Raw genomic sequence first — 56037 nt, 5'->3', positions numbered from 1 at the left:
TGCCCCGGCAGGTGGCGACCACCGTCGTCATGATCTCCCGGACCGGCACGTCGAGAAGCGCCGCGCCGCGTCGGTGCAGGTGACGCACCACGTCGCGCTCGGACACGATCCCGGCCAGCCGGTCGTCCTCGCAGACGACGGCGGCCCCGACGTTGCGGTCCGCGAGCGCCGCGAGCAGCTCGGTGACCGGGGCGTCGGGCGGGACCGTCAGCACCGCGGTCCCCTTCCGTGCGAGCAGGTCCGCGATGCGCATGGTCCGTTCCCTTCGCCGGGTTCGCGACGTGTCGAATATGGCAGCAACCGTCCGGGTTCGACCAGACCCGAACGGTCACTGCCGGGACACGACCACCGCCAGGACCAGCAACGGGACGCTCAGCCCGGCGACGAGCACCGGCAGGGCGACCCACACCGAGCCGGTCCCGACGACGACGAGCACCCCGAGCCCGACGGCCTCCGAGCCGAGACCGGCCATCGAGGTGACGGTGGCGCGGGCGTCACCGGCCACCGCGTCCTGCACCCGGGTCTCGACGACGACGAGCAGCAGCTGCAGCACGCCCCAGCCCGCGGCGATGAGAGCGAAACCGGGCCCGAGCGGCAGCAGGGCGCCGGCGCCGACCGCGACCCCCGCCCCGGCCAGCAGCGCCCCGAGGACCGGCCCGCGGGCCCGGGCGACGCGGCCGGCGAGGGCGACGCAGGCCGTCTCGGCGACGCCGACCGCGGTCAGCGCGAGCGCCGTCGTCGCCGGTGTCGCGCCCTGGTCGGCGGCGAGCAGGGGCAGGTACTCGTCGAACGCCATCAGCCCGGTGAGCAGCGCGGTGAGGACGACGGCCCGGCGCAGCAGGGCGCTCCGGGACACCTCGCCGACCCCGTCGCGCAGCATCGCCCACCACGCGACGAGGGCGGCCCGGGAGCTGGACCGCGACGACCGGGGCCCGCGCACCTCCTCGGGCAGCGTCAGCGCGAGCGCGGCGGAGAGCAGCGTCGCGCCGGCCCCGACGAGCCCGCACAGCACGTAGCCGCCGACCGCCACGAGCGGCGCGGCGAGGGCGGTGGCCACGAGGGTCGCGCCGAGGTAGCCGGCGCGGGCGCGGCCCATGAGCGTCGCGTAGCGGTCGGTCGCGTCCCACCGCGCGAGGGCGTCGTAGGTCAGGGCCTCGAGGGTGCCCGAGCCGAGCGCCGTCCCGACGCCCCAGAGCACGAATCCGAGCGCGAACACCGGCGCGCTCGGCAGGAGCACCCACAGCGCGAAGGCGGCGGCGGACAGCGCGCCGGACGCCGCGAGCATCCGGCGCCGCGAGGTGACGTCGGCCCAGGCGCCGGAGGGCACCTCGAGGACCAGCGTCGTCACCGACCACAGGGCGAACAACGCGGAGATCGCGGCGTCGGACAGGCCGTGGTCGGCGAAGAGCAGCGCGTAGAGCGGGTAGAGCGGCACGGCCTGGCCGAGCGCCTCGACGGCGACGACCCGGGCACCGAACCCGCGCGGGACCCGCCCGGGCGGCGGGGCCGGGTGTCAGCGTCGGCGGAAGAGGTTCTGCACGTGGCCGACCTTACGTGCGTGATCTTCTGAGGTATAGCAACGAAATCCACGCACGTACGAGACTGGCGGCATGACCGAGCCCACGACCCCGACCGGCGGCAACCCGCGCATGGAGCGGGCGTACACCCTGCGCGGACCCGACGACGCGCGGGCGTTCTACGACGAGTGGGCGGCGAGCTACGACCACGAGCTCGCCGACGCGAGCCAGGACTACGTCGCGCCGGGCCTCGCCGCCGACACCGTCGTGCGCGTCGCGGGTGTCGGCGTCTCCGTCCTCGACGCCGGCTGCGGGACGGGGCTGGTCGGCGCAGCGCTCGCCGCGCGCGAGGTCGGCACGGTCGACGGTGTCGACGTGTCCCCGGGCATGCTCGAGCGCGCCCGCGCCACCGGCGCCTACCGCTCGCTGGAGCCCGCGGACCTCACCCGCCCGCTGCGCACGCCCGCCGACAGCTACGACGTCGTCGTCTGCGTCGGCACCCTCACCCACGGGCACGTCGGCCCCGAGGCGCTGGCGGAGTTCGTGCGCGTCACCCGCCCCGGCGGGCACGTCGTGGCCACCGTCCTCGACGACGTCTGGGAGTCCGGCGGCTACCGCGCCGAGGTGGACGATCTCGTCTCGGCCGGACGGGCGGACCTCGTGTCGGCCGATGTGACGCCCTACCGCGCGGGCGCCGGGGTGGAGGCGCGGATGCTGGTGCTGGCGGTCCGCTGAGGATAGAACGGTGCCCATGAGCGCCCCGTCCGAGACCACCGAGCCCGAGATCCTCTGGCGCCCCGACGAGACGACGGTGCAGAACGCGCGGATCACCGCGTTCGCGCGGCACGTGGCCCGCGAGCACGGGGTCACCGTGGACACCTACGACCAGCTGTGGACCTGGTCGACGTCGGACCTGCCCGCGTTCTGGGGGTCGATCGCCGACTTCCTCGGCGTGCGGTTCCACGACCGGCCGAGCAGGGTGCTCGGCTCCGACGCGATGCCCGGCGCGGAGTGGTTCCCGGGCGCGACGCTGAACTACGCCGAGCACGCGCTGTGGCCCCGCGAGGGCGGCGCCGACGGCGACACGGCGATCGTCGCGGTGCGCGAGGACGGCCGGCGGGTCGCGCGCACCTACGGCGAGCTGCGCGCCGACGTCGCCCGCGCCCGCGCCGGGCTCGTGGCGCTCGGGGTGGGGCGCGGCGACCGGGTCGTCGCCCTGTCCCCGAACACCGTCGAGACGCTGGTGGCGTTCCTCGCCGCGGCGTCGCTGGGGGCGACGTGGTCGTCGTGCTCGCCGGACTTCGGGGCGCGGGCCGTCGTCGACCGGTTCGCGCAGATCGAGCCCTCGGTGCTGGTCGCGGTCGACGGCTATCTCTACAACGGCAAGGGCTACGACGTCCGCGGCACCGTCGACGACCTGCGCGCCCAGCTGCCGACGCTGCGGGCGTTCGTCGGCGTCGACTACCTCGCCGACGACGCGTGGGCCGGGCGCGACGACGTCGTGCGCTGGGCGGACTTCACCGACCACGCCGACGCCGAGCTCACCGTCGACCCCGTGCCGTTCGACCACCCGCTGTGGATCCTCTACTCCTCGGGCACGACGGGTCTGCCCAAGGGCATCGTGCACTCGCACGGCGGGATCGTCGTCGAGCACCTCAAGTCCCTGGCCCTCCAGCACGACCTCGGTCCCGGCGACCGGTTCTTCTGGTTCACCACCACCGGCTGGATGATGTGGAACCTGCTGATCAGCGGGCTGCTGGTGGGCTCGACGGTCGTGGCCTTCGACGGCAGCCCGGGACACCCCGACCTCGACGTGCTCTGGAAGACGGCCGCCGACGAGGGCGTGACGCTCTTCGGGACCTCGGCCTCGTTCGTCCAGTCGTGCCTCAAGGCGGGCCTCCGCCCGAAGGACGCGTTCGACCTGTCGGCGATCCGATCGGTCGGCTCCACCGGCTCACCGCTCTCTCCGGAGGGCTTCGACTGGATCCGGGACGCCGTCGGCGGGGACATCCAGATCGCGTCGGTCTCCGGGGGCACCGACACGTGCGCCGCGTTCGTCGGGGTCGCGCCGACCGTGCCGGTGTGGCGCGGCGAGATCTCCTGCCGCGCGCTGGGCTGCGCGGTCGAGGCGTTCGATCCGCAGGGCAACCCCGTGATCGACGAGGTCGGCGAGCTCGTCATCACGCGGCCGATGCCGTCGATGCCGGTGATGCTGTGGAACGACGCCGACGGGTCGCGGATGCGCGAGTCGTACTTCGAGGACTTCCCGGGCACCTGGCGCCACGGCGACTGGATCCGGATCACCCCGCGCGGCTCGTGCGTCATCCGCGGACGCAGCGACTCGACGCTCAACCGCGGCGGGGTGCGGATGGGCACCGCCGAGTTCTACGAGGTCGTCGAGTCGTTCGACGAGGTCCTCGACTCGCTGGTCATCGACACCTCCGGGCTCGAGGGCGCCCGCGACGGCGGCGAGCTGCTGTGCTTCCTCGTGCTCTCCGACGGCGTGGCGTTCGCCGACGTCGAGGGGCAGCTGAAGAAGGCGCTGCGCAGCCAGCTCTCCCCGCGCCACGTGCCCGACCGCTTCCTCGTCGTCGCCGACATCCCGCGCACGCTCAACGGCAAGAAGTCCGAGGTGCCGGTCAAGCGCATCCTCGCCGGCACCGACCCGGAGAAGGCCGTCAGCAAGGACGCCCTGCGCAACCCCGAGGCGCTCGAGGACGTGGTGGCGCGGGCGCGGGACTGACGTGCCTTCGGCATGTGAGCAGAAAGAAGTGCTCCAGCACTTCTTCCTGCTCACATGCCGTCAGGCACCCGCGCGGCCTCGGAGAGCGTCACCGTCGCGCCGAGGACGTCGCCGCGGTCGCCGCGCCGGGTCGAGACGAGGACGTCGAAGACCCGGGGTCGCTCGGGCGCGTGACACGGGACGGCGAGGCGGGCCGGCGCGGGGAGGTCACCCCGCAGGGCCGTGCGGATCGTCGTGGCCACCGTGGCGCTCTGCCGGTCGCCCGCGGCGTCGCACAGCGCCAGGAACGAGTGCCCGACGCCGGCGTGTGCCGGGTCGCCGCCGTTGGCCACGCAGAAGTCGTTCCAGGCCCGGTCGACCCAGACGATCACTCCGGCCGTGTCCAGGAGGGCGGTCTCGACGGGCGCGTCGGGCGTCGCGCCGTCCACGGCCTCGTTCCACGGCGCGAACAGGACGTCCCGCGCGGCCCGGACGGCGGCGTCGAGCTCGTCCGCCTCGGCGCGGAGGGCCCGACGGGTCTCGGGGTCGGAGAGCCCGGCCCGCGCGAGCAGCCGGAGCACCACCCGCTGGACGCGGTCCAGGGAGCATCGGGTCAGCTGCTGCGCCACCCGCTCGCTCACCGCGAGCCGGTCGCTGCGCAGGAGGGCGCACACCTCGTCGTCCGGGAAGGGAGCCAGGTCGCGACGTTTGATCATTCGGCACCTCCCGTGGGGCGGATGGTGGTGGACGTCCGCCGGAGACGGGGGCCGTCCCTCGTCACGGGTCGGGAATGGGCCGGCGGAGAATGCGCAGACTCTCCACGCCGTGTGCGTCGCGAGCAACCGACGGAGGTCGCCGGCTCGCTGACCGCTCAGTGAATTCGCTCGGCGGATATGATTCTTGCGTTTTCCACGTCTCGGCCCTGCAGCTCAGCGCCTCGCCGAGCCGTGGAGCCGTCGGAAAGGCTGGCTTCCTGCGAATCGCGCCGAACGCGTTGCCAACGATTCTTCTCGGAATGCCGCTTCAGGCGGGAACGGTCATCTCGGCGAGGTCGTCGGCGTCGAGGAGCGGCGCGCCGGTCTGCTCCCGGACCTCCTCGGTGGTGACGCCCGGGGCGAGCTCGCGCAGGACGAAGCCGCCCGGGGTGACGTCGACGACGGCGAGGTCGGTGATGACGCGGGAGACGACGCCGCGGCCGGTGAGGGGCAGCGAGCAGGACTCGACGAGCTTCGCCGCGCCCTTCTTCGTCACGTGCTCCATGACGACGAGCACGCGCCGCGCGCCGTGGACGAGGTCCATCGCCCCGCCCATCCCCTTGACCATCGCGCCGGGCACCGCCCAGTTGGCGATGTCGCCAGTGACCGCGACCTGCATCGCGCCCAGCACTGCGGTGTCGACCTTGCCGCCGCGGATCATCCCGAAGGAGAGCGCGGAGTCGAAGAACGAGGCGCCCTCGCGGACGGTCACGGTCTCTTTGCCGGCGTTGATGAGGTCGGGGTCGACCTCCTCCTCGAGCGGATAGGGGCCCACGCCGAGCAGGCCGTTCTCCGAGTGGAGCAGGACGTCGACGCCCTCGGGCAGGTGGTTCGGGATGAGCGTCGGGAGCCCGATGCCGAGGTTGACGTAGGAGCCGTGGGCGAGCTCGCGCGCGGCGCGGGCGGCCATCTGCTCGCGGGTCAGGGCCATCTCACGCCTCCCGGGTCGTGCGCTTCTCGATGTGCTTGGTGCTGACCTGCTCGCCGGTCAGCTCCACCACGCGGTGGACGAAGATGCCGGGCACGTGCACCTCGTCGGGGTCGATCTCGCCGGGCTCGACGAGCTGTTCGACCTCGGCGATCGTCGTGCGCCCGGCCATCGCCGCGAGCGGGTTGAAGTTCCGCGCGGAACGGTGGAAGACGAGGTTGCCGTGCCGGTCGCCCTTGGCCGCGCGCACGAGGCCGAAGTCGCAGGTCAGCGAGAGCTCGAGGACGAAGGGCACCCGCTCGCCGTCGACGTCGAACTCGCGGACCTCCTTGGGCGGCGAGGTCACCGCCACCGACCCGTCGCCCGCGTAGCGCCAGGGCATCTCGCCGTCCGCGACCCAGGTCCCGACGCCGGCGGGGGTGTAGAACGCCGGGATGCCCGAGCCGGCGGCGCGCATCCGCTCGGCGAGCGTGCCCTGCGGGGTCAGCTCGACCTCGAGCTCGCCGGCCAGGTACTGGCGGCCGAACTCCTTGTTCTCCCCGATGTAAGAGGCCACGACGCGGGCGATGCGGTGCTGCTCGAGCAGGATGCCCAGGCCCCAGCCGTCGGTGCCGCAGTTGTTCGACGCCACGTGCAGCCCTGTGGCCGAGCCGCGCGAGATGGCGTCGATGAGCACGATCGGCACGCCCGACAGGCCGAAGCCGCCGACGGCGAGCGAGGCCCCGTCGGTGATGTCGGCGACGGCCTCGTCGGCCGACGCCACGGTCTTGTCGATCACTGCGCCCCCTTCGCGTGCTCGCGCAGCAGCGCCGTCACGACCTCGGGGCGCTGGAACGACGCCAGGTGCGCCGCGTCCGTGACCGACTCGAGGCGCGCGCCGGGGATGCCGTCGGCGAGGACCTGCTGGTGCTCGGGCGGGGTGGCCGGGTCCTCGACGCCGCTGACGACGAGGGTCGGCACGGCGATGCCGCCCAGCTCGTCGACGACGTCCCAGTCGGCGACGGCCTCGCAGCAGGAGGCGTAACCCTCGGCCGGCGTCGCGGCGATCATGTCGCGCATCCGGCCGACGGTCTCGGGCTCGGCCTCGGCGAAGTCGTCGGTGAACCAGCGGGCGACGACGGCGTCGGCGATCGACGCGACCCCGTCGGCGCGGGCGGTCTGCGCGCGCTGGCGGAAGGTGTCGGCGTTGGGGAAGCGGGCCGCGGTGCAGAGCATCGCCAGCGAGCTCGCCCGCTGCGGGGCGTGCAGGCCGATCCACTGCGCGACCGCGCCGCCGAGGCTCACGCCGGCGAACGAGGCGCGCTCGACGCCGAGGTCGTCGAGGGTCTCCAGGACGTCGCGGGCGAGCTCCTCGACGGAGTACGGGCCGGCGGGCACCGGCGAACCGCCGTGACCGCGGCTGTCGAGCGAGACCAGCCGGAACTCGCCGGCCAGCTCGCGGCGCTGGGGCGCCCACATGTCGACGGTGCTGCCCAGCGAGCAGAGCAGCACCAGCGGCGGCGCGTCGGCGGGACCCTCGAGGACGTGGTGCAGCTTCACGCCCTCACCGTGCCCGGCGTCGGGGGTCGGTGAACCCGGGGATTCCGCCCATCAGGAGTCGAGCTTCGACGGGTGGACGGTCAGCGCGGTGACCTCGACCTCCATGTACGGGAAGAGCGGCAGGCTCGAGAGCAGCTGGTGGAGCTCGTCGCCGGACTCGACGTCGAAGCGGCTGACGTTGGCGTAGCGCCCGACCACCCGCCAGAGCTCCGGCCACTTGCCGCTGCGCTGGATCTCGTGGGCGCGGGCCTTCTCCCGGGCGCGGAGGTCGTCGGCGACGTCCTGCGGCATGTCGTGGGGGAGGCGGACGTCCATGCGGACGAGGAACTGCACGGGGTGCTCCTCGGGTGATCGAAGTACGGATACGGACGTTGAGTGTCAGCGACGGCACTTCGCTGACACCGGAGCTACGTGTCGGTGCGGTAGTGGGCGAGCTTGTCGGGGTCGATGGTGACGCCGAGGCCGGGGGCCTGGCGGGCGGCGGCGCGGCCCTCGGCGATCACCGGCGGCTCGGCGAGGACGTCGTCGGTCATGAGCAGGAAGTTCGTGACCTCGACGGGGTGGCGGGCCAGGGCGCGCTGTCCGCAGGCCAGGGCGGTCGAGGCCACGGTGCCGAGCATGCCGTCGATCTGGTTGCCGACGACGGTGGCGGCGCCCAGGCCCTCGCACAGCCCGACGATCTTCGCGGAGTCGGTGAACCCGGTGCGCGCGACCTTGACGCTGATGGCGTGCGCGTCGCCGTCGAGCAGGGAGCGGGCGACCCCGCCCAGGGTGATCGTCGACTCGTCGCCGACGACCGGGATCGGGCTCTCGCGCACGATCCGGCGCCGGCCCAGCACGTCGTCGGCGGGGTTGGGCTCCTCGAGCATGGTGACGTGGTGCTCGGCGAGGCGGCGGGCGGCGACGATCGCGGTGTCGGCGTCCCACCCGCGGTTGGCGTCGGCGTAGAGCTCGACCGCGTCGCCGAGCTCGCGGCGCAGCTCGCGCACCGCGGCCATGTCGTGCGCGAGGTCCCGTCCCACCTTCACCTTGAACGCGGCGACGCCGTGGTGCTCGCTCATCTCCACGGCGTCGGCGACCATCTGCGCCGGCGTGCCCAGCCCGATCATGTGCGCGGCCGCGACGTCGTCGGCGGCGTGCCCGAGCAGCACGTGCACCGGCTGCCCGCACGCCTGCCCGGCGAGGTCCCAGAGCGCGACGTCGATCGCGCCCTTGGCGGCGTTGTTGGCGACGGTGCGGGCCAGGTCGGCGCGCAGGCGCTCCCGCGCGAACGGGTCGGCGCCGACGAGCAGCGGGGCGAAGACGTCGCGCACGACGGCGACGATCGAGGCCGCGGTCTCGCCGTAGGTGTAGGGCCGGGGCGGGGCCTCCCCGTGCCCGACCAGCCCGTCGTCGGTGGTGATCCGCACCAGGACGTGGTCGGCGCTGATGGCGACGCCGCTGGCGAAGGCGAACGGGCGCCGGTAGGGGACGGCGAGGGGGATCGCCTCGACCGTGTCGATCTTCATCAGGCGAGGATCCTCATGCTGGGGTCGTCTCCGGGTGGTCGGGTCGGCACAGGACGGCGAGCGCCCGGGCCAGGGCCGGCTGGGGGTCGTCGCGGCGCCAGGCGAGGGCGACGTCGGTGGTGACGGGGTCGTGGCCCGGGGGACCGGGCTCCGCGAGCTCGACGTAGCGCACGCCCTCGACCGCGACCGCCAGCACCGACGACGGCAGCAGCGCCACCCCGACGCCCGCGGCGACGAGGGCGAGGACGATCGACGTCTGGTCGGCCTCGTGCGTGGCGCGCGGCGTGAACCCGGCCGCCCGGCACGCCCGCGCCGCCGCCTCGCCCACCACCGAGCCCGCGGGCGCGTAGACGACGAAGTCCTCGTCAGCGAGGTCCGCGAGGTGCGCCGGCGGCGGGACGTGCACGCAGCCAGGGCGTCCTTCGCTGCCACCACTCGCGAGCCGGTGCCCCGCCGGGACCGCGAGCACGAGCTGCTCGCGGGCGAGGACGTGGTGGGCGAGCGCGGTGTCGCGCACCGGCGGGCGCAGGACCGCGAGGTCGATGCGGTGGTCGGCGAGCGCGCCCTCGAGCGCGGGGGTGAGCATCTCGCTGGTGAACGTGAGCGCGAGCCCGGGCAGCTCGGCCGCGAGCCGGCGGACCAGCGCCGGGAGGTGCCGGTGGGTCGCCAGCCCCGTCGCGCCGATCCGCAGCCGCCCGAGCGCCCCGGCGGCGACGCGGCCCACCTGGTCGCGGGCCGCGTCGACCGACGCGAGGATGCGCACCGCCTCGGGCAGCAGCGCCTCGCCCGCGGGCGTGAGGTCGACCCGTCGGGTGGTGCGCTCGAAGAGCGCGGCGCCGAGCTGCGACTCCAGCTGCCGGATCGCCTGGGACAGTGGCGACTGGGCGATGCGCAGCCGCTCGGCCGCCCGCCCGAAGTGCCGCGTCTCGGCGACCGCGACGAAGTAGCGCAGCTGGCGCGTCTCCACTAGTCGTCCGACCCCGGCTCCAGCACGAAGTCGCGGTCGGCGCGGATCTCGTCCCCGTTGCCGGTGGGTCGGGGATCGAGGGTGAGCTCGGGCTTGTCCGCGGACGCGACGTCGTGGCCGAGGTAGGGGTCGCCGGTGAAGAACAGCTGGCTGGTCAGCGTGCGGTGCCCGGGCGCGGCGACGAGCAGGTGGATGTGGGCGGGGCGCCACGGGCTCCAGCCGGCGGCCTGGGTCATCTGCCCGGTCGGGCCGTCGAGCGGGATCGTGTACGGCGCGGGCTTGCGGGTGTGGATCTCGTAGCGGCCCTGGTCGTCGCAGCGCACGACGCCGCGCAGGTTGCCGGCCGGCGGCGTGGACGCGAAGCCGGAGTACCAGCCCTCGTCGTCGGTGTGCCAGATGTCCACGGTGGCGCCGGCGAGCGGCGTGCCGTCGGTCGCGGTGACCTGGCCGGTCAGGATCATCGGCGTGCCCGGCTCGTCGTCGCGCATCGGCAGCGTGGCCGGGCTGTCGAGCTGGACCTGGCCGTCGAGCCAGAACGGGCCGAGGATCGTGCCGACCGAGCCCTGCTGGCGCTTCGCGGCGACCTTCTCGACCTCGTGCTCGAGGTAGACGTCGAGGAACAGCGGCCACTCGCCGGTGTCGGAGACCGCGATCAGCCAGCGCTTGAACGCGTCGAACTCCTCGTAGGTGACCTCGTGCTTGCGGATCGCGGCGCGGATGCCCTCGAGCGCGGCGCCGACGACGGTCGCGACCCGCTGCTGGTCGACCTCGCCCGAGCCCGGGCCGCGGAGGTTGGAGAGCCCGGAGCGGGCGGACTCGGTGGCGTGCGAGCCGGCGGTGACGGCGTCGGAGACGGATTGGTCGGTGGTGGTCATGCGGGCGTTCTCCTCAGGTGGTGGGGGTCCGCGACGTCGTGCGCGTGGACCCAGGCGTTGTCGGGCAGGTAGCCGGCGAACCGCTTGTCGCGCTCGGGCCGGCGGGGGTGCTCGTCGCCGAGGTGGAGCAGGGTCCCGGTCTCCCAGGCGCTGCGGGCGATCGCGCGGGTGCGGGCGCGCCGGTGCCGGGGGTACGCGACGAGCGCCTCGTCGGGCCCGGACGTCGCGAGCAGGGCGCCGAGGTGGGCGGCGTCCTCGATCGAGGTGCCGGCACCCTGGCCGTGGTGGGGCAGCATCGCGTGGCAGGCGTCGCCGAGCAGCGCGACCCGCCCGCGGGTCCAGGTCGCGAGCGGCGGCAGGGCGAGCAGCGGCCAGCGCGGGCTCTGCTCGACCGCGCCCAGCATCTCGAGCACGGCCGGGTGCCAGCCGGCGAAGGCCGCGAGCAGCTCGCCGGGCGCCGCGGGCCGGTTCCCGCCGTCCCAGGTGGCGGGTCCGCAGAGCACGGCCAGGAAGTTGACGGTGTCGTCGCCGGCGCGGGGGCCGCCGAGCGGGTAGTGCAGCAGGTGCGCGTCGGGCCCCGCCCAGAACTGGATGGCGAGCGGGTCGGGCAGCGCCGCCAGCGCGTCGCGGGGCACGAGGCCGCGGAACCCGCTCGTCCCCGTGTACACCGGACGGACGTCGGTCCCGGCGACGTGGTCGCGCACCAGCGAGTGCACGCCGTCGGCGCCGACGACGATGTCCGCGTGCGACGTCGACCCGTCGGCGAACGTGACCGTCGCGCCGCGGTCGTCGGAGCCCACGGCCGTGACCGTCGAGCCGAGGTGCAGGTGCTCGGAGCCGAAGGCCCGGGCCAGCGCCTGCTGCAGGTCGACGCGGTGGATGCCGAGGTAGGGCGCGCCGAAGCGCTCGCGGTAGGCGGCGCCGCCGGGTTGGGCGGCGATCCGCTCGCCGCTGTGCCCGTCACGGAAGACCAGCTCGGTGGGCTGGGTGCCGGCCGCCTCGAGCTCGCCGCCCAGCCCGAGGCGGGCGAGCACGCGGGTGCCGTTCGCGGAGATGGCGACGGCCGCGCCGACCTCGCGCAGCTCCTCGGCCCGTTCGTGGATCTCGACCGGGATGCCCGCGCGCTGCAGGGTGATGCCGAGCGTCAGCCCGCCGATGCCGGCGCCGACGACGAGGACGCGGGTCACGGCTGCCCTCCGCTCGTCGGTGACCGTGTCGCGAGGAGCGTGACACGAGCCATCCCGGACGAAAAAGAGCGAGATGCAGATCGATCGAGACTCCGAGCGTCTGGATCGACCGGGTCGACCGGGACTCGCGCGGTGCCGGCGACGCCGCGTGTCGAGCACCGGTGACGTGCGTGGCCTCATGCCTGCGACGGGCGTACGGGGGCAATACGGTGCTCTCGAGGCACAGCTCCCGGGAGGCAAGCGAATGAGCGAGGGCACCGACCCCTCGACGATGCGCCAGGTGCTGGGGCACTTCCCCAGCGGCGTCACCGTCGTCACCGGCACCACCCCCGACGGCCCGGCGGGCTTCACGTGCCAGTCGTTCTCCTCGCTCTCGCTCGACCCGCCGCTCGTGCTCGTGCTGCCCGGCCGCTCGTCGTCGAGCTGGCCGAAGATCGAGGCGACGGGTCGCTTCGTGGTCAACGTCCTCTCCGCGGAGCAGGAGGAGCTCTCGACGCGGTTCGCGGTCTCCGGCGGCGACAAGTTCGCCGGCGTCGACTGGAGCGTCTCCGGGCTGGGCTCGCCGATCCTGGGCGGCGCCACCGCGTGGATCGACTGCACGCTGCACGCGGTGCACGACGGCGGCGACCACCTCATCGTCGTCGGCGCCGTGCACGACCTCGGCGCGCCGGGCGACCCGCCGCTGGTGTTCCACCGCGGGGGCTACGCGCGGACGAGCCCGGCGGCCTCGGAGTGACCGGTCCGCTCGCCGACGTCCGGGTGCTGGAGCTCGGCACGATCGTCGCCGGCCCGTTCGCCGGGCGGCTGCTCGCCGACTACGGCGCGGACGTCGTCAAGATCGAGCCGCCGGGCGGGCACGACCCGATGCGCGACTGGGGCCAGGAGTCCTACCGGGGCCACCGGCTGTGGTGGACCGTCCACGCCCGCAACAAGCGCTGCATCACCCTCGACCTGCGCTCGGAGCGCGGCCAGGAGCTGTTCCTGCAGCTCGTCGAGGGTGCCGACGTGATCGTCGAGAACTTCCGGCCGGGCACGCTCGAGCGCTGGAACCTCGGCTGGGACCGGCTGTCCGCGGTGAACCCGGGGCTGGTGCTCGCGCGGGTGTCGGGCTACGGGCAGACGGGCCCGTACGCGGACAAGGCGGGCTACGCGTCGGTGGCCGAGGCGCTGTCGGGCCTGCGCTACATCAACGGCTACCCGGGACAGGCGCCGCCGCGGCAGGCGATCTCGCTGGGCGACTCGCTGGCCGGGATGGTCGCGGTGCAGGGCGTGCTCGCCGCGCTGCACCACCGCGAGCGCACCGGGCAGGGGCAGGTCGTCGACGTCGCGTTGACCGAGGCGTGCCTGTCCGTGCTCGAGTCGATCATCCCGGAGTACGACAAGCTCGGCCGCATCCGCCAGCCCGGCGGCACGCGCCTCGAGGGCATCGCCCCGTCGAACGTCTACCTCACCGCCGACGAGCTGTGGCTGGTCGTCGCCGCCAACCAGGACACGGTGTTCCGGCGGCTGTGCGGGGCGATGGGGCGCCCGGAGCTCGCCGACGACCCGCGCTTCGCCGACCACCGCGCCCGCGGCGAGCGCCAGGACGAGCTCGACGGCATCGTCGGCGACTGGGTGGGCTCGCTGCCCGCCGACGAGGTGCGCCGCGTGCTCGACGAGGCCGGGGTCATCTGCGGGCCGATCAACACCGCGGCCGAGGTCGTCGCCGACCCGCAGCTGCGCGCCCGCGGGATGCTCGCGCCCCACTTCGACGAACGGTTCGGCGAGGACGTCCTGGGTCCCGGCGTCGTGCCGGTCTTCTCCGACACCCCGGGCGCGGTGCGCTGGGCCGGCCCGCCGGTGCCGGGGCACCACAACACCGAGGTCTACCGCGAGCTGGGCCTGTCGGACGAGCAGCTCGCGGCCCTGGCCGCGGAGAAGGTGGTCTAGCCCTCCGCGTCCTTCTTGATCGACGCGAGGTTCTTCTCGGCGCTGGAGCCCATCGCCCGGTCCAGCCCCCAGCGCGGGACGCGGACGCTGACCTCCATCGTCGAGGACATGACGAGCCGCGTGCGCCCCTCGCCGACACCGCCCTCGTCGTGGGCGGTGTAGGCGATGGTGCTCTCGCGGATGAGGCGGGCGTCGACGCAGGTCAGGGTGACCGAGCCGTCGCCGTAGGTCACGTCGTAGGTCGCGTCGGTGGTGAAGCGCAGCGCGCCGAGGGTGACGACGATGCGCGTCGGGCGGCCCTGGTCGTCGCGCGCCTGGATCGACGCGGCCTTGGCCTCGCTGGCCCAGCGGTCGGTGTTCTCCAGGTCCCGGACCGCCTCGAGGACCTTCCCCACGGGGGCGTCGATCGTCACCTCACGGACCACGGGTTCCGGGCTCACGCCGTCCCGATACCCCGCGTGACGGGCGGGTACCCGGAAGCCGTGGATGACACGGACCACGCGCTCGCCGACGCCATCGTCGAGCTGCTCGACGCGCGGCCCCCGGGGACGACGATCTGCCCGTCCGAGGCCGCGCGGCGCGTCGACCCGGACGACTGGCGCGACCTCATGCCCGTCACCCGCCGCGTCGCGGGCCGGCTGGTCGCGGACGGGCGGATCGAGATGACCCAGCGCGGCGAGGTCGTTGACCCCGCCGCCGCCCGCGGCCCCGTCCGCCTGCGCCACCCGGCCGTCTGAGTCCCCGGCCCCGTGCCGGCGTGGGGCCCACGCCGAGAGGGTCGGGAGATCCCCCACGGGGGGCGCGCCACCGGCCCCGCGGTCATGCCCGGCCTAGGCTCGACGGGTGACGTTCGGTGTCCTCCGGCGCATCCTGCGCGCCCTTATCGGCCTCCCCCGCCCGGCCCGTCGTCTGCTCGCCGGACCCCTGGTGCTGCGCGACGGCCAGGTCCTCGATCTCGACGTGCAGCTGGTCATCCGGCTGCTCGGGCTGGTCGCGGGCGGCGAGGAGCCGCCGCTGGCCGAGCAGCGCGCGGCGACCGACCGGGCGGCGGCGTTCGCGGTCGCCCGGACCCCCGGGGTGCGCAGCCGCACGCTGACCGTGCCGGTCCCCGCCTCGCCCGCGCGGGACACGGCCGGCGAGCTGCCCGCGGCGCTCTACGAGCCGGCCGAGGTCGGCGACGGCCCCGCGCCGCTGCTCGTGCACTTCCACGGCGGCGGCTTCGCGCTCGGCAGCCTCGCCTCGAGCGCGCCCGTGTGCCGGTTGCTCGCGCACCAGGCCGGGGTGCGGGTGCTCTCGGTGGAGTACCGGCTGGCGCCCGAGCACCCGTTCCCGGCGGGCCTCGCCGACGCGACGACCGCGCTCGACCACGTCCTCGCCCACCGCGACGACTTCCGGGCCACGACGGTCGCGGTCGGCGGCGACTCGGCCGGCGCCAACCTCGCCCTCACCGCCGCCCACCAGCTCGCCCGCCACGCCCGCGAGACCGCGGCGTTCGTCCTCGCGCTCTACCCGGTCGCCGACGCCGGGCGCGGCGGCGGGTCGCGGGAGCTGTTCGCCGAGGGGTTCGGGCTGCGGACCGTCGACATCGAGACCTTCGAGCGCTACTACCTGCCCGAGGGCCTCGAGCCCATCCGGCCCACCGGGCTGCTCGACGCCGACGACCTCGCGATCATGCCGCCCTGCTACCTGTCCACCGCCGGCTTCGACCCGCTGCGCGACGAGGGCGAGGAGCTCGCCGCGGCCCTGCGGGCGGCCGGCGTGCCGGTGGTGGCCCGTCGCTTCCCGGGCCTGGTGCACGGCTACGCCGGGTTCGCGGGCCTCGTCCCGTCGGCCCGCGACGCCGTCCTCGACGCCGCCTCGGCCCTGCGCACCGGCATCGCGCTGAGCGCGCGGGAGCAGGCCGGCCGGCCCTCGTGAGCGGAACTCCCGGCCGGGAATCCCGCTCACAGGGGTCGGTCAGTGGTGGAGGGTCTGCATCGCCGCGGCGGGGTAGCGCTCGCCGGTCGCGACGCCGACCGGGGCGACCTGCTCGATGGCCGCGAGCTCCTCGGCGGTGAGGGTCACGCCGGTCGCGCCGGCGTTCTCCTCGAGGTGGGTGCGGCGCTTGGTGCCGGGGATCGGCACGACGTCGTCACCCTGGGCCAGCACCCACGCGAGCGCGAGCTGGGTCGGCGTGACGCCCTTGCGCTCGGCGAGGGCGTGGACCTCGTCGAGCACCCGCAGGTTGGCCTGCAGCGCCTCGCCCTGGAACCGCGGGGAGTTGCGGCGCCAGTCGCCCTCGGGGAGGTCCTCGGTGCGCCGGATGGAGCCGGACAGGAAGCCGCGGCCGATCGGGCTGTAGGGCACGAAGCCGATGCCGAGCTCGCGGCACGTCGCGAGGACGCCGTTGTCCTCGACGTCGCGGGTGAACAGCGAGTACTCGGTCTGCACGGCGCTCATCGGCGCCGTCGCGTGGGCGCGGCGGATGGTGTCGGGCGCGGCCTCGGAGATGCCGAGGTAGCGGACCTTGCCGGCCGCGACGAGCTCGCCCAGCGCGCCCCAGGTCTCCTCGACCGGGACCTCGGGGTCGACGCGGTGCTGGTAGTACAGGTCGACGTGGTCGGTGCCGAGGCGCTGCAGCGACCCGTCGATCTGGCCGCGCAGGTAGTCGGGTCGGCCGTTGACCCGGCCGGTGCCCTGACCGTCGGGGCCGATCTCGTTACCGAACTTGGTCGCGAGGACGACCTCGTCGCGCCGGCCCCGCAGTACCGAGCCGAGCAGCTCCTCGTTGGTGTGCGGGCCGTACATGTCGGCGGTGTCGAGGAAGGTGACGCCGAGCTCGATCGCGCGCTCGATCGTCGCGCGCGACTCGGTGTCGTCCTGACCGCCGTAGGCGAAGGTCATGCCCATGCAGCCGAGGCCGAGCGCGGAGACGCGCAGGCCCTGGCCGCCGAGGTTGCGTTGCTCCATGGCCGCTGGCTGCCCCGGGCCGATCGGCCCTGAACGTGTGCCCTCACGCCGGCCCCGCGGACGGCCCGGCAGTGGCACCGTGAGCGCGTGCGCCTGCTCCTGACGTCGCTGGTGGTGGCCCTGCTCGCGCTGGGCGCGGGGACCGCGCTGGCCGATCCCGGTCTCGTCATCGGCGACGGTGCCCCGCTCGTGCCGGGCACGTCCCTGCCCGCGCAGATGGGCTGCGAGGAGCCCGCGACGACCCCGGCCACCGGCCCCGGCGTCACCGGCACCGCCTGGGAGCGCGACCCCGAGGGCCACCAGCCCTGGTCGGTCTCGTCGACGGTGACGGTGGCGGCCGACGCCGCGCCCGGCCCGGTGACGGTGTCCGCGACCTGCGGCGGGCAGCGGCTCGAGACCACGATCACGGTCGCCGACACCGGCGCCGGCACCACGTGGCGCGTGCTCGGGGCCGCCGTCCTGCTGCTCGCCATCGTGGCCGTCATGGTCCTGCTGCGACGGCGGCGCGCGCGGGTCTGAGGTCCGCCCGCAGCGGGACGCCGCCTCCGACGGAGGTCGGAGGCGCGGAGGCGACCTGCGCGCGATGTGGTCGACCCCGCCGGGACGGCAACGTCCCCGGCGACCGGTCCACCGCGCGAGGAGGCCACCGCCGTGATCGACACGAGACCCCGCCGACCGGGCGTGGTGATCGCCCTGGTCCTGGCGCTGACGGCGCTGCTCGCCGGGTGCGCGGGCGTCGCCGCTCCCACCCCGACCCCGTCGATCGCACCGCCGCCCACCGCCGCCCTCACCCGCGCGGACATCGACGCCTGGCTCGACGGCGTCGTGCCCGCCGGGCTCGACCGGACCGGCATCGCGGGTGCCGCGGTGACCGTCGTCCGGGACGGGCAGGTGCTCAGCAGCCGCGGGTACGGCGTGGCGGACACCGCCACCGGCGCACCCGTCGACCCCGCGCGGACGCTGTTCCGCGTCGGGTCCGTGGCCAAGGTGTTCACCGCGACCGCGGTGCTCCAGCTCGTCGAGCAGGGCCGCATCGATCTCGACGCCGACGTCCGGCGCTACCTCGACTTCCCCCTGCCGCTGCGCTTCGCGCCGCCCGTGACCATGCGTCACCTGCTGACCCACACCGCCGGGTTCGAGGAGCGGATCCGGGGCCTGATCACCCTCGGCGAGGGCACCGAGGACCTGCGGGAGCACCTCGCGACCGACCCGCCCGAGCAGGTGTTCGCGCCCGGCACCACGCCCGCCTACTCCAACTACGGCTACGGGCTCGCCGGCTACGTCGTCGAGCGCGTGAGCGGTGTGCCCTTCGCCGAGTACGTCCGACGGTCCGTCCTCGACCCCGCGGGGATGAGCTCGTCGACCTTCGCGCAGCCGCTGCCGGCCCCGCTGCGCGCGCGGCTGTCGGGGGCGTACCCGACCGTCGACGACCCCGCGGCCCCGTTCGAGACGGTCCGGCCCTCGCCCGCCGGGTCGTTGACGTCGTCCGGCGGGGACATGGCGCGGTTCATGATCACGGAGCTGGGCCCGCCCGCGCTGCTCGCGCCGGCGACCCGGGACCTGATGCGGAGCCCGGGCCTGGACACCGGCACGCTCGGCGCGCTCGCGCAGGGACCGCGGATGGGGCTCGGCCTGTTCGACGAGAGCCGCAACGGACGGCGCATCCTCGGCCACGGGGGCGACACCCAGTTCTTCCACTCGCACCTGCAGCTCTACCCCGACGAGCGGGCCGGGATCTTCGTGACGATGAACGGCTCGGGTCGCGGAGCCACCGACAGCCTGGAGCTGCGCGAGACGGTGCTCCACGGCTTCGCCGACCGCTACTTCCCGGGCACCCCGCCCGTCGCCACCGTGCCCGGCTCGACGGAGCGGGCGGCCCTGGCCCAGGGCACCTACGAGTCCGCGCGGGCCCCGTTCTCGACGTTCCTGTCGGCGATGAACCTCGCCGGGCAGGTCACGGCGACCGCGCGCCCGGACGGCACCCTGCTCTTCGCGCCCGCACCGCTGAGCGCGCGGCCGGCGGCCTATCGCGAGGTCCGGCCGTGGGTGTGGCAGGAGGTCGGCGGGCAGCGGGTCGTCGCGATGCGCCTCGAGGAGGGCCGCGTCGCGGCGCTCGGGGTGGAGGGCGCGTTCACGCTGCTCCCGGCCCCGCCCCAGCGTCGCGCGACGCTCGTCCTGCCGGTGCTCGCCGCGGCGGTGACCGTCCTCGTGGTCGCCCTGGTGGCCTGGCCGGCAGGGACATGGCTGCGACGGCGCTACGGTCGCCGCGTCGCGGTGCCGCGCGGTGAGCGCACGGCCCTGCTGGCGACCCGGCTCGGGGCCGCGGCCGCGGTGGTCGCGCTCGGTGGCTGGGTGGGCGCGGTCCTCGCGATCTCGGGTCTGGCCACCGTGCCGACACCCGCGCTCGCCGTGCTGGCCGGGCTGCAGGCCGTGGGTGCGCTCGCCCTGCTGCCCGCGGTGGCCGCGGTGGTGCTCGGCGTCCGTCGGCGGATCGGCGTCCCCGGGACGGCCGGGCGGCTGCTGGTCGTGCTGGCCCTGCTCGCCGTCGCGGGCGTCGCGGCCACCTACGGGCTGTTCGGCCCGGATCTCGGCTACTGAGTGGCGCCCTACGATCCCGACGCGCGGCGACGACGAAGGCCGGTGACGCCATGACCTCCCTCGACCCCCCGGCGCCCGGTGGCGCCGCGCGGGCCGACGCCGCCCTCGACCGGGTCGGGCTCACCACGCCCCGACGCCGGGACGCCGCGCTCGCCGCCCTGGTCGCGGTCGTGTCGGTCGCGATGGTGCTGGTGGTGCTCGCGGACCCGGCGCTCGCGCCCGCTCTCGGGGCCGGCCCGCTCACGGTGCCCGTGGTGCTGGTGCTGCTCGTCGTCCAGGCCGGCGTGCTGGTCGTGCGGCGCACCCACCCGGCACCGTGTCTCGCGGTGACGATCGCCCTGCAGGTCGCGATGGCCGCGGTCCTGCCGCCCGCGGGCTTCCTGCGCGGGCCGGCGCCGGTGATCGCCGCGTACGCCGGCGGGGCGTGGACACCGGCGCGCCGCGCGCTGGGCCTCGCGGCGGTCGCCGGGCTGGTCGAGACCGCCGCCGTGGTCGGGTTCGCGCCGGCGGCGGCCACCGTCGCGACGGTCCTGACGCAGCTCGTCTCCTCCGTGCTCACCTACCTCGCGGCGGCCATGCTCGGCGCGTGGGTCGCAATGCGGCGCCGCTACGCGGAGATGGCGCGGCTGCGCGCCGCCGAGGCCGTCGCGGCGCAGCGGGCCCGCGCCGACGCCGCGGTCGGTGCCGAGCGCGCACGCCTGGCCCGCGAGCTGCACGACATCGCGGCGCACCACCTCGCGGCGATGGTCGTGCAGGCCTCGGTGGTGGAGCGGCTGATCGACCGCGACCCGGACGCGGCCCGGCGTACCGCCGCCGAGGTCCGGGCCCGGGGGCGGGCGACGTTGCGGGACCTGCGGCAGGTGGTCGGCGCGCTGCGCGAGCGCGGGGACGGGGAGCGCGGGGACGGTCTGGAGGACGCGGGCGCGCCCGTCCCGGGGCTCGCGGCGCTGGAGGAGCTGGTGGCGGGGTCGGGGGCCGCGCTGCGCGTGGTCGGGACGCCGCGCGAGCTCCCGCCCGTCGCCGACGTCAGCGTCTACCGCGTGGCGCAGGAGGCCCTGTCGAACGCGCGCGACCACGCGCCGGGCGCGGCGGTGACGGTGGGCGTGGAGCACCAGGACGGGGCGACCGTGCTCGAGGTGCGCAACGAGGCGCCGACGGCCGCGCCCGAGCCGCGGCAGGGCGGGCTCGGCCTGATCGGGATGCGGGAACGGGCGGAGCTGATCGGCGCCTCGCTGGACGCCGGGCCGCTCCCCGGGGGTGGCTGGCGGGTGCGCCTCGAGGTGCCGTGGAGGCCCGCGTGATCCGCGTGGTGCTGGCCGACGACCAGGGCGTCGTGCGGGCGGGGTTCCGGATGTTCCTCGAGGCCGCGGGCGACGTCGAGGTCGTCGGCGAGGCCGCGAACGGACCCGAGGCCGTGCGCCTGGCCCGCCGGCTCGCGCCGGACGTCGTCTGCATGGACGTGCGGATGCCCGGCGGGGACGGGCTGGCCGCGACGCGCGAGATCGTCGCGGGCGACGGGCCCCGTCCCGCGGTCCTCGTCGTCACCACGTTCGACCTCGACGAGTACGTGTTCGGGGCGCTCGAGGCCGGCGCGAGCGGCTTCGTCCTCAAGGACACCGAGCCCGACGACCTCGTCGACGCCGTGCGGCGGGTCGCGGCCGGGGAGGGGCTCGTCGACCACGCGGTGACCCGGCGCGTCATCGCTGAGTTCGCCCGGCGGCGGCCCGCGACGCCGCCGAGCCCCGACGCCGCGGCCGCGCTGACCGCGCGGGAGGCGGAGATCGTGCGGCTGCTCGCCGGCGGGCTGTCGAACGCCGAGATCGCCGCGGAGCTCGTGGTGGAGGTCAGCACGGTGAAGTCGCACCTCGGGCGGGCGATGACGAAGATCGGGACGCGGGACCGGGTGCAGACCGTGGTGTGGGCGTACCGGCACGGGGTGACCCCGGGCTGAGCGGGTCCCGTCACCGGCGATCTCCCGGACGGGTTCGGGTGTGACAGCGACACCCCGGGGTATGCGCCCGTACGACGAGCTGTAGGAGGTGGTCGCCGTGGCGGACGTGTCACGCCTGCCGGCCGCGATCGTGGAGCACTGGGACTGGCAGCGCCGTGCGGCCTGTCGCGACATGGACCTCGCGGTGTTCTTCCACCCGGAGGGCGAGCGGGACCCCGGGCGGCAGCGCCGGGTGGACCGCGCCAAGGAGGTCTGCGCGGGTTGCCCGGTCGTGGCGCCCTGCCGCGAGTGGGCGCGGACGGTGGAGGAGCCCTACGGCGTGTGGGGCGGCGAGAGCGAGGACGAGCGCCGCACACTGCTGGCCCGCCGTCGACGTGACGCTCGTCGCGAACGCGCCGGACGCGACACCCCCGCGGCCTGACGGGTATCCATGGATGTGTACCGGATCGGTGCGTCAGCGCCGACCGCTCTCGAGGAGGACCGTATGTCCGACGACGTCTCCACCACCCCTTCCGCCACCCCTTCCGCCACTCCCTCCGCCGCCGGGCACGGCGCGGAGGCGCTCGTGCCCGAACTGGTCGGCGTCCCGGCCGCCGAGGCTCACGACCGTGCCCTCGACGCCGGCCTGCTCGCCGTCGCCGAGAACGCCTGGCACACGGCGGCCGGGCGCGCCCACATCGCCCGCCAGGACCCCGAGCCCGGGACGGCGATGTCGAACGGGTCGATCGTGCGCATCTGGATCGGCACCGACTCGGGCGTGCCCGCCTGACCGTCAGGCCAGCGCGCGTCCCACCTGCCGTCCCGAGAACAGGCAGCCACCCAGGAACGTGCCCTCCAGCGAGCGGTAACCGTGCACCCCGCCGCCCCCGAAGCCTGCGGCCTCGCCCGCCGCGTACAGGCCGGGCAGCGGGGTGCCGTCGGCCCGGAGGACCCGGCCGTCGAGGTCGGTCCAGAGACCGCCGAGCGTCTTGCGCGTGAGGATGTGCAGTTTGACCGCCACCAGCGGCCCGGCGGCCGGGTCGAGGATGCGGTGGGGCGGCGCGACGCGCACCAGGCGGTCGCCGAGGTAGGCCCGCGCACCCCGGATCGCCGCGAGCTGGCCGTCCTTGCCGTAGGGGTTGGCGAGTTCGGCGTCGCGGGCGAGGACCTCCCGCTCGATCCGGGCCGGGTCCAGCAGCGGGGTCGGGGTCAGCGCGTTCATGCGGTCCACCAGCGCGCCGAGCGAGTCGGCCTGCACGAAGTCCTCGCCGGAGCGCTGGAACGCCGCGACCGGCTCCGTGGGCCCGGGTCGCACGCGCTGCAGGGTCAGCCGGACGTCGCGGCCGGTGAAGTCGGGGTTCTGCTCCGAGCCCGAGAGGGCGAACTCCTTCTCGAGGATCCGCTGGGTGAGCACGAACCAGGTGTGGTCGTGGCCCGTGCGCCGGATGTGCTCGAGGGTGGCGAGCGTGTCGAACCCGGGCCACAGCGGCGCGGGCAGGCGGTGGCCCTCGGCGTCGAACCACAGCGACGACGGCCCCGGGAGGATGCGGATGCCGTGCAGCGGCCAGACCGGCGAGTGGTTGACGATCCCCTCGGTGTAGTGCCACATCCGGTCGCGGTTGACGACGCGCCCGCCGGCGTCCTCGCTGATCCCGATCATCCGGCCGTCGACGTGCGCGGGCACCCCGGAGATCATGTGCCGCGGCGGCGCGCCGAGGCGCGCGGGCCACGCGGCGCGCACGGCGTCGTGGTCACCGCCGATGCCGCCCGAGGTGACGACGACGGCGTCGGCGCTCAGCGCGAAGTCGCCGACGACGGTGCGCGAGCTGGACTCGCCGCGCGCGACTTCGGAGGGCGCCAGCACGGCGCCGGACACGCCGGTGATCGCGCCGCCGGTGCTGGTCAGGGCGTCGACGCGGTGGCGGCAGCGGATCGTCACGCGCCCGTCGGCGACGGCGGCGTGGACCCGGCGCAGGAACGGCTCGAGGATGCCGGGACCGGTGCCCCAGACGATGTGGAAGCGGGGCACCGAGTTGCCGTGCCCGGTGGCCGACGCGCCGCCGCGCTCGGCCCAGCCGACGACGGGGAAGAAGCGCACGCCCATGGCGTGCAGCCACGCGCGCTTCTCGCCGGCGGCCCACGCGACGTAGGCGTGGGCCCACTCGCGGCCCCACCGGTCCTCGTCGGGGCGGTCGAAGCCGGCGCTGGAGGTCCAGTCGGACCAGGCGAGGTCGAACGAGTCGCGGACGCGCAGGCGGCGCTGCTCGGGGCTGTCGACGAGGAAGAGCCCGCCGAACGACCACCACGCCTGCCCGCCGAGCGAGGCCTCGGGCTCCTGGTCGAGCACGATCACCCGCCGGCCCGCGTCGGCGAGCTCGGCCGTCGCGACGAGGCCCGCGAGCCCCGCCCCCACCACGATGACGTCGGCGTCGGGCATGACGGACATGGTGGCAGGGAGCCCGCGTGAGGATGCGGCGATCCTGGCTCTGAACGCCAGTGATGCCGCATCGCTCGGACGCGGGCGACTACTGCAGGCCGAGCTTCTCCGAGCAGGTGGGCCAGGCGTTCCAGCCCTGCTCGTCCTGGACCTTCTTGGCCACGCGGATCTGCTCCTCGCGGCTGGCGTCGACGGGGGTGGAGGCGTAGCGCTCGCCGCCGAACTCCTCCCACGTCGACTCGGTGAACTGCAGGCCGCCCTTGAAGCCGTTGCCGGTGTCGGCATCCCAGTTCTGGGTGCTCTCGCACATGGCGAGGCGGTCCCAGGTGGCGTTGGAGTCGGGGGAGACCGACGGCGCCGCCATCGCGGTGCCGCTGATGGCGAGCGGGCCGGTGACCGCGGCCGCGGCGACGACACCGGCGCGCAGCAGGGGGCGGGAGGGGGCGGCGGGCATGGCGTGGCGACCAGACATGGGGGCTCCGATTCGTTCGGGGGTTCGTCTCGGATGTCGTCCAGGTGGGCGGGCGCGGGGGCGGGGTGGGACCCCGCCGGGCGGCCCGTCCGCCGCCCGGTCGTGCTGGGGAGCGGGACGGCGTGGTCAGGGACCGTAACCGAACCGAGACCTTCGGTGACGAGCCGTGACGGTCGAACGCGCCGGTGTCGCGGTGAGTGGTCGTTCGAGGGCGTCGGGCGGCGAACGGAGTAGTGACGGACGTCGGGCGCTGCTCCGTTCGGTGCGACCAGGCCGTCGGGCGTCGAGGTGAGCGGTCCGCGTGCCGAGGGCCCGGGAGGGCGGTCAGGCCCGGACGAACCCGACGGCCGCGCGGTGCCCGCAGCACGCGACGTCGAGGGGGCCCTGGTGCCGCCCGGCCTCCGGGCGCCACTGCGCGGCGTAGACCAGCCCGGGCTCGACGAGCTCGACGTCGCCGAGGATCCCGGCGAGGTCGGCGCCCGAGCGGGGCGTCGCCGTCCCGCCCGCGTAGGCGTGGGTGAGGCGGCGGATCGCCTCGCTGTCGATGCGCGGGTCGTCGCCAGAGAAGTGCGACACGGCCAGCGCGCTGCCGGGCACGACGCGCGCGAGGTAGCCCCCGACCACGCCGGCCGGGTCGTCGGCGTCGTGCACGTGCTGGAGCACGGAGAACATGAGCACGGCGACGGGCCGGTCGAGGTCGAGCACCTCGGTGACCGCGGGCGCGGCGAGCACGGCCTCGGGGTGGCGCAGGTCCGCGTGCGTCGCGGTGACCCCCGGGGTGCCCGGTCCGAGCAGCAGCTCGCCGTGGGCCACGGCGACCGGGTCGATGTCGACGTAGGCGACGCGCGCGTCCGGCCGGACCCGCCGGGCGACCTCGTGGGTGTTGCCCATCGTCGGGATGCCCGACCCGAGGTCGAGGAACTGGTCGATACCGGCGTGCGCGAGGAACGTGACCGCGCGGCGCAGGAACGAGCGGTTCTCCCGCGCGATCGACTCGACGAGCGGCTCGGCGCGCAGGAGATCCCGGCCGAGCACGCGGTCGACGGCGCCGTGGGAGGTGCCGCCGAGGAGGAAGTCGTAGACGCGCGCCGAGCTCGGGCGGTCGAAGTCGGCGGGGCCGGGCAGGCCCGACGACCACGGATGCGAGGGGGCGTCGACCACGGTCCTCCTCCTCGTCACCGGGCTCGCCGTCCGCACGGCGCGCCGCCCACGGACACGCGGGGACGCCGCCGATCGGTGACGTCGGTGTCCAGTAGCCGACAGCGCCACCGACCTGTCAACACGACAGGGTCGCCCGACCCGCGCAGCGTCGCCAGGCGAATCGACCGACCGTGGTCGACACGCCGCAGCACGGCGGCGCGACACGCCGAGCGATCGGAGATCGTCCGGTTTCGTTCTGACCCTGCGTGATCGGAATCCGGTCCGGGAGGAACCGCACCATTGGGGCCCGCGCCGGGGGCGGCCGCCGTGTCGGGCGCCGTGTCGGGCGCAGTGTTGGGTCGGTGTTAGGGCGGGCGACACGTCGTCGTCGGCCCTCGTGGTCCCGGGGCGGCCACGGTGCGGTGGTGCGCGTCGCCGTCGTGACCGAGTCGTTCCTGCCCGCCGTCAACGGCGTCACCAACTCCGTGCTCCAGGTCGTCGCCCACCTGCAGCGCCGTGGCCACTCCGCCATGGTCATCGCGCCCGGTGCCGGGCCGGACGAGGTGCCCGGCGCCCCGCGCGTGCCGGTGGTGCGGGTCCCGTCGGTGGACCTGCCGGTCGTCGACTCGCTGCCGATCGGGGTGCCGACGCCCGCGGTCCGCGCCGCGCTGGAGGAGTACCGGCCCGACGTCGTGCACCTCGCGTCCCCGTTCGTCCTGGGCGCGCGGGCGCTGACGGTGGCGCGGCGGATGGACGTGCCCGCGGTCGCCGTCTACCAGACCGACGTGGCCGGGTTCGCCTCGTCCTACGGCATCGGGCTGACCGCGCGCGCGGCGTGGCGCTGGATCCGGCGGCTGCACAGCGGGGCCTCCCGCACGCTCGCGCCGTCGCGGTGGGCGGTCGACGCGCTGCGCGCCCACGGCGTCCCGCGGGTGCACCGGTGGGGCCGCGGGGTCGACACCGCGCGCTTCCACCCCGGGCGCCGCGACGACGAGCTGCGCGCCGAGCTCGCTCCCGCCGGCGAGGTCCTCGTCGGGTACGTCGGGCGGCTCGCGCCGGAGAAGCAGGTCGAGCGCCTCGCCGCGCTCGAGGGGCTGCCGGGCGTGCGGGTGGTCGTCGTCGGCGACGGGCCCTCGCGGCAGCGCCTCGGCGAGCTGCTCCCGTCCGCGCACTTCCTGGGGTTCCGCGGCGGCACCGAGCTCGCCCGCGCCTACGCCTCGTTCGACGCCTTCGTGCACACCGGCCCGCACGAGACGTTCTGCCAGGCCGTCCAGGAGGCGCAGGCCTCGGGGCTGCCGGTGCTCGCGCCGGACGCCGGCGGTGTCGCCGACCTCGTCGACCCGGGGCGCACCGGCTGGCTCTACGACCCCACCTCGCCCACCGCCGGCGCCGAGATCGTCGGGCGGATCGCGGCGTGGCGCGACGACCCCGACGCGCGCGCCGCCCTCGGCGCCGCCGGCCGCCGCCGCGTGCTCGGCCGCACCTGGCCCTCGATCTGCGAGGAGCTGCTCGGGCACTACGCGGCGGTGATGGCCGGCGACGTGACCGAGGAGGTCGCGCCGGCGGCGTAGGTGCGGAGCTCACCGGGCGAGTTCACCCGGACCACACTCGACGGTCACGCCGGGGTGGGCCCCCGGGCGATCTCGGGCCGTAGACACCGGGCCATGGCCACATCCCAGGTGCTGGCGCGGTCCGCCGGACCCGCTCCCGAGACCCCGGACGAGCGCGCGGCGCCGGCAGCGCAGCCCGCGCCGCCGACCGGGCCCGCCCCGGTCGTCGTCGGGGCGGACACACCCGGCGCCGCGTCCGACGCCGCCGGTCGCTACAGCCTGCTGCTCACCCGCGAGCCCGCTCACGTCGCCGCCGCCCAGCGGCTGCGCCACGCGGTGTTCGCCGGCGAGCAGGGGGCCCGTCCCGCCGCCGACGACGCGATCGCGCAGGCCGCGGCCGCCGAGGGCCGCGACGCCGACGCGTTCGACGCCCACTGCGACCACCTCGTGGTCCGCGAGGACGCCGGCGGCGAGATCGTCGGCACCTACCGGATGCTCACGCCCGACGGGGCCCGTGCGGCCGGCCGCCTCTACTCCGACACCGAGTTCGACCTCACCGCGCTCGCGCCGCTGCGCGACGAGATCGTCGAGGTCGGGCGCTCCTGCGTGCATGCCGCCCACCGCCACGGCGTCGTGCTCTCGCTGGTCTGGGCCGGGATCGGCCGCTACATGATGCTGACCGGGCGCCGCTGGGTCGTCGGGTGCGCGAGCGTGCCGCTGACCCCGGCGGGCGCGATGCCCGGCGGTGTCTGGTCGCTCGTCGCCTCCCGGCACCTCGCCCCGGCCGCGCGGCGGGTCCGCCCGTGGCGCGAGGCCCCGATCGCCGACCACGACCCCGAGGCGCCGGGCGCCCGCAAGGCCGCCGTCGCCGGGCTCCCGCCGCTGCTGCGCGGCTACCTGCGCCTCGGCGCCGAGATCGGCGGCGCGCCGGCCCTCGACCCCGACTTCGGCGTCGCCGACCTGTTCGTCCTGCTCGACCACACCGCCATCGACCCGCGGTGGCGCCGCCACCTCTTCGGGGAGGCCGGGTGAACGCCTGGTCGCCCACGTCGCCGTGCGCCCCGGGCTGCCTGCCGGTGGTCCCGCCCGGGAACCGGGCGGACCGGGTCCGGCGGACGGTCCGGCTGGTCGTGCGGGGCTCGGCGCTGCTCGTGGTGCTGCTCGTCGGGCTCGTCGCGGCGCTCGTCGTGCCGCTGCTCGGTCCGTCGGCCACGGCCGCCGTGCAGCGCGTCTGGGCCGCCGCGGTGCTGTCGGCCTGCGGGGTGCGGGTGCGCCACCGCGGCCCGCGGGCGCCGCGCGGTGCGCTCGTCGTCGCCAACCACGTCTCGTGGCTCGACGTCTTCGCCCTGCACGCCGTCGCCCCGGTCCGGATGCTCGCGAAGACCGAGGTCCGGCAGTGGCCGGTGCTCGGGCTCATGGCCGCCCGCGCCGGCACGGTGTTCCTCGACCGCGACCGGCTGCGCGACCTGCCCGGTGCCGTCGCGGGCCTCGCCGACGCCCTGCGCGCGGGCACCCCGATCGGCGTGTTCGCCGAGGGCACCACGCGCTGCGGGCGCGACCTCGGCCCGTTCCGGCCCGCCGCCTTCCAGGCCGCGTACGACGCCGGCGCCCCCGTGGTGCCGGTGGCCCTGCGCTACGGGCGCCTCACGGGGGACCGGGGCACCCCCGACGCCACCCCCGACGCCACCCCCGACGCCACCCCCGACGCCACCGCGGCCTTCATCGGCGACGACACCCTCGCCGCGTCGTTGCTCCGCGTGCTGGCCGCCCCGGACGTCGTCGTCGACGTCACCACCTGCGCGATCGTCGACACCACCGCCCTGCCCGCCGGTCCCGCCCGCGCCGACGCGCGCCGCGTGCTGGCGCGGGGATGCGCCGACGCCGTCGCCGCCGCCCTGCCGCCCGACCCCCGCGGGCACCCGGCGGCCCGCCGCGCGGTCACCCCGCTCCCCACGACCCCGGATCTCGAGCATGCCGCCTGAGGAGACCCCGGCGCCCCGCGGGGCGTCGTTCGCCGACCGCGCGGTGTTCGCCGCCCAGTTCGTCCGCGCCCCCGTCGCGACGGCGTCGGTCTGGCCGAGCAGCACCGCCCTCGCGCGCGCCATGGCCGACGCGGCGCTGCGCACCGCCCCCGCCGACCCGGTGGTCGTCGAGCTCGGCGCCGGCAGCGGGGCGTTCACCGGCCTGCTCGCCCACCGCCTCGCCGGGCGGGGCCGCCAGCTCGCAGTCGAGATCAACCCGGTACTCGCGCACCGGCTCGCGGAGCGCTTCGCCGGCGTCGAGGTGGTGCCCGCGGACGTCGCCGAGCTGGGCGCCCTGCTGGCGCTGCGGGACATCCGGGGCGCGCACGCGGTGGTCAGCGGCCTGGGATGGGCGGCGACACGGCCGGGCCGGACGGACTCGCTGCTGCCCGTCGCCGCCCGCGCGCTGACCGACGACGGGGTGTTCGTGCAGTTCGCGTACTGCGCGACCGCGTGGGCGGCCCCGGCGCGGGCGCTGCGCGAGGAGCTCGGCGAGTGCTTCGCGGAGGTCGAGACGTCGCCGGTGGTCTGGCGGAACCTGCCGCCGGCGATCGTCTACCGGGCGTCACGTCCTCGGCGCTGAGCGCGGACCGTTCGCTTTGTGGGGGACCGGGCGATCACGCGTGGGAAGCGGGAGGCGCCGGTGGGTGATCGCGGGCCGGCCGCCGGGTCGCCGATGGCGCTCGCGCGGTGAGCCGACGCTGATCCGCCCAGGTCAGGGGCGGGGTACTCCGCGAGTTGGTGTACCGTCCCGCAACCATCGGCCCGGGCGTCCGGATCGCGGCAGCCGTCGCGGCGTGGCGTGCGGGGTCGACCGACCGTCCGTGTGACCGTCTGTGCGACCGGTCCGACCGACGTCGCGGTCCCGCCGCGACGACCCCGAACCACAGAGAGGGGAGACACCGCGATGGCCCTCCCGACCCTGACCCCCGAGCAGCGCGAGGCCGCCCAGGCCAAGTCGCGTGAGGCTCGCCAGGCCCGCTCGGCCCTCCTGGCCGGCATCAAGAGCGGCGACGAGACGATCCCCGCGGTCCTCGACCGCGGCAAGAGCGACCCGATCGCCGGCAAGACCAAGGTGTCCCAGCTCGTCCGGGCGCTGCCCGGCTACGGCCCCGCCAAGGCGGCCGCCGTCCTCGAGCAGGCGGGCATCCCCGAGGACCGGCGCGTCGCCGGCCTCGGCACGCGCCAGCGCGAGGCGCTGGTCAGCGCACTCGGCTGACCGCGAGCAGACCGCGAACGACGACGGGGCGGCCGGGAGTCCGAGGGACTCCCGGCCGCCCCGTCGTCGCTGCGGGGTGCGGCGCGGGTCGGCTCAGTAGCCGCCGAGGTCCAGCGCCGCGTCCGCGGGCTGCTCGGCGGGCGCGTCGGCCGGGACCTCGGCCGGCACGGCGGCGTTCGCGGCGGCGCTGGCCACCTCGGGGGCGAGGTCGGCCGAGGCCGGCGTGGGCTCGGCGGCGAGCACGGCGCTCCCCCCGATCACGGCGACGCCGCCGCCCGCCAGCGCGCCGACGAGGGCGAGGGCCCCGGCGGTGCGGGTCGGCAGGGCGGTGCGGCGACCGGGGTCGCGCGCCACCGCGGGCAGCGGGTGCGACGGGGTGACGGGCGCGAGCGCGCTCGGGACCGCGGCCGGGTAGGCCGGACGGGGCATGCCCCCGGTGACGGGGCCGGCGCCGCTCCCGGCCGGGTCGTCCGCCGCGGTGCGCGGGACGGCGGTCGCCCCGGTCGCGGGCGAGGTCCCGGTGGCCGGCAGCCCGGACCGGCGGGCTCCGGCGGCCGCGAGCGCGATGGCCGCGAGGTCGAGCGCGGCGGTGTCCGGGTCGTCGGGTCCCCGCCGGGCGCGGGGGAGCGGCCCGGACGGGTGGGGCTCGGCCTGGCGCCGGGCGCGGGGGAGCGGCCCGGAGGGGTGGGGCTCGGCCGCGTGGAGCGTCGGGTCGGTGAGGGGAGGCGTCGCCGCTCGGGCGGGCGCCGCACGGTGTCGGGACATGCGGGGTCTCCGTCGCGCCGCCGATCGGACCCGGCACGAGGGGGAGCGAGCCGGGTGCCGTCACCGGTGGGGAGTCCGGTGGCGACTGGTCGGCCTGTCACCGCTGGTTCGGGGGCCGCGCCCGCCGGACAGGCCCGGGCGGGACGAGCGCGGGTCCGGAGCCAGCTGCCACGGGTCTCCGGACGCGCTCCACGGTAGGAGGCGGGGGAAGACCCCGTCACCCGGCGCACCGGCTGCGGGACCCTGGGTGCCCGTCGGATCCCGCCTGCTCAGGCCCGTGGGCGAGGGTCACGGTCCCACCGCGCGTAGGTCTCGGCCGGATCACGAAGTGATGCACATCACAGTCAAGTGCGGCTGTTCGGCGCAGAACGGGTCGCAGCAGCACGGACGCCGACTGCGCCGAGCGAGCGTCGGGTCACGGAGCGACTCGACAGCGACCGGACGAACGGGTTCCATCGGGGCCGTCCCCGAACGGAGCGGCTCCGGGGACGGGGTGGTCTCCCCTGTCCCAGGGGTCCCACCGGCCCCGTCCGGTGCGCCGCCGCGACCACGGCGGTCCCCTGCGGATCGCGGAGAGGCGTCGATGAGCGACCGGGTCACCCCCCAGCCCGATCAGCCCGACCCCCATCCCGAGCGTCCCGGGTCCGCCGGCGAGCACCTCCTGCAGGACGCGCTCGGCACGTCGGACCGCGCCGAGCGGTTCCACGCCGACCAGATGTGCGACCGGCTCGTGCCGGCCATGCAGGAGTTCGTGGCGCGCATGTCGATGGCGTTCGTCGCGACGTCGGACGCGCACGGCGAGTGCGACTCCACGCTGCGCGCCGGCCCGCCCGGGTTCCTGCGGGTGCTGGACGACCGGCACGTCGCCTGGCCGGAGTACCGCGGCAACGGCGTCATGGCGAGCCTCGGCAACATCACGGAGAACCCGCACGTCGGGCTGCTCATGGTCGACTTCACCGACGAGCTCATCGGGCTGCACGTGAACGGCTCCGCGCGCCTCGTCGACGACGTGCTCATGCGCAGCGCCCACCCGGACCTGCCCGAGGAGTCGGTGCCGGGCCGGAAGGCGGACGTGTGGGTCGAGGTCACCGTCGAGGAGGCCTACATCCACTGCCGCAAGCACATCCCGCGGATGGTCCCGGTCGACCGCAGGCGCTCCTGGGGCACCGACGACGCGCGGCGCAAGGGCGGCGACCACTTCGGCGTCGCCGGCGCCCGCCGCGCCGAGGCCCGGGCCGCGCGCGAGGGCGCCGGCGACCCCCACGCGGCGGCGGGTGCCGGGACAGGGGCATCCTCCGGGGAGTGATCTCCGACCGGCACGCGTGGACCAGGCCCGAGCTCGAGACCGTCGCGCCCGGGGTCCATCGCCTGCCGCTGCCGCTGCCCAGCGACGCGCTGCGGGCGGTCAACGTCTACGCGCTGACCCCCGACGGGGGTGCTGACGACCTCACCCTCGTCGACGGCGGCTGGGCCATCGACGCCTCCCGCGACGTGCTGCGCCGCCTGCTGGGCGAGCTCGGCGCCGAGCCGGGCGACGTGCGGCGCTTCCTCGTGACCCACGTGCACCGCGACCACTACAGCCAGGCGATCGCCCTGCGCCGGGCCCACGGCGGCCGGGTGGCGCTCGGGGCGGGCGAGGCCGACTCGCTGCGGGAGGTCCGGGGTCGCGACACCGGGATGGCGGCCCAGGTCGCGGGCCTGCAACGGGCGGGCGCCGCCGACCTCGCGGACACCATCCTCGCCTGGCTCGCCGACGCCGAGACGCCGCCGGTGGAGGACTTCGCCGACCCCGACGAGTGGCTCGTCGACGGCCAGGAGCTGCACGCGGGCGGGCGCTCGCTCGTCGCCCGCGAGACGCCGGGCCACACCCGCGGGCACCTGGTCTTCGTCGACGGGACCGTCGCCGAGGGACCGATGCTCTTCGCCGGCGACCACGTCCTGCCCCACATCACGCCCTCGATCGGCTTCGAGCCGGCGGCGAGGCCGGGCGCCCTCATCCGGTACCTGGCCTCGCTCGCGGCCCTGCGCGCCGAGCCCGACCGCCTGCTGCTGCCCGCCCACGGCCCGGTCGCGCCGAGCGTGCACGCCCGCGTCGACGAGCTGCTGGTCCACCACGACCGGCGCCTCGACGAGATCGCCGCGGCCGTGGAGAAGGGCATGACGACGGCCGCCGAGATCGCGGTGGCGCTGCGCTGGACCCGCCGTGAGCTGCGGCTCGACGAGCTGGAGACGTTCAACCGCATGCTCGCGGTGCTCGAGACCGACGCCCACCTCGAGGTGCTCGTCGCCCAGGAGCGGATCACGCGCGCCGCCGACGCGGACGGGGTGGCGCGGAACCACCCCGTCTGAGGTGGGCCACTCGGCGGCGCGACGTCGGTGAGCGGCGCTACCGTGGATGGTCGTCCCGGCACACCGGCGCCGGACCGTCCGCTGGAGAAGGCCCGCGTGACCCGTACGTCCCCGTCCGCCGCCGACACCGCGCGCGGCGAACCGCCCGACCACCCGGACGACCCCGTCGACCCCGTCGCCGCCGAGCAGCCGTACGTGACGATGCTCTACGGCAAGCTCGACGAGCGGCGCGCCGAGACGGCCGCCCTGCTCGCCCGCGTGCTGCGCGAGGAGACCACCGGCACGCCCCAGGCGGTGTCCGAGCGCGACGCCGCGGCGCAGATGTACTCCGAGCAGCTCGCGACGCTGTCGGCCGTCGAGCAGGGCCTCTGCTTCGGGCGCCTCGACCTCGACCCCGATCGTCCGCCGCCCCCGCCCGTCGACGGCGACCCGGGCCCGATCGAGGGGCTCGACCAGGACGTCCTCTACGTCGGGCGCCTCGGGCTGCTCGACGACGCGCACGACTACGAGCCGCTGCTCGTCGACTGGCGCGCCCCCGCGGCGCGGCCGTACTACACCGCGACCGCCGCGTCACCGGACGGCGTGACCCGCCGACGCCACATCCGCTCGCGCAGCCGGCGCGTCACGGCCGTCGACGACGAGATCCTCGACCTGGAGGAGGCCGCCCGCGTCGGGGCCACCGCCACCCAGCGCACCGGGCTGACCGGCGAGGCGGTGCTGCTCGCGGCCCTCTCGGCGGGGCGCACCGGGCGCATGGGCGACATCGTCGCCACCATCCAGGGCGAGCAGGACCGCGTCATCCGCTCCAGCGCCAACGGTGTCGTCGTCGTCGAGGGCGGGCCGGGGACGGGGAAGACGGCGGTCGCGCTGCACCGCGCGGCCTACCTGCTCTACACCCACCGCCGCCAGCTGGCCCGCCGCGGCGTGCTCGTCGTCGGGCCCAACCCGACGTTCCTGCGCTACATCGAGCAGGTCCTGCCCTCGCTGGGCGAGACGAGCGTGCTGCTCTCGACGGTCGGCGAGCTCTACCCGGGGCTCGCCGCGCACCGTCACGAGCCGCCGGCCGCGGCGGCGCTCAAGGGCCGCACGGACATGAGCAAGCTGCTGTCGAACGCCGTGCGCGACCGCCAGGAACTGCCGCGCCAGCCGATCCGGTTGGTCGTGGACGGCGAACCGGTGGTCCTCGACCGCGACGTCGTCGCCCAGGCCCGCACCCGCGCCCGGCGCACCCGCCGCCCGCACAACGACGCCAAGCGGACCTTCGTGCGCGAGGTCGTCGACCAGCTCGCCCGCCGCGAGGTGGAGCGCGTCGGCCGCGATCTCGACGGGCGCTCGAACCTCCTCGACCGCGGCGACCTCGCCGATGTCCGGGCCGGCCTGCGCGCCGACCCCGACCTGCGCGCGGTGCTCGACGAGCTGTGGCCGACGCTGACGCCCCCGCAGCTGCTCGCCGACCTCGTCACCTCCCCGCGCCGCCTGCGGGCGGTGACGCGCGGCTGGTCCGACGCCGACCGCGACCTGCTCGCCCGCCCCGACGGACCGCCCGCCGACCTGCTCGACGGCGCCTGGTGGAGCCCGGCGGACGCCGTGCTGCTCGACGAGGTCGCCGAGCTGCTCGGCGAGGACGACACCGCCGCCCGCGAGGCCGAGGAGCGCAAGCGCGAGGCCGACGAGGCCTACGCCGCGGGCGTGCTCGAGATCCTCGCGATGGAGGAGGACTGGGACCCCGAGCTGTTGCGCCCCACCGACGTCGTCGACGCCAGCGTGCTCGCCGACCGCACCCGCGAGGCCACCTACGCCTCGGCCGCCGAGCGCGCCGCCGACGACCGCACCTGGACCTTCGGGCACGTCATCGTCGACGAGGCCCAGGAGCTCTCGCCGATGGCGTGGCGGGTGCTCATGCGCCGGTGCCCCAGCCGTTCGATGACGCTGGTCGGCGACGTCGCGCAGACCGGGGCGCGGAGCGGGGCGTCGTCGTGGGCGGACGTGCTCTCGCCCTACGTCGCGGCCCGCTGGCGCCGCGAGGTGCTCTCGGTCAACTACCGCACGCCCGCGGAGATCATGGCCGTCGCCGCCGACGTGCTCGCCGCGATCGACCCGGGGGCGCGCCCGCCGGAGTCGGTCCGCGAGTCGGGAGTGCCGCCGCGGGCCGTCGCCACCGACGAGGCCGGCCTGGTCGACGCCGTCGTCGCGCAGGCGCGGGCCGCGCGCGAGGCCGTCGTCGACGCCGAGGGCGCCGGCCGCGTGGCGGTGCTCGCCCCGGGGGCGCGGGTCGAGGCGCTGGCCGCGGCCCTCGGGGTCGCGGCGGGGCCGACCGGCGCCGCGGACGGCGGGCGGGCGGGCGACCTCGCGGTGGACCTCGTCGCGCAGATCGTGGTGTCCGAGGTGGCCGACGCCAAGGGTCTCGAGTTCGACGCCGTCGTCCTCGTCGACCCCGAGGGCGTGGTCGAGGCCTCCCCGCGCGGTCTCAACGACCTCTACGTCGCCCTGACGCGCGCGACGCGCTCGCTGTCCGTCGTGCACCCCGGCGCCCTGCCGTCGGTCCTCGACCGCCTCGGACCGGGGTGACGCACCCCTCGATCGGGTAACGCCGGCACGCTCCGCGCCGAACCACCGGTCGGAGGCCGTGCGCCTCCGGGCGCTGCCCGGTGGTCGCGGCCCCGGCGGGGTGCGGTGGCGTCGCCGCCGTGCCCACCGGGAGCAACCCGCCGTTCGGGCGACGCGCCGCCCGGGACGTCACGCAGACGAGGGACCCGGTCGTACGGGATGATCGGGGCGACCGCGCACCGGGAGGGGGCGGGCAGTGAGCACCGACACCGGTCCGCCCGCGATGGTGGGCGGGCGCTACACGCTCGGCGACCTCATCGGGCGTGGCGGTGCCGCCGACGTGTTCCGCGCCCGCGACGAGCTCCTCGGCCGCGACGTGGCCATCAAGATGTTCACCGCGGCGGGCTCGGTCACCGCCACCGACGCCGAGCCCGGCGAACCCGCCGATCCCGCCGAGAAGATCGGCGACATCGAGGAGGGCCAGGAGGCGCGCCACCGCCGCGAGGTGCTCACGCTCGCCGGCCTGTCGCACCCCGGGCTCGTCACCGTCTACGACGTCGGCGACGAGGACGGCCGCGCGTACTTCGTCATGCAGCTCATCGAGGGCGACACCCTCGCGCAGCGCGTGCGCAGCGGACCGCTGCCGGTGGTCGACGTCGTCGCGCTCGGGGCGGCGCTGGCCGACGCCCTGGCCTACGTGCACCGCCGCGGCGTCGTGCACCGCGACGTCAAGCCCGGCAACGTCCTCCTCGACGCCGAGGGCCGCGCGCACCTCTCGGACTTCGGGATCGCCGCGGTGCACGACGCCGCGCCGGTCACGGCGGCCGGGATGGTCATCGGCACCGCCTCGTACCTCAGCCCCGAGCAGGTGCGCGGTGAGCCGATCGACGGCGAGGTCGACATCTACGCGCTGGGCCTCGTGCTCATCGAGTGCCTCACCGGGCGCCGCGAGTACCCGGGCAACGCCCTCGAGGCCGCCGTCGCCCGCCTGCACCGCCGCCCGGTCGTCCCGCAGGGCCTCTCGCCGGGCCTCGAGGCGCTGCTCACGGCGATGACCGCCGACGAGCCGGGCGACCGCCCCTCGGCCGAGGAGGTGGTGGCCGCCCTGCGCGGGGTGTCCCGCGAGGTCGGCATGGAGGCGGAGACCGTGCTGTCGCCGGTGCTGATGACGGCGCCGACGAGTCTCGTCGCCGGGTCCGGTCCGGTGGCGGTCGGGCCCGCGGCCGAGGCGCGCGCCGTGGAGCCCGAGCCGACCGGTGCGTCCCCGCTGGCGCGGCCCGGCGGTCGTCGCCGCCGGCTGGCCGCCGTGGTGGCCGCGGCCGCGGCGACGCTGCTCATCGCCGGGTCCGCCGTCGCGTACGCCGTGCTGTCGGAGGAGCAGCCGCTGCCGCCGCCGGCCCCGTCGGCGACCCTCGCGCCGCCCCCGCCGCCGCTGCCCGTCGCGCCGCAGGTCACGACCACTCCGGACGAGACCGAGGCGGCCACTGCGCCGCGCACCCGGCGCTCGACGACCACGCGGAGCACCACCACCACGACGACCACCACCACGACGACCACGACGACGGTCCGCCCGCCGGTGGTCGTCCCGCCGCCGGTCGACCCGCCCGACGACGACGAGACGACGACGACCACCACCACCACGCGAGCCCCCCAGTAGCGGCTCAGCCTCCCGCGGGCAGCGGGGCCAGCGCGTCGGGCACCGAGAGCACCGGGCCGGCGGGCAGCAGGCCCACCACCGCCCCGGGTGCGGCCGGGAACACCTCGCCCAGTCCGAGGGCGGTCGCCGTCTCCGGGTCGGGCACCACCGACGCGGTGCCGGAGCCGGAGATCACGGTCGGGCTGCCCGGGGCGTCGTCACGACCGACCGGCACGGCACGGACGACGACCCCGCCCCCGGGCACCGCGACGGCGTCCACCCGGTCGCCGGAACCGTCGGCCTGGGCGAGCGTGGTCGGCGGCGTGGCCCCGGCCGGCGGGTCGACGCCGACGGTGAGCACCACGGGGCCGCCGCCCTGCGCGCTCGCGCACGTGGTCGGCGCCTCGGCCATCGGCACCGCGCGGGGGACGGGGTCGGGGTAGGCGGCGACGGCGATCCCGCGCGCGGTGGCGAGCGGGCGCAGCTGACCCGGCGAGACGATCGGGACCGGGGCGCCGGCGCGCCCGGGGTCGGGGTCGGAGAGGCGCACGAGGCGCGCCACGACCTCGGGGACCTCCTGCACGCCTTCTCGCTGCACCACGTACCAGCGGTCCGGGGTGCCCGGGCCCACGAGCCGCACGACCCCGCCGACCGGCTCGCCCACCAGCAGGCCCGCCGGCGGCACCTCCCCGCGCCCGGTGATCACCGGCGCGACGATCGGCGGGCCCTCGGTGAGCGTGTTGAGCAGGCTCGTGCTCACCGGTCGGGGGAGCGCTCCGGCGAGGTCGAAGGCGACGACGACCGCGGGGTCGCGCAGGTCCAGCCGCGAGCGCACGCCGTCGTGGACGAGCCAGGTGCCCCCGAAGCGGTCGCGCAGCAGGAGCCCCCGCCCGGGCTCGAGGGGGCGGGCGGGCGGCGTGGGGCCGGCGAGCACCGTCGTCCACACCCGCGGCTGCTCCCACGGGCGGGCGGCGCCGGGCCGGGGGCTGCCGGTGTCGCACACCGCCCACACGGGCGGCACCGGCGCGCCCGCGGGCGGCAGCGGCGGGGCGTCGACGATGCCCACGCCGCGCTCGCGGGGTGCGGTCGCGAGGTCGGCCTCGGAGACCTCGACCGGGGTGGGGTCGCCCGCCGGCCCTCCGGCCGCGGCCAGCCCGGCGAGCACGAGGCGCGCCGAGGCGAGGTTGGGCACCGGGACCAGCCGGTCGGGCCCGTGCACCACGACGTAGAGCGCGCCGGAGCCCTCGGCCACCACGACCCCGGCGGTGCGCCAGTCGGCCGGGCGGTCGAGCAGCCCCCACACCGCGGCCACCGCGAGCGCCAGCGCCGCGACCAGCACGCCTGCGAGCGTCGCCCGGTTCTGGGCGCGCACCGGGTCGGTGCCCGGTACGGCCTGGCGCCGGACCAGCGCGGACTGCAGCCGGCGCAGCCCGAAGCGGTACGCGTGGACCTGGTCGGAGGTCGTGGTCGGCGGAGCCATGTCGCCGCGGATCGTGGCACGTCCTGGGCCGCGCGAGGGGCTTGTCGGCGGGTCCCGTGAGCAGCGAACGCGCTGTTCGTTGCGCTAGAAGCAGCGAACGCGCTGTTCGCTGCGACCGGGCGACGGGTCTCAGGCCGTGGCGGGCACGCGCGCGGGACGCGGGGAGATCCGCAACGTGATCGTCGCGTGGACGACCTCCTGCCCGCGCCCGTCGCTGATCACGACCTCGGCGTCGACGTCCTCGCCCTCGTCGCCGAAGGCCGGCGCGGCGGCGAAGGTGGCGACGGCGAGCAGGTCGGTGTCGGCCTTCGCTAGGTAGCGCACGCTCATCCCGCGCGGGATCCAGCGGTGCGTCGACGGCGTGGTCGCCTCGGCCATCACGCCCATGGCGTACTCGGCGAGGTTGCAGGAGGCGATGGCGTGCACCGTCCCGAGATGGTTGTGCACGAGCCACCAGTTGCGCAGCGACACCTCGGCCCGCCCCGGCTCGAGGCGCCGGATCACCGGCGCGGCGGTGAGGAAGTAGGGCGCGCGCAGCCACACGGCCGCGCTGACCAGCAGGCGGCCGGGCCACGACCCGGAGAGGCGACGCCACGTCCCCAGCACGCTCGGAGTGCTCACACAGGGAGGTTACCCGGCGGTAGCAGCGCCGAGAACCTGACGGGCAGCTGACGATCGTCCACGCAGCGGTGACGCCCCGGTTGACGAACGGTTGTTCGGGGCATTGTGCTCGGCGCGACCAGGCGCCCCCGCTCGGAGGATCCGATGACCACACGCCCCGCCGCCCCGTCCGCGCCCCCCGAGGTCGCGGGTCTCGCCGAGCGGCTCGCCGCGGTCCTCGGCGACCTCGCGTTCCCCGCGCGGCGCTGGGAGGTCCTCACCGCCGGCGAGATCTACGGCATCGACACCGTCTCGCGCGGCCTGCTCCAGCGCCTGCCCGAGCGCCGCTACCACTCGCTGGGCGAGGTCGCCGCCGTGCTCGCGGCCGTCCTCGCGGGCCGCCCGGTCGCCGCCGTCGGGCAAGCCGGCCCGCCGCGCATCCCGCGCGTGGCGCCCCGGCGCGTCCCGGCGTCGGCGGCCCGTCCGGCCGCGCGGCGCCCCGTGCCGCGCACGCCGGTCGCCTGAGCCCCCGGGGCCGCCGCCCGCACCGGCGGTCGCCCTACCCCTGTTCCTCGAGGTCGAACGCGTCGTCCCCGACCCAGACCCGTAGCCCGTCGCCGTCGTCGGTGATGGCGCCCTCCTCCTCCTCGGAGAGCTCGCGCGCGGCACCGAGGGACCGCTCGTCGTAGGCGACGCGGCCGTCGCCGAGGTCGCGCGGCCGGTACTCCGAGGCGAGGACCGCCGTGCGGCTGTGGGTCGCCAGGAACGCCGCGTTCTCCGACCCGACCTCGGCGATCCAGCGCTGCGCCCGCATGATCACACGGTCTACTCGGTCCGGCCCCGGCGAGCAACGCCATGCCGCTGGACCGGCACCCCGGTGGGAGCCCGGGGGCGCGCTCGTGACCGCGTGCCGGGCGCCCCCTGACCGGGAACGGGTGTTCTCACACCCACCGGTCGTGACCGGTCGGCGTCGGTCCGGTCTCGGCCCGGTCACGGACGGGTGTTCCGTTCTGAGATGCCCTGCACTGGGACGTGACGAGGGACGCGGGAGCGGGAACGCTGAAAAGGTGATCGGTCCGGTTCGGCGTCGGTGGCGCCTGCGCTGGTTGGCGCGCCTCGTCGTGACGGTCCTGTCGGTGGGCGTCCTGGGTCTCTCCGCGGCGGGGTGGGCCCAGCTGCGGGCACTGGATCGATCCACGCCGGGCGCGGCGGTCATCGACGCCCCGGAGACGTCGCCGACCGCGGAGCAGAACATCCTGCTCGTCGGTCTCGACAACCGGACCGACGCCCAGGGCAACCCGCTCCCCGAGGACGTCCTCGCGGCGCTCAACGCCGGCGACGACGACTCCGGCGGCGGCACCGCCGACTCGCTGACCGTCGTCCACGTCCCCGCGGGCGGCGGTCGCGCGACGGCGATCTCCATCCCGCGCGACGCCTACGTCGACCTCGGGCAGGGCCTCGGCCGCCACAAGATCAATTCGGCGTGGTCCCGGGCCGCCGCGCAGGCGACCGACGCGATGACCGGCGGCGGACCCTCCGGGAGCACGAGCCTCTTCGCGGCCGAGTCGCCGGCGCCCCGGTCCGCGAACGACCCGGCCGTGGTGCGGGCCGCCTCCGCGGCCGGCGCGCGGGCGACGATCGGTGCCGTGCAGCAGCTGACCGGGCTGCCGATCTCCCACTTCGCCGCGGTCAACCTCGCCGGGTTCGCCGACGTCAGCACCGCGATCGGCGGCGTGCCGGTCTGCCTGCGCGCGCCCGTGCAGGACTCCTACACGGGCCTCTCCCTGCCCGCCGGCCCCCAGCGCGTGAGCGGGGCGGAGGCGCTCGCATTCGTGCGCCAGCGCCACGGACTGCCGAACGGCGACCTCGACCGGATCGCGCGCCAGCAGGTGTTCCTCGCCGGCGCCACCGAGAAGCTGCTCTCGGCCGACACGCTCGCCGACCCGTTCGCGGTCGGCCGCATCACCGACGCCGTCTCCCGTTCGGTGACCCTCGACGAGGGCTGGGACGTCCTGGCCTTCGCGCGCCAGATGCAGGGCCTCTCGGCCGGCGCCGTCACCTTCCGGACGATCCCCACGGGCACCACCTCGCTCAGCACGCCGTACGACGGCACGGCGGTCAAGGTCGACCCGGACGAGGTCCGCGCGTTCGTCGCCACCGCGATCGCCGCCGACGCCGGCAACCCGGCCGCGCTCGCGGCGCTGTCCCCGCCGCCTCCGGCTGGGGGCACCGACGCCTCGGTGAGCTCGGGGCTCGACCGCCTGCGGGCCACGGGAGACGAGGACGACGCCCGCTCGGAGGACGACGCCCGCTCGGAGGACGACGCGAGCAGCGAGGACTCGTCGGAGGACGAGGCGAGCGAGGACGGGACCGAGGCGCGCCTCCCGTCCGGGCCCCCGCTCTCCCCCTCCCCGCCGATCACCGCGGCTGCCCCCGGCTGCGTCAACTGACCTCCCGCAACAGCCGCCCGGCACGCACGAAGGGCGCCGTCGCTGCGTCCGGAGCAGCGAGGGCGCCCTTCGTTCGTCGGGTGCGCCGGGCTCAGCCCGCGCGCTCGGACCCCAGGGTCACGGGCACCTGGCGGGGCTCGCCGCCGGGCGAGGTGACGGTGAGCGTCACCTGCGCGCCCGGCTCCTGCGAGCGGATGGCCGCGACGAGGCTGTCGGCGTCGTTGATGAGCCGGTCGTTCACGCGGGTGACGACGTCGCCCTGCTGGAGGCCCGCCGCCGCGGCCGGCCCGCCCGGCGCGATCTGCCCGAGCACCGCGCCGTCGGCGCCCTCGGTGACGCCGACGCCGAGGACGGCGCGGGTCGCGTAGCCCTGGTTGATCAGCTCGTTGCCGATGCGCTGGGCCTGGTCGATCGGGATGGCGAAGCCGAGGCCGATCGAGCCGGACTGCCCGCCCTGCGACTGACCGAGCGAGGCGATCGCCGAGGTGATGCCGATGACGCGGCCCTGCATGTCGACGAGCGCGCCGCCGGAGTTGCCGGGGTTGATCGCGGCGTCGGTCTGGATCGCGTCGAGCACCGTGGCCTGGCCGCTCTGCGCGCCGCCGCTCGCGACGGGGCGCTGCAGGGCGCTGACGATGCCGGTGGTCACCGTGCCGGACAGGCCGAGCGGCGACCCGACGGCGACGACCTCCTGGCCGACCCGCAGCTGCGACGAGTCGCCGATCGTCGCCGGGGTCAGGCCCGAGACGCCCTGGGCGCGCACGACGGCGAGGTCGGCGCCGGGGTCGGTGCCGACGACCTGCACCGGCGCGCGGTTGCCGTCCTGGAACACCGCGGTCAGCCCCTGGGCGGCGCCCGGCACCGGGCCGGGCTGGACGCCCCCGAGCGGCGACTGCTCCGCGGCGGCCTGGCCGGCCTCGAGCACGTGCGCGTTGGTGAGGATCAGGCCGTCGGCGGAGATGACGACCCCGGAGCCCTCACCCGAGGCGCCCTCGAGCTGGACGACGCTGGGCAGGACGGTGTCGGCGACCTGCTCGACCGACCCGGGCGCGGCGGCGGGCGCCTCCCCGGAGCTGCTCGGCGCCGCCGAGAGCACCGACGAGCTGCCGCCCGCCGACGACGCGGCCTCGTAGCCCACGGCCCCGCCGATCCCGCCCGCGACGAGCACCGCGGCGAGCGCGCTCGCGACCAGGGCCGCCGACGGGCGCCGGCGCGGACCGGACGGGCCGGGCGGCGGGCCCGCGGGACCGGGCGTGGGTGGCGGGGTGCCGGGCGGGCCGCCGGGGACGTCGCGCCGGGTCCAGGGCGCGCCCGGGTCCGACGAGTGGCCACCGGCCGGGAGCCCGGAGCCGTACGGCGCGGTGGGGTACCCGGCGGGTCGCTCCCCGGCGGACCCACCCGGCAGCGTCCCGGTGCCGGGCCCGGCCGCCGGCCGGGCCGTCGGGTCCGTGGCGGGGGTGGGGGAGGAGGGGCTCGTGTCGCTCACGCCGACCAGGGTGTGCCCGCCGGCTGTGGCCCTCCTGCGGCTCACCTGCGCGGAGGCTGAGAGTCGGCCCTGAGTTGGGCGCGGAACGGGACGAACGGGTCAGCGCACCACGCGGTACCAGTGCTCGGTCTCCCCGGGCAGGCGCTCGAGCCGCACCCGGGTGCCGCCGGCGTGCCGGAACACCGGGGTGCCGTCGCCGAGGAGCACCGGCGCGAAGAACACCAGCACCTCGTCGAGCAGGCCGGCCGCGAGGCACTGCGCGGCGACGTCGGCGCCCAGGACGTTGACGTCGCGGTCGCCCGCGAGCTCCTTCGCGCGCTCGACGGCGGAGACGAGGTCGGTGGCGAACTCGACGCCCCCGGGCCGGTCGTCGGGCGGGCGGTGGGTGAGCACGACGACCGGACCGTCGTAGGCGCCCTCGAACGCGCCCTCCTTCTCGGTGCCGCGGTGGGGGTCGTCGCCGCCGAAGGTGACGCGGCCGACGAGGATCGCCCCGGTGCGGGCGAGCACCCGCTCGGCGGCCTCGTTCGCGCCGCCGAGGTGCTCGGTCAGCCAGGACATGTCGCCGCCGGGTCCGGCGATGAAGCCGTCGAGCGACGCGGTCGCGGAGTAGACGAGGGCGGGCACCGGCTCTCCTGTCAGTGGTGGGCGTGCAGGTCGAGCAGGGCGTCGACGAACCGGTCCCACGTCGGCTCGGGCGGCAGCTGGTGCCCCATGCCGGGGATCTCGAGCAGGCGGGCGCCGGGGATCGCGGCGGCGAGCGCGCGGCCGTGCTCGACCGGGAAGAGCGGGTCGGCGTCGCCGTGCACGACGAGGGTCGGCAGGCCGGCGAGCGTGGCGAGGTCGGTCGGTCCCGTCGACCCGCCCGCGACGAGGAAGTGGTTGCCGGCGGCCGCGACGTCCCGGCTGCGGGCGACGACCCGCTCCGCGATCGCCCGGACCCGCGCCTCGTCGAACGCGCCCGGCCCGGCGAAGGGGCGCTCGGCCTCGACGAGTGCGGTGACCGCGGCGGCGGGGTCGGACCCGTCCGGGCCCGGGCCCTCGTCGGCGAGGACCGCCCGGACCGCCGGTGTCGGGCCGGGCAGGTCGCCGACGGACGGGTCGACGGCGGTGGTGGCGACGAGGGTGAGCGCGGCGACGCGGTCCCGGTGGGCGAGCGCGAGCTCCTGGGCGATGCCGCCGCCCATCGACAGGCCCGTGACGTGCGCGCGCTCGACCCCGAGGGCGTCGAGGACGGCGAGCGCGTCGGTGGTCATGTCCTGGCCGGTGTAACCGGGCGAGCCCGCCGGCCAGGTGGTCGACGCCCCGGTGTCTCGCGGGTCGTAGCGCACGACACGCAGCCCGCGAGCCACGAGGCGCGCGCACAGGTCGTCGTCCCACCAGTCCATCGACCAGCCCCCGCCGCCGATCAGCAGCAGCACCGGCGCGTCGGGCTCCCCGAGCGTCTCGACGCACAGCTGTACGCCCTCGTCCACCTCGACCAGCACGACGGGCCCCTTCCGGTTGCGTTCTGCCATCGGTAGGGAAGCCGACTCGCCAGTGGTTGTCAAGTGCAACCGGTCGCGGGCGCGGGTTCACACGTCGGGCACCCGACGCGGCCGGGTGCTCCTGGTCGTCGGCGTGCTCACACGGTCGCGGTGCTGGTCCCGCCGGCGCGGTGGACGCGGGTCGCGACCATCGGGGTGCTCGCCGCCTCGTCGCCGTGGTCGGACCCTCGACCGCCTGCCCGGGCGGGCGGCCCCCGCCCGGCCCTGGTCGACGCGACTACGCCGGGCGGTAGGCCTCCGTGAGGTGGCCGTAGACGACGATGTTGTCCTCGTAGCTGCGGGTCTGCTCGTTGAACACGCCGCCGCAGGTGATCAGCCGGATCTGCCCGTCGGGCGTCGGCCCGTAGACGGCCTCGGTGGGGAAGGCGTCCTTGGCGACCTGCTCGACCCGGTCGACGGCGAACACCGCGGTGGTGCCGTCGTCGCGGTGGACCTCGACGGTCTGGCCGGGCGCCATCTGCCCCAGCCGGTAGAACGCGCCCTCCTCGCCGCGGAAGTTGACGTGCGCGGCGAGCACCGCGGGCCCGACCTCGCCGGGGCTCGCGCTGCGCTGGTACCAGCCGACGGTCGCGGCGCTGCGCGGCACGTCGAGCGAGTTGTCGTCGCGCAGACCGAGGCTCGTCATGTCCTCGGTCGTCAGCCCGATCGAGGGGACGTCGAGGCCGGTGATCTGCGCGGCCGGCAGCGGCACGGGCACCGACACCCGCTCGGCGGGCGGGAGCGACCGCGCGGGCGCGGGCTCCTCACCGCCGGCGTTGACGAACGCCACGAGCACCCCGACGGCGAGCAGGGCGAGGATCAGCGCGGTGAAGCGTCCCGTCACCCGGTCGAGGATGCCCCTACCCCCCGACGGGCTCTCGGGCGGTGCCTCCGGAGCGGCCACGTCAGGCCTTCACCCGCCGCGCGGCGACCAGCTGGCCGCCGCGGACGGCCCCGGCACCGGCGCCGATGCCGGCGATCGCCAGGAAGATCATTTGTCCGGCCGTCGGGCCCTCGTCGGAGCCGTCGCCCGCCGCGACGCCGCCCCGCGGGTAACCGGTGTAGGAGGAGGAGTCGCGCCCGACGCCCCAGTCGCAGGCCCGGCCGTCGTTGTCGCCGTCGAGGTTGTTCGGGTCCGACGGGTCGGCGATGAGCACGGCCTGCGCGTCGGCGGAGTCGGCGAAGTCGTGGCAGTCGAGGTCGTAGACCGAGACCACCGGCGGCACGTAGCGGTAGTACGGACTGCCCGGCCCGTAGACGGGCACCGGAACCGGCACGTAGCGGGTCTCGGTGGGGTGGTACGACGACGACGGCGAGGTCGTGGTGGTCGGGCTCGTCGTGGTGGTCGGGGTCGGGAGATCGATGTCGGGGATCTCGGGGAGGTCGCCGCTCCCGCCGCCGATCAGCCCGGTCACCGAGTCGACGATGCCACCGACGAGATCGCCGATGCTGCCGCCCGGGTCCCCGAGGTCGATCGGGCCGGACGCCGACGCCACCCCCGCCGTCGAGATCATCCCCGCCGCCACCAGCCCGACCAGCGCGCTCGCCGCGCGCCGACGTCCCTTCGCCATGCCCCGACCCGATCCGCTCGCCCGATAATCCTCCGGGTCGTCGACCGGCGACTCCCCCGTTCGCTGTAACGGCGTGGACGGCGAAGGGGTACGCGCCTCGGGCCGAGCGGCCGAAACGGGCGTTCGCCGCCACGATCGAGTGATCCCGGGGCTCTCCGCCGGAGATCCGCTAACGACGGCTGCTCCTCCCGCGAGACATCGCCGAACGGCCCACCGGACGGGCCGAACGGACAAGGGGGAGCGGGAGATGAGGGGTCGACGGAGCAGCCGCAGCGCCGCGGTCGTGCTGGCCGGCTGCGTGGGACTGGCGGTGATGGCTCCGGGGCTCGCGCTCGCTGCGCCTGTCACCGGCATCACGTCGGAGGCGGACTGCCTCGAGGCGGGGTACGACTGGGTCGGCGGGAGCTGCGACGACGGTGTCCCGGCGACCGAAGACTCCGCCTCCGGCGGCGGAGCTGGGGACGAGAACGGGTCGCAGGGCGTGGGCGGAGGAGCGGAAGAGGTCGATGCCGCTGACCCGGCTGACCCGGCTGACCCGGCTGACCCGGCTGACCCGGCTGACCCGGCTGACCCGGCTGACCCGGCCGACCCCGCTGACCCGGCCGACCCGGCCGACCCGGCCGACCCCGCTGACCCGGCCGACCCCGCTGACCCGGCCGACCCCGCTGACCCGGCCGACCCGGCCGACCCGGCCGACCCGGCCGACCCCGCTGACCCGGCCGACCCCGCTGACCCGGCCGACTCCGCTGACCCGGCCGACCCCGCTGACCCCGCCGACTCCTCGGACCCGGCCGATCCCGCGGATCCGGCAGAGCCGGCCGACTCGACCGAGGAGAACGCCGAGGTCCAGCCCACGCAGGACGTCGTCGTCGCGATCATCCCGGGTCTGCAGGACCTGATCGACCGGCTGGTGGCCGGTGGCAACCCCGTCGAGCTTCCGAACCTGCCCGCGATCCCGCAGCCTGTGGACGGGAAGTTCGAGAACGTCCACGACGCCTGCCTCAACGCGATCTCGCAGCTGCGCTTCCCCGCCGGCACGACCGGGCTCGGTGCGCTGAGCACCACGCTGCAGGACTACTGCTCCGGGCTCGGCACGACCGACGTGCGGGTCTGCCTCGACGAGCTGCGCGACCTGATCAAGGAGCACTGCGACCACGGCAACACCACGATCATCATCAACTCGTGGGCCCCGGCCGCGTGGTGGGGCACCTACTGGCACCACCGCTACGACGTCGACTGCGACGAGCTGACCTACGACGAGGCCAACGCCATCCTCGACTGGGACTCGTCCGACCCGTTCCGTCTCGACCGTGACGACGACGGCGAGGCCTGCGAGGCCAACGCCCACGGCGACGACGACGAGGGCCACGTCGAGTACGTCAGCTACCCCGAGGGCGGGGTCTCGACCGGCGACGGCAGCACCGGCTCCGGTGCCTCGGCCGTCGAGGTCGCCCTGGCCGCCGGCGCGGTCGCCGGCCTCGGCGCCACCGGCCTGGTCGTCGTCCGTCGCTACGCGCGGCAGGGCTGATCCCGATGGCCACCACGACCGAGCACCGGAGCACGCAGCAGCGCGGTACCGCCCGCGCGACGATCGGTGTCCTCCTCGTCGTCGCGCTGGTCGCCGTGGTGGCCTACCTGACGGTGGGCACGACCTCGGCGCGCACCGGCCCGGCGGTCGCCGACCTGCCGGCCGGGCGCACCGAGGTCGCGCTCCCGCTGGACTGGGCCGAGACGGCGAACCTGCGGGTCCCGTCGATCGGGGTCGACACCCGGCAGCTCACCGAGCTGGGCCAGACCGAGGACCGTCGGCTGGAGGTCCCGCGGGACGCCACGACGGTCGGCCACTACCGCGGTGGTGCGGCCCCCGGACAGGACGGCCCGGCTGTGTACGCGTCGCACGTGAACTACGGGGGTGTGGAGGGCGGCTTCGCCCGGCTCGCGGACGTCGAGGCCGGTGACCAGGTGCTCGTCGAGCGCACCGACGGCGTCACCGTGGTCTACGCGGTCGACCGCGTCGACGAGGTCCCGAAGGACGCCTTCCCGACCGTGCAGGTCTACGGGGACACCTCCGGCCCCGAACTGCGACTGATCACCTGCGGCGGCGAGTTCGACGCCGACGTGCGCAGCTACTCCGACAACGTCGTCGTGTACGGACACGCGGTGGAGGCGTACCGGTAAGCGACGGCTCGCGAGACGACGGCCGGGTCCCCTGGGGAGCGGGACCCGGCCGTCGTCGTGTTCTCAGCCCCGTCACAGCCGCTCGTCAGGCCGCCCACACCGCCCCGGCGGAGCGTGGAGAGCGTGATCCCGCTCGCGGCCGCGCCGACGGTGCCCCTGCTCGACGCACCGCGCGCGTGGAACGGCCTGCGCGCGCGGGTCGCGAGCGTGCTGGCGGTGCTGCTCGGGGCCGCGACGGTCGTCGGGTCCTACGTGCTCGCCGTCCTCGACCCGGCCGGGCGGGCCCTCGACGACGCCGCCTTCGAGACCGCCACCGGCGTCGGCCTGCGTGGCGAGGGGCTGCGGGTGCTCGAGCTCGTCGGGGTCCCGACGGTCGCGCTCGCCGTGTTCGTCCTCGGCGGGGTGGCGCTGGCCCGCGGCCGGGGTGACCGGGCCCTCGCCGTCGTCGCGCTGGTGCTCGGCGCCCAGGTCGTGACCCAGCTGCTCAAGGCGGGCCTCGTCCGCCCCGGCACCGCTGAGGGCAACTCCCTGCCCAGCGGCCACGTCACGCTCGTGGCGTCGCTCGGGGTGGCGCTCGTGCTGGTCGTGCCGCGGGCGCTGCGCCCGCTCGCGGCCCTGGTGGCGCTCGCGCTCACCGGCATCGCGGGCGTCGCCACGATGGTCGCCGGCTGGCACCGGCCCAGCGACGTCGTCGCGGCGGTCGGCGTCGTCGTCGCCACCACCGGCGTCGTCACCCTCGCGGGGGCGCTGCTCCCGGGGCGACGGCGTCCACGATCTCGATGAGCGTCCCCCACCGCGTCGCGACCCGCACGAAGCCGTGGCGCACGAGGGCGTCGGCGAGCTCGCCGCGGCCGAACAGCCGGGCCTGACCGCCCCGTGCGAGCAGCTCGGTGTAGAGACGCAGCGGGCCGCGGCCGTGGGTCGGGACGGTGGCGGTGAGCCGGCCCCCGGGACCGAGGACGCGCCGGATCTGGGCCAGCGCGGTGTCGAGATCGGGCACGAGCTGCAGGCACAGCGAGCAGCACACGGCCTCGACCGCGCCGTCGCGCAGCGGCAGCGCCATCGCGTCGGCGCGGACGAACACCGTGTTCGCCGCCCGCACCGCCCGCGCCGCGCGCCGCAGCATCGGCGGCGACAGGTCGGCGCCCACCACCAGCCCGTCGGGACCCACGGCGTCGGCGAGGTGCCGGGTCAGCGTGCCGGGCCCGCAGGCGAGGTCGAGCACGGTCTCGCCACCGACGAGGTCGAGGCGGCGGGTGACGTCGTAGAAGTCGCGCACGACCGCGCCGCCGACGAGCCCGGGGACGCGCTCGCGGAGGTGGTCGCCGCCGGCGAGCACGAGGTCGTAGAACCCGGCGCCGCCACCGGACTCCCACAGGTCCTGGATGCGACCGCGCGATCCGGGCCGACCGTCGACGAGGTCGACGTACGGCGCGCCGACGTCCGCGGGCAGCGGCACGTCGAGCAGCGGCGCCAGCCGGTCGACCGCGGTCATGCGGGCTCCTCCGCGGACCCGACCGCGTCGCGCAGGAGATCGAACTCCGCGACCACGGCGTCGGCGAGGTCGGCCAGGTCTCCGATCAACTCGGCGCAGGCGAGCAGGCCGATGTCGAGCTGGTCGACGTAGCTCTGCACCGTGATGTTGAGCCCGACGCCGTCGGCGATCGCGGAGACCGGCACGTAGTGGCGCATGGGTGCCGGTCCGACGTAGAGCGGGTCGGTCGGGCCGGGCACGTTGGAGACGACGAGGTTGAACGGCGCGGGTGCCGCGGTCGACCAGCGGGTCACCGCCCGGCTGACCGCCGTGGTCGCCAGCGGCGTCCCGAGCCCCGCGACGTCGGGCGCGAGCTCGCCGGGCAGCGCCTTGAAGACCTCCTTGGCGAGGTGCAGCGCCTCGTGCGCGCCGCGCAGGCGCTCGAGGGGGCCGTCGAGGTCGGTCGGCAGGGCGGCGATGGTGCCCGAGACGCGGTTGGTCCAGCGCTCCTCCTCGTCGCCGCTGCGCAGCGAGACGGGGATGAGGGCGGTCAGCGGCTGGTCGGGCAGCTCGCCCCGCTCGGTCAGCCAGCGCCGCAGCCCGCCCCCGCACAGGGCGACGACGACGTCGTTGATCGTCGCCCCGGCCTGCTTCCCGACGGCCTTGACCTCGGCCAGCGGCAGCGACCGGTGCGCGAAGCGCCGGTAGCGGCTGATCGGGTGGTTGAACGGGGTCGAGGGCGCCACGAGCGGCGGCAGCCGGGGCAGGCGGCCGTCCTCGTCGCGGGCGCGTCCGGCGTTGAGCACCGACCCCAGCGGACCCCGCAGCGTCCCGCGCACCTTGTCGGCCAGGTCGATCGCCGCCGGGCTCCGGGAGGCGCGGGCCAGCTTCTGGCCGGCGCGGGCCGCGAGCAGCAGCCCGCGGGCGGGGCGCCGGACGCCGTTGACCGCCGCGCGGGCGAGTACCTCGGCGGTCGACGGCGGGCTCTCGGCGCGCCACCGCCCGGCCTGGGTGGGACGGTCGGCGTCGGGGGAGTCCTCGAGCATGAGCTCGAGCAGGTCCGCGCCCGCAGCCCCGTCGACCGCGCTGTGGTGGATCATCGTGAGGATCGCGAAGCGGTCGCCGGCGAGGCCCTCGATGACGTGCGAGACCCACAGCGGGTGGTCGCGGTCCATGGGCGCCGCGACGAGCCGGCCGACGAGCTCGTCGAGCTCCCCGTCGCCGCCGGGCGGCGGGACGGCGCTGTGGCGGACGTGGAAGTCGAGGTCGAAGTCCGGGTCGGCGATCCAGTAGGGGTGGTCGAGCCCGAAGGGCACCTCCACCAGCCGCCGGCGCAGCGGCTCGAGCTGGTGGATGCGGTCGGCGAGCTGGCGGCGCCAGGCCGGGTAGGGCTCGAAGGCCTCGTCGTCGGGCCGCTGGAGGATCAACAGCTGGCTGACGTGGGTGAACTGGTGATCGTCTTCCGCGTCCAGGAACACCGAGTCCAGGCCCGACAGCTGCTTCACGGTGGTGACCTCCTCGTCGACGCTCCGCCGGGCGCACAGTCTGTGGCCGGACCGCCCCCGGGTCCAACCGGTACGCCCGGGTGGCGTGACGGCGGGGGTTCACCTCATCGGTCGACTCAAGCCCGGACGGCCCGTGTCCGTAACTTCCGGTCGTGATGCCCGTTGAGCGTTCCGGAGGAGCACTCACCCGATCGGTGGTGCGCTTCTCACCGAACGGACCGGCGGGGCGAACGGACGGGGAGCCAGGCATGGGCAGGCACCAGATGGGGGCGTCGTCCGCGGCGCGCGCCCGGGTCGCGCTCGGCGCGCTCCCGCTGGTCGCCACCGTCGGCGCCATCGGCATCGGCTCCGTGGTGATGAGCCCGGTGAGCTCCGACGCCCCGCTGGCACCGCCCGCCCCGGGCGCCGGCGGCACCACCGCGGGCCCCGCCGCCGCGTCACCCGGCACGCCCGGGCTGCCGGCGGCCCCGGTCGGAGTGCTCGACCTCGCCTCGACCGGCGACCCCGTCGCCCTCGGTCAGTCCGGCGGCACGGTCGGCGGCACGGTCGGCGCCGGCCGCGGCGGGGCCGAGGCCGAGGCACCCGTCCGCCGGGCGGCACGTGCCGAGGGCTCCGCGCGCACGGCGAGCGCCGTGCGCGACACCGGCACCGACGCGGATGCCCCGGTCCGTGCCGGCGGCTCCGGCTCCGGCGGCGGCGCCCAGGGCTCTCGGGGCTCGGGCGGGGGCGTCGGCGGCGCCTCCGGCTCCGGCGGTGCCGGGGCGGGAGCCGGGGGCTCGGGCGGGTCCGGTGGGTCGGGGGCCTCGGAGAGCTCGGGCGGCTCGGGGAGCTCCGGCGGCTCGGAGGACGCGGGCGGCGGGCGCGGCGGCGGCCTGCTCGGTGGCGTCGTCGGCGGCCTCGGGAACACGGTCTCGGGCGCGACGTCGCTGCTCTCGTTCGGCGAGAGCGGGTCGTCCTCCCCGTCGCTGCTCTCGTTCGACTCCTGACCCGCACGACCCGCGATCGGGGCCGACCTCTCGGCGTAGAACATAGTTAGCTGATACAACGTTCTGGTGACCGCACCGACCGACGCGCGTCTGGCCACCGCCGCCGCGCTCGACGCCTTCGCGGCGTGGGTGATCCGCTCCACCGCGAGCCGTGACCTCAGCCTGACGACGGCCTCCACGCTCGCGACGCTCGACCGCGACGGGCCCCAGCGCCTCTCCGACCTCGCCGTCCGCGAGGGCGTCACGCAGCCGAGCATGACCGCGCTGGTCACGCGCCTGGAGCGTGACGGCCTCGCCACCCGCGGCGACGACCCGAGCGACCGGCGCGCGGTGGTCGTGACGCTGACCGACGCGGGCCGCGAGGTCCTGCTCGCGCGGCGCACCCGCCGTGCCTCGCGGCTGGCGGACCTCCTCGACCAGCTCGGCCCCGAGGACCGCGCCGCCGTCGACGCCGCCGCCGGTGCCCTGTCACGCCTGACCCTCACCCCCGCCGACCCCTCGCGAGGAGCGTCGTGAGCACGTCCACCGACAGCCCGTTCCGCCAGCCGAAGGCCGTCTGGGCCGTCGCCTTCGCCTGCGTCATCAGCTTCATGGGGATCGGGCTGGTCGACCCGATCCTGCCCGCGCTCGCCGAGCAGCTCGAGGCCACGCCCGCGCAGGTCTCGCTGCTGTTCACGAGCTACCTGCTCATCACCGCGGTCGCCATGCTCGTCACCGGCTGGGTCTCCAGCCGCATCGGCGCCAAGGCGACGCTGCTGACCGGCCTGACCGTCATCGTCGTCTTCGCCGCCCTCGCCGGGGCGTCCGGATCCATCGGCGAGATCGTCGGCTTCCGGGCCGGCTGGGGCCTGGGCAACGCCCTGTTCATCGCCACCTCGCTGGCGGTCATCGTCGCCTCCGCGAGCGGCGGGTTCGCGGGCGCGATCATCCTCTACGAGACCGCGCTCGGGGTCGGCATCGCGCTCGGGCCGCTGGTCGGCGGCCTGCTCGGGTCCGTGAGCTGGCGGGCGCCGTTCTTCGGCGTCGCCGTCCTCATGGCGGTCGCGCTGATCGCGACACTGGTGCTGCTCGACAGGACCCCGAGACCGGCCCGGAGGATCGGGCTGTTCGACCCGCTCAGGGCGCTGCGCCACCGCAGCCTCGCGACGATCGCCCTCACCGCGTTCGCCTACAACTGGGGCTTCTTCACGCTGCTCGCGTACTCGCCGTACTCGATGGGCGGTCTCTCCGAGCTCGGCCTCGGCGGCGTCTTCACGGCCTGGGGCGTGCTCGTCGCGATCTTCGCGGTGTTCGTCGCCCCGGCCCTCGAGCGGCGCTTCGGCACCGTGCGCGTCCTGTACTTCGTGCTCGGGCTGCTCGCGGTCGACCTGCTCGTCATCGCGGTCGGGAACGACACCCCGGGCGTCGTCATCGGCGCGGTGATCGTCGCCGGCGCGATGATCGGCCTCAACAACACGCTGGTCACCCAGGCCGTCATGTCCGTGGCGCCGGTCGAGCGCCCGGTGGCCTCGGCGTCCTACAGCTTCGTGCGCTTCCTCGGCGGCGGGCTCGCCCCCTGGGTCGCGGGCATGCTCGCCGAGGCGTTCCTGCCGAGCACACCGTTCTGGGTGGGCGCGGCGGTCGTCGCCCTCGGGGCGCTGGTGCTCGCCACCGCCCACCGCCTGCTGCGGCGCGTGGAGACCGGCGCGGTGACGGTGGGGTCCGGCTCGGTGCCGGACGAGACCGAGCGCCCGGTCCTCGTCGCCGTCGACGGAGCGCCGCACGCCCCGGCCGTCGCCGCGGCGGGCGGGCGGCTCGCGACGCTGCTCGACGCGCCGCTGGTCGTCGTGCACGTCCCCGAGAGCGCGGTGGTGGACGCCGCGGCCGCTGCCGACACCGACGCCGGGCCCGGCCTCGAGCGGTCCCTGGACGCCGCCCGGGAGGCCGTCGGCCGGAGCGCGACGGTGACCGCCGAGACCCTCGCGCCCGTCGTCGCCCACGACGGCGTCGGGGGCGCGCTGGTCGCGGTGGCCCGGCGCCACCACGCCCGCGCGGTCGTCGTCGGGCGCCCGCGGGGCGGGGCGCTGGCCGCGCTCACCTCGCCGAGCGCCGACCGGGCGCTGTTCGAGGACGGCCCCTGCCCGGTCGTCGTCGTGCCGGACGGCGCCGTGGCGCCCGGCGACCGCGGTGATCGACGGAAGAATACGGACACTGATCGTCAGGAACGGCACTTCGCTGACACCCCGGCGACCGTCGGGCGCTGACGGTCCGGAGACGCGGACGGGCCCGGCCCACCGTGTGGTGGACCGGGCCCGTCGTCGTGCGGGAGCCTGCCTCAGGCAGGGATGCCCGGGAGCTCGAACTGGCTCAGCAGCTCGGGCAGGAAGTCGGACAGCGGCGGCAGCGCGGGCAGGGTCGGCGCGTCCGGCAGGCCGGGCACCTCGACGCCGTTGAAGACGTTGCCCTGGCCGTTGCCCTGGCCGATGCGGTTGCCGGTGTCGACGCCGATGTTGCTGCCCTCGGACGTGACGTTGTCGTTCTCGTCGATGTGCGACTCGGCCGACGCGAACGGCGCGGCGGCGAGCAGGCCGGCGGTGACGCCGACGGTGACGACGCCCAGCTTCTTCAGCACGAGGATCTCCAGTGGTGTGTCGGGGTCCCCGGCGCCGGACGGTGGAGGAGCGCGGCGCCGTGGGTATCGGATGGCTCAACGAGCCCGTGATGTCGTCGTGATCCAGCGGGGCGAGATGAACCCGAACGGGGGATCAACCTCGGGCCCGGAACGGACGAAGGCCCGGCCACCGCGCGGTGACCGGGCCTCCGGGTCCGTCAGGAACAGCTCAGGAGACGGGGAACTCCGGGAGCTCCGGGGTCTCGCCGTCGGGGACCTCCCCGTCCGGGACCTCCTCGACCGGGACCTCGGCCTCGGGGCTCAGCACGCTCACGTCGACGACGTTGCCGCTGAGGTTGTCGTTGAGGATGTCGTTGCAGACGATGTTGGCCAGGTTGGCGCCGCCGACCGGGGCCTGCACGAGGGCGTTGCCCAGGAACGAGTCGCCGTCGATGCCGCCGTTGGCCTCGGCCGAGCCGCCGGTGACGTTGCAGTTGGCGCTGGCGTCGTGGTGACCGTGGTGACCGTCGTGGCCCTCGTGGGCGGAGGCGAACGGGGCGGCGACCATGAGGCCCGCCGAGACGCCGACGGTGACGACGCTGAGCTTCTTCAGCACGAGTTCTCCTGAGGTGTGTCGGGGAGCGGCGTGGG

At 76.1% G+C, this 56037-nt stretch carries 58 protein-coding genes (1 of these 58 cut by a window edge); 29 read left to right on the top strand and 29 right to left on the bottom strand.

Annotation, left to right across the window (positions count from 1 at the left end; translation table 11 throughout):
• Together ACYX4T_RS16440 and ACYX4T_RS16435 are read right to left on the bottom strand one after the other, a co-directional pair.
• Positions 1–253 carry the 5' portion of a CBS domain-containing protein gene (locus ACYX4T_RS16440; protein WP_476010369.1) on the bottom strand. It extends 176 nt beyond the left edge of the window, so the window shows 253 of its 429 coding nt (coding positions 1–253); it begins with the start codon at positions 251–253; its stop codon lies off the left edge, out of view.
• Positions 254–328: 75 nt separating this feature from the next.
• A complete protein-coding gene (locus ACYX4T_RS16435) occupies positions 329–1435 on the bottom strand; it encodes an MFS transporter (protein WP_476010368.1) in 1107 nt (368 codons plus the stop codon).
• Positions 1436–1610: 175 nt separating this feature from the next.
• Between ACYX4T_RS16435 and ACYX4T_RS16430 the strand changes: the two genes are divergently transcribed.
• Complete coding sequence (locus tag ACYX4T_RS16430; protein WP_476010367.1) at positions 1611–2252, top strand: class I SAM-dependent DNA methyltransferase; 642 nt, start codon at positions 1611–1613, stop codon at positions 2250–2252.
• A 16-nt stretch (positions 2253–2268) separates the two neighbouring features.
• On the top strand, positions 2269–4260 hold the full coding sequence (locus ACYX4T_RS16425) for an acetoacetate--CoA ligase (protein ID WP_476010366.1): 1992 nt from the start codon (positions 2269–2271) through the stop codon (positions 4258–4260).
• Between the two features lie 50 nt (positions 4261–4310).
• On the opposite strand, the gene ACYX4T_RS16420 is transcribed toward ACYX4T_RS16425, so the two are convergent.
• The 9 genes from ACYX4T_RS16420 to ACYX4T_RS16380 form a co-directional block, all read right to left on the bottom strand.
• Positions 4311–4955 (bottom strand): hypothetical protein, encoded by a 645-nt coding sequence (locus ACYX4T_RS16420; protein ID WP_476010365.1) that lies wholly within the window; start codon positions 4953–4955, stop codon positions 4311–4313.
• 307 nt (positions 4956–5262) lie between these two features.
• The gene (locus tag ACYX4T_RS16415) at positions 5263–5925 is read right to left on the bottom strand and encodes a CoA transferase subunit B (protein WP_476010364.1); all 663 of its coding nucleotides are present in this window, start codon (positions 5923–5925) and stop codon (positions 5263–5265) included.
• A gap of 1 nt (position 5926) precedes the next feature.
• Positions 5927–6700 (bottom strand): CoA transferase subunit A, encoded by a 774-nt coding sequence (locus tag ACYX4T_RS16410; RefSeq protein ID WP_476010363.1) that lies wholly within the window; start codon positions 6698–6700, stop codon positions 5927–5929.
• Complete coding sequence (gene pcaD / locus ACYX4T_RS16405; RefSeq protein WP_476010362.1) at positions 6697–7461, bottom strand: 3-oxoadipate enol-lactonase; 765 nt, start codon at positions 7459–7461, stop codon at positions 6697–6699. The genes ACYX4T_RS16410 and pcaD overlap by 4 nt, the downstream gene beginning before the upstream one ends.
• A gap of 51 nt (positions 7462–7512) precedes the next feature.
• A complete protein-coding gene (gene catC / locus ACYX4T_RS16400; RefSeq protein ID WP_476010361.1) occupies positions 7513–7794 on the bottom strand; it encodes a muconolactone Delta-isomerase in 282 nt (93 codons plus the stop codon).
• 74 nt (positions 7795–7868) lie between these two features.
• Positions 7869–8969: a mandelate racemase/muconate lactonizing enzyme family protein gene (locus ACYX4T_RS16395; RefSeq protein WP_476010360.1), complete on the bottom strand. Its 1101-nt coding sequence runs from the start codon at positions 8967–8969 to the stop codon at positions 7869–7871.
• Positions 8970–8982: 13 nt separating this feature from the next.
• Entirely contained in the window at positions 8983–9936 is a 954-nt protein-coding gene (locus ACYX4T_RS16390; protein WP_476010359.1) for a LysR family transcriptional regulator, read from the bottom strand.
• Positions 9936–10811 (bottom strand): dioxygenase family protein, encoded by an 876-nt coding sequence (locus ACYX4T_RS16385; RefSeq protein WP_476010358.1) that lies wholly within the window; start codon positions 10809–10811, stop codon positions 9936–9938. Before ACYX4T_RS16385 ends, ACYX4T_RS16390 begins: the two co-directional genes overlap by 1 nt.
• Positions 10808–11998 (bottom strand): FAD-dependent monooxygenase, encoded by a 1191-nt coding sequence (locus ACYX4T_RS16380; protein ID WP_476010357.1) that lies wholly within the window; start codon positions 11996–11998, stop codon positions 10808–10810. The genes ACYX4T_RS16385 and ACYX4T_RS16380 overlap by 4 nt, the downstream gene beginning before the upstream one ends.
• 244 nt (positions 11999–12242) lie before the next feature.
• Here ACYX4T_RS16380 and ACYX4T_RS16375 point away from each other — a divergent pair, with 244 nt between their 5' ends.
• Both ACYX4T_RS16375 and ACYX4T_RS16370 read left to right on the top strand, forming a co-directional pair.
• Positions 12243–12734, top strand: a complete 492-nt coding sequence (locus tag ACYX4T_RS16375) for a flavin reductase family protein (protein WP_476010356.1) — start codon at positions 12243–12245, stop codon at positions 12732–12734.
• Complete coding sequence (locus ACYX4T_RS16370) at positions 12731–13927, top strand: CaiB/BaiF CoA transferase family protein (protein WP_476010355.1); 1197 nt, start codon at positions 12731–12733, stop codon at positions 13925–13927. The genes ACYX4T_RS16375 and ACYX4T_RS16370 overlap by 4 nt, the downstream gene beginning before the upstream one ends.
• Here the strand turns inward: ACYX4T_RS16370 and ACYX4T_RS16365 are convergent.
• Positions 13924–14367 (bottom strand): SRPBCC family protein, encoded by a 444-nt coding sequence (locus ACYX4T_RS16365; protein ID WP_476010354.1) that lies wholly within the window; start codon positions 14365–14367, stop codon positions 13924–13926. The genes ACYX4T_RS16370 and ACYX4T_RS16365 overlap by 4 nt on opposite strands.
• 42 nt (positions 14368–14409) lie before the next feature.
• Between ACYX4T_RS16365 and ACYX4T_RS16360 the strand changes: the two genes are divergently transcribed.
• Together ACYX4T_RS16360 and ACYX4T_RS16355 are read left to right on the top strand one after the other, a co-directional pair.
• Entirely contained in the window at positions 14410–14664 is a 255-nt protein-coding gene (locus tag ACYX4T_RS16360) for a DUF3253 domain-containing protein (RefSeq protein WP_476010353.1), read from the top strand.
• A gap of 106 nt (positions 14665–14770) precedes the next feature.
• Positions 14771–15844: an alpha/beta hydrolase gene (locus ACYX4T_RS16355; protein WP_476010352.1), complete on the top strand. Its 1074-nt coding sequence runs from the start codon at positions 14771–14773 to the stop codon at positions 15842–15844.
• A gap of 39 nt (positions 15845–15883) precedes the next feature.
• Here the strand turns inward: ACYX4T_RS16355 and ACYX4T_RS16350 are convergent, their stop codons facing one another.
• Positions 15884–16876: an aldo/keto reductase gene (locus ACYX4T_RS16350; protein ID WP_476010351.1), complete on the bottom strand. Its 993-nt coding sequence runs from the start codon at positions 16874–16876 to the stop codon at positions 15884–15886.
• 87 nt (positions 16877–16963) lie between these two features.
• On the opposite strand from ACYX4T_RS16350, the gene ACYX4T_RS16345 reads away from it, so the two are divergent.
• The 6 genes from ACYX4T_RS16345 (at position 16964) to ACYX4T_RS16320 (ending at position 22194) form a co-directional block, all read left to right on the top strand.
• Positions 16964–17395 (top strand): hypothetical protein, encoded by a 432-nt coding sequence (locus ACYX4T_RS16345; protein WP_476010350.1) that lies wholly within the window; start codon positions 16964–16966, stop codon positions 17393–17395.
• A gap of 132 nt (positions 17396–17527) precedes the next feature.
• Complete coding sequence (locus tag ACYX4T_RS16340) at positions 17528–19474, top strand: serine hydrolase domain-containing protein (RefSeq protein ID WP_476010349.1); 1947 nt, start codon at positions 17528–17530, stop codon at positions 19472–19474.
• Between the two features lie 50 nt (positions 19475–19524).
• On the top strand, positions 19525–20775 hold the full coding sequence (locus tag ACYX4T_RS16335; protein WP_476010348.1) for a sensor histidine kinase: 1251 nt from the start codon (positions 19525–19527) through the stop codon (positions 20773–20775).
• Positions 20772–21425: a response regulator transcription factor gene (locus ACYX4T_RS16330; protein ID WP_476010347.1), complete on the top strand. Its 654-nt coding sequence runs from the start codon at positions 20772–20774 to the stop codon at positions 21423–21425. The genes ACYX4T_RS16335 and ACYX4T_RS16330 overlap by 4 nt, the downstream gene beginning before the upstream one ends.
• Positions 21426–21522: 97 nt before the next feature.
• Positions 21523–21846, top strand: a complete 324-nt coding sequence (locus tag ACYX4T_RS16325) for a WhiB family transcriptional regulator (protein WP_476010346.1) — start codon at positions 21523–21525, stop codon at positions 21844–21846.
• A gap of 63 nt (positions 21847–21909) precedes the next feature.
• The gene (locus ACYX4T_RS16320; RefSeq protein WP_476010345.1) at positions 21910–22194 is read left to right on the top strand and encodes a PASTA domain-containing protein; all 285 of its coding nucleotides are present in this window, start codon (positions 21910–21912) and stop codon (positions 22192–22194) included.
• Between the two features lie 3 nt (positions 22195–22197).
• On the opposite strand, the gene ACYX4T_RS16315 is transcribed toward ACYX4T_RS16320, so the two are convergent.
• The 3 genes from ACYX4T_RS16315 to ACYX4T_RS16305 all read right to left on the bottom strand — a co-directional run bounded on the left by ACYX4T_RS16315 (position 22198) and on the right by ACYX4T_RS16305 (position 25474).
• Entirely contained in the window at positions 22198–23841 is a 1644-nt protein-coding gene (locus tag ACYX4T_RS16315; protein WP_476010344.1) for an FAD-binding dehydrogenase, read from the bottom strand.
• Positions 23842–23929: 88 nt separating this feature from the next.
• Positions 23930–24313 (bottom strand): transglycosylase family protein, encoded by a 384-nt coding sequence (locus ACYX4T_RS16310; protein ID WP_476010343.1) that lies wholly within the window; start codon positions 24311–24313, stop codon positions 23930–23932.
• Between the two features lie 324 nt (positions 24314–24637).
• The gene (locus ACYX4T_RS16305; protein ID WP_476010342.1) at positions 24638–25474 is read right to left on the bottom strand and encodes an SAM-dependent methyltransferase; all 837 of its coding nucleotides are present in this window, start codon (positions 25472–25474) and stop codon (positions 24638–24640) included.
• A gap of 404 nt (positions 25475–25878) precedes the next feature.
• On the opposite strand from ACYX4T_RS16305, the gene ACYX4T_RS16300 reads away from it, so the two are divergent.
• The 5 genes from ACYX4T_RS16300 to mihF all read left to right on the top strand — a co-directional run bounded on the left by ACYX4T_RS16300 (position 25879) and on the right by mihF (position 30243).
• On the top strand, positions 25879–27024 hold the full coding sequence (locus ACYX4T_RS16300) for a glycosyltransferase family 4 protein (protein WP_476010341.1): 1146 nt from the start codon (positions 25879–25881) through the stop codon (positions 27022–27024).
• Between the two features lie 93 nt (positions 27025–27117).
• Positions 27118–28035 carry a GNAT family N-acetyltransferase gene (locus ACYX4T_RS16295; RefSeq protein ID WP_476010340.1) on the top strand — a complete coding sequence of 306 codons (918 nt, stop codon included), beginning with the start codon at positions 27118–27120 and terminating at the stop codon, positions 28033–28035.
• Positions 28032–28985 carry a lysophospholipid acyltransferase family protein gene (locus tag ACYX4T_RS16290; RefSeq protein ID WP_476010339.1) on the top strand — a complete coding sequence of 318 codons (954 nt, stop codon included), beginning with the start codon at positions 28032–28034 and terminating at the stop codon, positions 28983–28985. The genes ACYX4T_RS16295 and ACYX4T_RS16290 overlap by 4 nt, the downstream gene beginning before the upstream one ends.
• On the top strand, positions 28975–29607 hold the full coding sequence (locus tag ACYX4T_RS16285; RefSeq protein WP_476010338.1) for a class I SAM-dependent methyltransferase: 633 nt from the start codon (positions 28975–28977) through the stop codon (positions 29605–29607). The genes ACYX4T_RS16290 and ACYX4T_RS16285 overlap by 11 nt, the downstream gene beginning before the upstream one ends.
• A 324-nt stretch (positions 29608–29931) precedes the next feature.
• Positions 29932–30243 (top strand): integration host factor, actinobacterial type, encoded by a 312-nt coding sequence (gene mihF, locus ACYX4T_RS16280; RefSeq protein WP_476010337.1) that lies wholly within the window; start codon positions 29932–29934, stop codon positions 30241–30243.
• Between the two features lie 93 nt (positions 30244–30336).
• Here mihF and ACYX4T_RS16275 read toward each other — a convergent pair whose 3' ends face one another.
• Complete coding sequence (locus ACYX4T_RS16275; protein WP_476010336.1) at positions 30337–31008, bottom strand: hypothetical protein; 672 nt, start codon at positions 31006–31008, stop codon at positions 30337–30339.
• 583 nt (positions 31009–31591) lie between these two features.
• Here ACYX4T_RS16275 and ACYX4T_RS16270 point away from each other — a divergent pair.
• The 4 genes from ACYX4T_RS16270 to ACYX4T_RS16255 all read left to right on the top strand — a co-directional run bounded on the left by ACYX4T_RS16270 (position 31592) and on the right by ACYX4T_RS16255 (position 37561).
• Positions 31592–32314 carry a pyridoxamine 5'-phosphate oxidase family protein gene (locus ACYX4T_RS16270; RefSeq protein WP_476010335.1) on the top strand — a complete coding sequence of 241 codons (723 nt, stop codon included), beginning with the start codon at positions 31592–31594 and terminating at the stop codon, positions 32312–32314.
• Entirely contained in the window at positions 32311–33357 is a 1047-nt protein-coding gene (locus ACYX4T_RS16265) for an MBL fold metallo-hydrolase (protein ID WP_476010334.1), read from the top strand. Before ACYX4T_RS16270 ends, ACYX4T_RS16265 begins: the two co-directional genes overlap by 4 nt.
• A gap of 96 nt (positions 33358–33453) precedes the next feature.
• Entirely contained in the window at positions 33454–35925 is a 2472-nt protein-coding gene (locus ACYX4T_RS16260; RefSeq protein WP_476010333.1) for a HelD family protein, read from the top strand.
• Positions 35926–36160: 235 nt separating this feature from the next.
• Positions 36161–37561 carry a serine/threonine-protein kinase gene (locus ACYX4T_RS16255; protein ID WP_476010332.1) on the top strand — a complete coding sequence of 467 codons (1401 nt, stop codon included), beginning with the start codon at positions 36161–36163 and terminating at the stop codon, positions 37559–37561.
• A gap of 4 nt (positions 37562–37565) precedes the next feature.
• On the opposite strand, the gene eccB is transcribed toward ACYX4T_RS16255, so the two are convergent.
• Both eccB and ACYX4T_RS16245 read right to left on the bottom strand, forming a co-directional pair.
• Entirely contained in the window at positions 37566–39020 is a 1455-nt protein-coding gene (gene eccB / locus ACYX4T_RS16250) for a type VII secretion protein EccB (protein ID WP_476010331.1), read from the bottom strand.
• Positions 39021–39149: 129 nt separating this feature from the next.
• On the bottom strand, positions 39150–39641 hold the full coding sequence (locus ACYX4T_RS16245) for a hotdog fold domain-containing protein (RefSeq protein WP_476010330.1): 492 nt from the start codon (positions 39639–39641) through the stop codon (positions 39150–39152).
• Between the two features lie 144 nt (positions 39642–39785).
• Between ACYX4T_RS16245 and ACYX4T_RS16240 the strand changes: the two genes are divergently transcribed.
• The gene (locus ACYX4T_RS16240) at positions 39786–40145 is read left to right on the top strand and encodes a DUF2795 domain-containing protein (protein WP_476010329.1); all 360 of its coding nucleotides are present in this window, start codon (positions 39786–39788) and stop codon (positions 40143–40145) included.
• A 34-nt stretch (positions 40146–40179) separates the two neighbouring features.
• Here the strand turns inward: ACYX4T_RS16240 and ACYX4T_RS16235 are convergent, their stop codons facing one another.
• Positions 40180–40434, bottom strand: coding sequence for a hypothetical protein (locus ACYX4T_RS16235; protein WP_476010328.1), 255 nt, complete (start codon positions 40432–40434; stop codon positions 40180–40182).
• A 253-nt stretch (positions 40435–40687) separates the two neighbouring features.
• Between ACYX4T_RS16235 and ACYX4T_RS16230 the strand changes: the two genes are divergently transcribed.
• Complete coding sequence (locus tag ACYX4T_RS16230; RefSeq protein WP_476010327.1) at positions 40688–42070, top strand: LCP family protein; 1383 nt, start codon at positions 40688–40690, stop codon at positions 42068–42070.
• Between the two features lie 91 nt (positions 42071–42161).
• Here the strand turns inward: ACYX4T_RS16230 and ACYX4T_RS16225 are convergent, their stop codons facing one another.
• The 5 genes from ACYX4T_RS16225 to ACYX4T_RS16205 form a co-directional block, all read right to left on the bottom strand.
• Positions 42162–43556, bottom strand: coding sequence for a S1C family serine protease (locus tag ACYX4T_RS16225; protein WP_476010326.1), 1395 nt, complete (start codon positions 43554–43556; stop codon positions 42162–42164).
• Between the two features lie 99 nt (positions 43557–43655).
• Positions 43656–44183 carry a dihydrofolate reductase family protein gene (locus ACYX4T_RS16220; RefSeq protein WP_476010325.1) on the bottom strand — a complete coding sequence of 176 codons (528 nt, stop codon included), beginning with the start codon at positions 44181–44183 and terminating at the stop codon, positions 43656–43658.
• Between the two features lie 11 nt (positions 44184–44194).
• Positions 44195–45043 (bottom strand): alpha/beta fold hydrolase, encoded by an 849-nt coding sequence (locus tag ACYX4T_RS16215; protein ID WP_476010324.1) that lies wholly within the window; start codon positions 45041–45043, stop codon positions 44195–44197.
• A 277-nt stretch (positions 45044–45320) separates the two neighbouring features.
• Entirely contained in the window at positions 45321–45926 is a 606-nt protein-coding gene (locus tag ACYX4T_RS16210) for a class F sortase (protein ID WP_476010323.1), read from the bottom strand.
• A gap of 61 nt (positions 45927–45987) precedes the next feature.
• The gene (locus ACYX4T_RS16205; RefSeq protein WP_476010322.1) at positions 45988–46653 is read right to left on the bottom strand and encodes a hypothetical protein; all 666 of its coding nucleotides are present in this window, start codon (positions 46651–46653) and stop codon (positions 45988–45990) included.
• 247 nt (positions 46654–46900) lie between these two features.
• Here ACYX4T_RS16205 and ACYX4T_RS16200 point away from each other — a divergent pair, with 247 nt between their 5' ends.
• The 3 genes from ACYX4T_RS16200 (at position 46901) to ACYX4T_RS16190 (ending at position 49614) form a co-directional block, all read left to right on the top strand.
• The gene (locus ACYX4T_RS16200; RefSeq protein WP_476010321.1) at positions 46901–48181 is read left to right on the top strand and encodes a hypothetical protein; all 1281 of its coding nucleotides are present in this window, start codon (positions 46901–46903) and stop codon (positions 48179–48181) included.
• Between the two features lie 5 nt (positions 48182–48186).
• Positions 48187–48831, top strand: coding sequence for a sortase domain-containing protein (locus ACYX4T_RS16195; protein ID WP_476010320.1), 645 nt, complete (start codon positions 48187–48189; stop codon positions 48829–48831).
• 123 nt (positions 48832–48954) lie between these two features.
• Entirely contained in the window at positions 48955–49614 is a 660-nt protein-coding gene (locus ACYX4T_RS16190; RefSeq protein WP_476010319.1) for a phosphatase PAP2 family protein, read from the top strand.
• On the opposite strand, the gene ACYX4T_RS16185 is transcribed toward ACYX4T_RS16190, so the two are convergent.
• Entirely contained in the window at positions 49562–50326 is a 765-nt protein-coding gene (locus tag ACYX4T_RS16185) for a class I SAM-dependent methyltransferase (RefSeq protein ID WP_476010318.1), read from the bottom strand. The genes ACYX4T_RS16190 and ACYX4T_RS16185 overlap by 53 nt on opposite strands.
• On the bottom strand, positions 50323–51810 hold the full coding sequence (locus tag ACYX4T_RS16180; protein ID WP_476010317.1) for a WS/DGAT/MGAT family O-acyltransferase: 1488 nt from the start codon (positions 51808–51810) through the stop codon (positions 50323–50325). The genes ACYX4T_RS16185 and ACYX4T_RS16180 overlap by 4 nt, the downstream gene beginning before the upstream one ends.
• Positions 51811–52058: 248 nt before the next feature.
• On the opposite strand from ACYX4T_RS16180, the gene ACYX4T_RS16175 reads away from it, so the two are divergent.
• The 3 genes from ACYX4T_RS16175 to ACYX4T_RS16165 all read left to right on the top strand — a co-directional run bounded on the left by ACYX4T_RS16175 (position 52059) and on the right by ACYX4T_RS16165 (position 55039).
• Positions 52059–52796 (top strand): hypothetical protein, encoded by a 738-nt coding sequence (locus ACYX4T_RS16175; RefSeq protein WP_476010316.1) that lies wholly within the window; start codon positions 52059–52061, stop codon positions 52794–52796.
• A gap of 66 nt (positions 52797–52862) precedes the next feature.
• Positions 52863–53312: a MarR family transcriptional regulator gene (locus ACYX4T_RS16170; protein ID WP_476010315.1), complete on the top strand. Its 450-nt coding sequence runs from the start codon at positions 52863–52865 to the stop codon at positions 53310–53312.
• Complete coding sequence (locus ACYX4T_RS16165; RefSeq protein ID WP_476010314.1) at positions 53309–55039, top strand: MFS transporter; 1731 nt, start codon at positions 53309–53311, stop codon at positions 55037–55039. Before ACYX4T_RS16170 ends, ACYX4T_RS16165 begins: the two co-directional genes overlap by 4 nt.
• Before the next feature lie 71 nt (positions 55040–55110).
• Here the strand turns inward: ACYX4T_RS16165 and ACYX4T_RS16160 are convergent, their stop codons facing one another.
• Both ACYX4T_RS16160 and ACYX4T_RS16155 read right to left on the bottom strand, forming a co-directional pair.
• A complete protein-coding gene (locus ACYX4T_RS16160) occupies positions 55111–55407 on the bottom strand; it encodes a hypothetical protein (protein WP_476010313.1) in 297 nt (98 codons plus the stop codon).
• Between the two features lie 208 nt (positions 55408–55615).
• Positions 55616–56002, bottom strand: coding sequence for a hypothetical protein (locus ACYX4T_RS16155; protein WP_476010312.1), 387 nt, complete (start codon positions 56000–56002; stop codon positions 55616–55618).
• Between the last annotated feature and the right edge of the window lie 35 nt (positions 56003–56037).

It is taken from the genome of Actinomycetospora sp. ABD4_176 (assembly GCF_056311855.1).
This window is presented reverse-complemented; position numbering and strand designations above follow the sequence as displayed.

What these genes read in the sequence shown, in the direction of transcription:
- ACYX4T_RS16235 (WP_476010328.1), bottom strand. Translation starts at nt 40,434, where the DNA reads ATGCGGGCGCAGCGCTGGATCGCCGAGGTCGGGTCGGAGAACGCGGCG.
- ACYX4T_RS16310 (WP_476010343.1), bottom strand. Translation starts at nt 24,313, where the DNA reads ATGTCTGGTCGCCACGCCATGCCCGCCGCCCCCTCCCGCCCCCTGCTG.
- ACYX4T_RS16385 (WP_476010358.1), bottom strand. Translation starts at nt 10,811, where the DNA reads ATGACCACCACCGACCAATCCGTCTCCGACGCCGTCACCGCCGGCTCG.
- ACYX4T_RS16335 (WP_476010348.1), top strand. Translation starts at nt 19,525, where the DNA reads ATGACCTCCCTCGACCCCCCGGCGCCCGGTGGCGCCGCGCGGGCCGAC.
- ACYX4T_RS16285 (WP_476010338.1), top strand. Translation starts at nt 28,975, where the DNA reads ATGCCGCCTGAGGAGACCCCGGCGCCCCGCGGGGCGTCGTTCGCCGAC.
- ACYX4T_RS16200 (WP_476010321.1), top strand. Translation starts at nt 46,901, where the DNA reads ATGAGGGGTCGACGGAGCAGCCGCAGCGCCGCGGTCGTGCTGGCCGGC.
- ACYX4T_RS16320 (WP_476010345.1), top strand. Translation starts at nt 21,910, where the DNA reads ATGTCCGACGACGTCTCCACCACCCCTTCCGCCACCCCTTCCGCCACT.
- ACYX4T_RS16430 (WP_476010367.1), top strand. Translation starts at nt 1,611, where the DNA reads ATGACCGAGCCCACGACCCCGACCGGCGGCAACCCGCGCATGGAGCGG.
- ACYX4T_RS16350 (WP_476010351.1), bottom strand. Translation starts at nt 16,876, where the DNA reads ATGGAGCAACGCAACCTCGGCGGCCAGGGCCTGCGCGTCTCCGCGCTC.
- ACYX4T_RS16195 (WP_476010320.1), top strand. Translation starts at nt 48,187, where the DNA reads ATGGCCACCACGACCGAGCACCGGAGCACGCAGCAGCGCGGTACCGCC.
- ACYX4T_RS16275 (WP_476010336.1), bottom strand. Translation starts at nt 31,008, where the DNA reads ATGTCCCGACACCGTGCGGCGCCCGCCCGAGCGGCGACGCCTCCCCTC.
- ACYX4T_RS16295 (WP_476010340.1), top strand. Translation starts at nt 27,118, where the DNA reads ATGGCCACATCCCAGGTGCTGGCGCGGTCCGCCGGACCCGCTCCCGAG.
- ACYX4T_RS16205 (WP_476010322.1), bottom strand. Translation starts at nt 46,653, where the DNA reads ATGGCGAAGGGACGTCGGCGCGCGGCGAGCGCGCTGGTCGGGCTGGTG.
- ACYX4T_RS16270 (WP_476010335.1), top strand. Translation starts at nt 31,592, where the DNA reads ATGAGCGACCGGGTCACCCCCCAGCCCGATCAGCCCGACCCCCATCCC.
- ACYX4T_RS16415 (WP_476010364.1), bottom strand. Translation starts at nt 5,925, where the DNA reads ATGGCCCTGACCCGCGAGCAGATGGCCGCCCGCGCCGCGCGCGAGCTC.
- ACYX4T_RS16375 (WP_476010356.1), top strand. Translation starts at nt 12,243, where the DNA reads ATGAGCGAGGGCACCGACCCCTCGACGATGCGCCAGGTGCTGGGGCAC.
- ACYX4T_RS16315 (WP_476010344.1), bottom strand. Translation starts at nt 23,841, where the DNA reads ATGCCCGACGCCGACGTCATCGTGGTGGGGGCGGGGCTCGCGGGCCTC.
- mihF (WP_476010337.1), top strand. Translation starts at nt 29,932, where the DNA reads ATGGCCCTCCCGACCCTGACCCCCGAGCAGCGCGAGGCCGCCCAGGCC.
- ACYX4T_RS16175 (WP_476010316.1), top strand. Translation starts at nt 52,059, where the DNA reads ATGGGCAGGCACCAGATGGGGGCGTCGTCCGCGGCGCGCGCCCGGGTC.
- ACYX4T_RS16395 (WP_476010360.1), bottom strand. Translation starts at nt 8,969, where the DNA reads ATGAAGATCGACACGGTCGAGGCGATCCCCCTCGCCGTCCCCTACCGG.
- ACYX4T_RS16420 (WP_476010365.1), bottom strand. Translation starts at nt 4,955, where the DNA reads ATGATCAAACGTCGCGACCTGGCTCCCTTCCCGGACGACGAGGTGTGC.
- ACYX4T_RS16425 (WP_476010366.1), top strand. Translation starts at nt 2,269, where the DNA reads ATGAGCGCCCCGTCCGAGACCACCGAGCCCGAGATCCTCTGGCGCCCC.
- ACYX4T_RS16185 (WP_476010318.1), bottom strand. Translation starts at nt 50,326, where the DNA reads ATGACCGCGGTCGACCGGCTGGCGCCGCTGCTCGACGTGCCGCTGCCC.
- ACYX4T_RS16240 (WP_476010329.1), top strand. Translation starts at nt 39,786, where the DNA reads ATGACCACACGCCCCGCCGCCCCGTCCGCGCCCCCCGAGGTCGCGGGT.
- eccB (WP_476010331.1), bottom strand. Translation starts at nt 39,020, where the DNA reads ATGGCTCCGCCGACCACGACCTCCGACCAGGTCCACGCGTACCGCTTC.